General features: G+C 56.7%; 34 protein-coding genes (2 of these 34 cut by a window edge). 17 read left to right on the plus strand and 17 right to left on the minus strand.

Annotation, left to right across the window (positions count from 1 at the left end):
- The 4 genes from QMZ29_RS09840 to QMZ29_RS09855 form a co-directional block, all read left to right on the plus strand.
- Positions 1 to 2,902, plus strand: the 3' portion of a protein-coding gene (locus QMZ29_RS09840; protein ID WP_261427419.1) for an RHS repeat-associated core domain-containing protein. It extends 1,520 nt beyond the left edge of the window; only the last 2,902 of its 4,422 coding nucleotides appear in the window; its start codon lies off the left edge, out of view; its stop codon occupies positions 2,900 to 2,902.
- A 1-nt stretch (position 2,903) separates the two neighbouring features.
- On the plus strand, positions 2,904 to 3,392 hold the full coding sequence (locus QMZ29_RS09845; RefSeq protein ID WP_071826121.1) for a hypothetical protein: 489 nt from the start codon (positions 2,904 to 2,906) through the stop codon (positions 3,390 to 3,392).
- Between the two features lie 175 nt (positions 3,393 to 3,567).
- Complete coding sequence (locus QMZ29_RS09850) at positions 3,568 to 3,945, plus strand: hypothetical protein (protein WP_261427421.1); 378 nt, start codon at positions 3,568 to 3,570, stop codon at positions 3,943 to 3,945.
- A gap of 53 nt (positions 3,946 to 3,998) precedes the next feature.
- Positions 3,999 to 4,697: a hypothetical protein gene (locus QMZ29_RS09855; RefSeq protein WP_213928270.1), complete on the plus strand. Its 699-nt coding sequence runs from the start codon at positions 3,999 to 4,001 to the stop codon at positions 4,695 to 4,697.
- A 97-nt stretch (positions 4,698 to 4,794) separates the two neighbouring features.
- On the opposite strand, the gene sbmC is transcribed toward QMZ29_RS09855, so the two are convergent.
- Positions 4,795 to 5,262 carry a DNA gyrase inhibitor SbmC gene (sbmC, locus tag QMZ29_RS09860; RefSeq protein WP_049204947.1) on the minus strand — a complete coding sequence of 156 codons (468 nt, stop codon included), beginning with the start codon at positions 5,260 to 5,262 and terminating at the stop codon, positions 4,795 to 4,797.
- Positions 5,263 to 5,285: 23 nt separating this feature from the next.
- A complete protein-coding gene (gene kynA / locus QMZ29_RS09865; RefSeq protein WP_261427424.1) occupies positions 5,286 to 6,128 on the minus strand; it encodes a tryptophan 2,3-dioxygenase in 843 nt (280 codons plus the stop codon).
- 297 nt (positions 6,129 to 6,425) lie between these two features.
- Between kynA and QMZ29_RS09870 the strand changes: the two genes are divergently transcribed.
- The 4 genes from QMZ29_RS09870 to QMZ29_RS09885 all read left to right on the plus strand — a co-directional run bounded on the left by QMZ29_RS09870 (position 6,426) and on the right by QMZ29_RS09885 (position 10,217).
- Positions 6,426 to 7,460 carry a LacI family DNA-binding transcriptional regulator gene (locus tag QMZ29_RS09870; protein WP_147823938.1) on the plus strand — a complete coding sequence of 345 codons (1,035 nt, stop codon included), beginning with the start codon at positions 6,426 to 6,428 and terminating at the stop codon, positions 7,458 to 7,460.
- Positions 7,461 to 7,730: 270 nt separating this feature from the next.
- Entirely contained in the window at positions 7,731 to 8,966 is a 1,236-nt protein-coding gene (locus QMZ29_RS09875; RefSeq protein WP_254599103.1) for an MFS transporter, read from the plus strand.
- A gap of 21 nt (positions 8,967 to 8,987) precedes the next feature.
- Entirely contained in the window at positions 8,988 to 9,752 is a 765-nt protein-coding gene (locus tag QMZ29_RS09880; protein WP_025303314.1) for an SDR family NAD(P)-dependent oxidoreductase, read from the plus strand.
- Positions 9,753 to 9,800: 48 nt separating this feature from the next.
- Positions 9,801 to 10,217, plus strand: a complete 417-nt coding sequence (locus QMZ29_RS09885) for an RbsD/FucU family protein (protein WP_049204953.1) — start codon at positions 9,801 to 9,803, stop codon at positions 10,215 to 10,217.
- Positions 10,218 to 10,267: 50 nt separating this feature from the next.
- Here the strand turns inward: QMZ29_RS09885 and QMZ29_RS09890 are convergent, their stop codons facing one another.
- The 7 genes from QMZ29_RS09890 to QMZ29_RS09920 form a co-directional block, all read right to left on the minus strand.
- Positions 10,268 to 11,002 carry a thioesterase II family protein gene (locus QMZ29_RS09890; protein WP_075201387.1) on the minus strand — a complete coding sequence of 245 codons (735 nt, stop codon included), beginning with the start codon at positions 11,000 to 11,002 and terminating at the stop codon, positions 10,268 to 10,270.
- A 146-nt stretch (positions 11,003 to 11,148) separates the two neighbouring features.
- Complete coding sequence (locus tag QMZ29_RS09895; RefSeq protein WP_261427191.1) at positions 11,149 to 27,195, minus strand: non-ribosomal peptide synthetase/type I polyketide synthase; 16,047 nt, start codon at positions 27,193 to 27,195, stop codon at positions 11,149 to 11,151.
- Positions 27,195 to 34,325 carry a non-ribosomal peptide synthetase gene (locus tag QMZ29_RS09900; RefSeq protein WP_060433426.1) on the minus strand — a complete coding sequence of 2,377 codons (7,131 nt, stop codon included), beginning with the start codon at positions 34,323 to 34,325 and terminating at the stop codon, positions 27,195 to 27,197. Before QMZ29_RS09900 ends, QMZ29_RS09895 begins: the two co-directional genes overlap by 1 nt.
- Before the next feature lie 21 nt (positions 34,326 to 34,346).
- Positions 34,347 to 35,258, minus strand: coding sequence for a class I SAM-dependent methyltransferase (locus tag QMZ29_RS09905; RefSeq protein WP_025303319.1), 912 nt, complete (start codon positions 35,256 to 35,258; stop codon positions 34,347 to 34,349).
- A gap of 14 nt (positions 35,259 to 35,272) precedes the next feature.
- Positions 35,273 to 36,229 (minus strand): diiron oxygenase, encoded by a 957-nt coding sequence (locus QMZ29_RS09910; protein WP_025303320.1) that lies wholly within the window; start codon positions 36,227 to 36,229, stop codon positions 35,273 to 35,275.
- 97 nt (positions 36,230 to 36,326) lie between these two features.
- Positions 36,327 to 37,508: an MFS transporter gene (locus QMZ29_RS09915; RefSeq protein WP_049209473.1), complete on the minus strand. Its 1,182-nt coding sequence runs from the start codon at positions 37,506 to 37,508 to the stop codon at positions 36,327 to 36,329.
- A 304-nt stretch (positions 37,509 to 37,812) separates the two neighbouring features.
- Complete coding sequence (locus tag QMZ29_RS09920) at positions 37,813 to 39,162, minus strand: colicin-like pore-forming protein (protein ID WP_043138752.1); 1,350 nt, start codon at positions 39,160 to 39,162, stop codon at positions 37,813 to 37,815.
- Between the two features lie 305 nt (positions 39,163 to 39,467).
- Between QMZ29_RS09920 and QMZ29_RS09925 the strand changes: the two genes are divergently transcribed.
- Entirely contained in the window at positions 39,468 to 40,547 is a 1,080-nt protein-coding gene (locus QMZ29_RS09925; RefSeq protein WP_261427188.1) for a transketolase-like TK C-terminal-containing protein, read from the plus strand.
- Here the strand turns inward: QMZ29_RS09925 and QMZ29_RS09930 are convergent, their stop codons facing one another.
- The gene (locus tag QMZ29_RS09930; RefSeq protein WP_025303324.1) at positions 40,548 to 40,985 is read right to left on the minus strand and encodes a MarR family winged helix-turn-helix transcriptional regulator; all 438 of its coding nucleotides are present in this window, start codon (positions 40,983 to 40,985) and stop codon (positions 40,548 to 40,550) included.
- Between the two features lie 154 nt (positions 40,986 to 41,139).
- Here QMZ29_RS09930 and aceE point away from each other — a divergent pair, with 154 nt between their 5' ends.
- On the plus strand, positions 41,140 to 43,815 hold the full coding sequence (gene aceE, locus QMZ29_RS09935) for a pyruvate dehydrogenase (acetyl-transferring), homodimeric type (protein WP_147823943.1): 2,676 nt from the start codon (positions 41,140 to 41,142) through the stop codon (positions 43,813 to 43,815).
- A gap of 27 nt (positions 43,816 to 43,842) precedes the next feature.
- Here the strand turns inward: aceE and umuC are convergent, their stop codons facing one another.
- From umuC to umuD, 6 genes are all read right to left on the minus strand, one after another.
- The gene (gene umuC / locus QMZ29_RS09940; RefSeq protein WP_261427186.1) at positions 43,843 to 45,159 is read right to left on the minus strand and encodes a translesion error-prone DNA polymerase V subunit UmuC; all 1,317 of its coding nucleotides are present in this window, start codon (positions 45,157 to 45,159) and stop codon (positions 43,843 to 43,845) included.
- A gap of 205 nt (positions 45,160 to 45,364) precedes the next feature.
- Complete coding sequence (locus tag QMZ29_RS09945) at positions 45,365 to 46,183, minus strand: energy transducer TonB (protein WP_065424053.1); 819 nt, start codon at positions 46,181 to 46,183, stop codon at positions 45,365 to 45,367.
- Between the two features lie 163 nt (positions 46,184 to 46,346).
- Positions 46,347 to 47,264, minus strand: a complete 918-nt coding sequence (locus tag QMZ29_RS09950) for a DUF4880 domain-containing protein (RefSeq protein WP_038629539.1) — start codon at positions 47,262 to 47,264, stop codon at positions 46,347 to 46,349.
- 17 nt (positions 47,265 to 47,281) lie between these two features.
- Positions 47,282 to 47,794 (minus strand): sigma-70 family RNA polymerase sigma factor, encoded by a 513-nt coding sequence (locus QMZ29_RS09955; protein ID WP_025303329.1) that lies wholly within the window; start codon positions 47,792 to 47,794, stop codon positions 47,282 to 47,284.
- Between the two features lie 168 nt (positions 47,795 to 47,962).
- Positions 47,963 to 50,500 carry a TonB-dependent receptor gene (locus QMZ29_RS09960; protein WP_380824848.1) on the minus strand — a complete coding sequence of 846 codons (2,538 nt, stop codon included), beginning with the start codon at positions 50,498 to 50,500 and terminating at the stop codon, positions 47,963 to 47,965.
- Between the two features lie 95 nt (positions 50,501 to 50,595).
- Entirely contained in the window at positions 50,596 to 51,030 is a 435-nt protein-coding gene (gene umuD, locus QMZ29_RS09965) for a translesion error-prone DNA polymerase V autoproteolytic subunit (protein ID WP_028128125.1), read from the minus strand.
- 294 nt (positions 51,031 to 51,324) lie between these two features.
- On the opposite strand from umuD, the gene fdhD reads away from it, so the two are divergent.
- The 7 genes from fdhD (at position 51,325) to QMZ29_RS10000 (ending at position 57,182) form a co-directional block, all read left to right on the plus strand.
- Positions 51,325 to 52,167, plus strand: coding sequence for a formate dehydrogenase accessory sulfurtransferase FdhD (gene fdhD / locus QMZ29_RS09970; protein ID WP_197835026.1), 843 nt, complete (start codon positions 51,325 to 51,327; stop codon positions 52,165 to 52,167).
- 58 nt (positions 52,168 to 52,225) lie between these two features.
- Positions 52,226 to 53,143 carry a bestrophin family protein gene (locus tag QMZ29_RS09975; RefSeq protein ID WP_147823944.1) on the plus strand — a complete coding sequence of 306 codons (918 nt, stop codon included), beginning with the start codon at positions 52,226 to 52,228 and terminating at the stop codon, positions 53,141 to 53,143.
- A gap of 34 nt (positions 53,144 to 53,177) precedes the next feature.
- Positions 53,178 to 54,140: a Dyp-type peroxidase gene (locus QMZ29_RS09980; RefSeq protein WP_025303338.1), complete on the plus strand. Its 963-nt coding sequence runs from the start codon at positions 53,178 to 53,180 to the stop codon at positions 54,138 to 54,140.
- Between the two features lie 72 nt (positions 54,141 to 54,212).
- Positions 54,213 to 55,322 carry a YbdK family carboxylate-amine ligase gene (locus QMZ29_RS09985; RefSeq protein WP_060433438.1) on the plus strand — a complete coding sequence of 370 codons (1,110 nt, stop codon included), beginning with the start codon at positions 54,213 to 54,215 and terminating at the stop codon, positions 55,320 to 55,322.
- A gap of 95 nt (positions 55,323 to 55,417) precedes the next feature.
- Positions 55,418 to 55,597 (plus strand): hypothetical protein, encoded by a 180-nt coding sequence (locus QMZ29_RS09990; RefSeq protein WP_019453520.1) that lies wholly within the window; start codon positions 55,418 to 55,420, stop codon positions 55,595 to 55,597.
- Positions 55,598 to 55,809: 212 nt separating this feature from the next.
- Complete coding sequence (locus tag QMZ29_RS09995; RefSeq protein WP_025303343.1) at positions 55,810 to 56,406, plus strand: hypothetical protein; 597 nt, start codon at positions 55,810 to 55,812, stop codon at positions 56,404 to 56,406.
- A 2-nt stretch (positions 56,407 to 56,408) separates the two neighbouring features.
- On the plus strand, positions 56,409 to 57,182 hold the full coding sequence (locus tag QMZ29_RS10000) for a DUF3307 domain-containing protein (RefSeq protein WP_025303344.1): 774 nt from the start codon (positions 56,409 to 56,411) through the stop codon (positions 57,180 to 57,182).
- 48 nt (positions 57,183 to 57,230) lie between these two features.
- On the opposite strand, the gene mgtA is transcribed toward QMZ29_RS10000, so the two are convergent.
- A protein-coding gene (gene mgtA, locus QMZ29_RS10005) for a magnesium-translocating P-type ATPase (RefSeq protein ID WP_261427175.1) crosses the window boundary here: on the minus strand, positions 57,231 to 57,671 show its 3' portion. It continues 2,259 nt past the right edge of the window; 441 of the gene's 2,700 nt are visible here — the last part of the coding sequence; the start codon falls outside the window, past its right edge — the gene reads right to left on this strand; the stop codon is at positions 57,231 to 57,233.

The following is a 57,671-nucleotide window of genomic DNA, read 5'->3' on the forward strand; positions in this document are numbered from 1 at the left end:
TAACGCCCAACACCTGCTGACCCGCCACCAACAGGCCGGTGGGCCCAGCTTCGAGTATCACTGGGCGATGTTCGACGACTGGCGCGTGGTGGAACACCGCGACAGCGCCGGCGGCGGCTGTACAATCGACTACGATTTGGCCGCCGGGTTAACGACGGTCACCGAGAATGACGGCTTGCGGCACCAGCACCGCTGGAACGCCCAACGGCTGATCGTCGAATATACCGACGAGCGTGGTGAGGTCTGGCATTACCAATGGAATGACGAAGACATGCTGATCGCCACGCGCGATCCGCTCGGCCACGGCTGGCATTTCCGCTACGATGAAGCCGGTAATCTGGTCGAGGAAGAGGATCCGCTCGGCCATATCCGCCTCACCGGTTGGCTACCGCAGCGCGCACTGCCGATCAGCGTCAAGGAGCCCAACGGCGCCACACAGCATTTCTACTACGACGAGCGCCATGCCTTGATTGCCGAGATCGATGCGCTCGGCCATACCCAGCGCTACCTGCGCGATGGCTATGGCCAGGTGGTGCAAGCCGTCGACGCCAACGGCGGCATCAGCCATTTCGCTTATGATGAGCACGGGCAATTATTGCGCGCCCGCGATTGCTCCGGCAAACAAACCCTCTACAAATATACGGCTCAAGGCTGGCTCAGCGAGGTGACCGACGCCGCCGGCGAACGCGTCCATTACCGCTACGATGCCGCCGGCCGCCTGACACAGCTGCAGCGCGCCGAGGGCTGGCAAGAGACGCTGAGCTGGAACGCGCAGGGCCAGCTGGATCGCTATCAGGGGGCCGATGGGCGCCTGACGCATTATCGCTATGACGCAGCCGGCCGCCTGCTGGCCACGCGCAATCCGCTCGATGGCGAGGTGGTGCGCCACTACGACGCCCGCGGCAGATTAACGGCGCTGCGCAACGAGAATGCCGAAAGTTACCTGTTCCATTGGACGGCCTGCAATCTGTTGCAGGAAGAAATCGGGTTGGACGGCGTCAGCACCCGCTATCGTTACGACGAATGCCGCCGGGTCGTCGAGCGCCGCTTCGCCGCCAATACCTCCGCCGCCTTCTCGCACTATTTCAACCATGACGGCGCCGGCCAACTGGTGAGCAAACAGACGCCCGATGGAGAAACCCGCTACCGCTACAGTCCGCTCGGCCAACTGCTGCATGCCGCCAGTGACCGCGGCAACGCATGGCATGACGAGCCGACAACGGCTCAGAGCGAGGTCAGTTTTGACTATGACTTGCTGGGGCGGGTAACCCGTGAACAAGGTGCCAACGGTACGCTGCGCTATGATTACGATCCGATGGGTAACCGCACGCAAACCACCTTGCCCGACGGACGCGCGCTGCGCGCGCTGTACTACGGCAGCGGCCACCTGCTGCAGCTGGCGCTGGACGATATCACCCTCAGCGAGTTCGAGCGTGACAATCTGCACCGCGAGCTGAGCCGTACGCAGGGTCGCCTGACCAGCCGAGTGCATTATGATCGGCTGGGGCGCAAAGACCGGCGGGAGATCTTCAATGACAACCGCCAGCGCCCGGCGCCGGCCAGCAGCTCGCGCCAGTGGTCCTACGACTATCAAAACAACCTGACGCGCGAAGAACACAACGCCAACCCGTTCTCCTACCAGCGTTATCAGTACGATGCCACCGGTCGATTACTGAACCGGGACGGCACGCTGCCGGATACCGAGCGCTACCGGTACGATCCGGCATCCAACCTGCTGGATGAGGGGCAATTCCGCCAGCGGCACAACCGCGTACTGCATTATCAGGGAATTGATTACCGGTACGATGTCTTTGGCCGCACGGTGGAAAAACGCAAAGGCCACTACCGTTGGCAATATCTCTACAACGCCGATCATCGCCTCTGCGAGGTGGTGCGCTACAGCCAGCATCGCAGCGAAGCCCAGCAGCATGTGCAGTTCCACTATGATCCGCTCGGGCGGCGCACGCAAAAGCGGGTGTGGCAGCAAAGTCAGGATCTGCGCCAACCGGCCGGCAAATGCCAAACCACCACGTTTTTGTGGGAAGGTTTCCGGCTGCTGCAGGAAACTCGCGACGGCATGCCCCTCACCTATGTCTATGCCGATCAGGGCAGCTATGAACCTTTGGCGCACATCGACGGCCACGCGCCGGCCCAAGTATTTTACTTCCACACGGCGTCGAACGGCGAACCGGAAAGCCTGACCGACAGCGACGGAACGCTGCGCTGGCAGAGCCACAGCAGCGCCTGGGGCCGCATAAAGTATGAGGAAAATCAGCAAGATCTGGATTACTCCCAAAACCTGCGCCTACAGGGGCAATACCTGGATCGGGAAACGGGATTGCACTACAATTTGTTCCGCTATTACGATCCGGATATCGGCAGATTTACCCAGCACGATCCGATAGGTTTGGCCGGCGGGATCAACCTGTACCAATACGCGCCGAATCCGCTGGGTTGGGTGGATCCTTGGGGATGGAAGCCACGATGCGCAGCAACCAAAGCCAACGATCATAATCAGGCAGCTTTTGGTCGACAATGGCAAGGTCGAGGTATCTACAAAGGACGAGACTCTTGGTCAAATATCATGTTGAAAGAAGGTGACATTGTTTATGGCGGCGCTCCAGGGCAATCTGGTTTTTACTTCAACAAGGCGACGCTAGATGCTGCAGGTGGCAGTAGAGCCAAGCTATGGGAAAGTTTGCAGGTGCTTCCACATGAAAAATTTGGTTATAGATCTAAAATACAAGCATATAGAGTAAAAAGAGAAACGATTGCAGGAACAGGTAAAGCGATATCTCAAGACCCAACGAGATTCGGCGAAGGCGGAGGAACTCAATTTTTCCTTTCTAACTATAAAACTGTTCTTGAGCCAATTGATAAGCCTTTTGAAATTGGATTGTAAAATGCAACTAGATACTTATGACGGAACACTAGAACTCGCGGGAATAACGCTAGGTACAGCGACAACCCGAGAAATGCTAATAAAAGGCTCCAGATTGTGGGAGGGTTGGCCAGAAAAGTCAGATGGTAGGACTACATCATACAGAACAATAATCAGTACAAAAAAAGAAAAAGCCGGCGATATATATATAATTGCCGACTTCTCCGGGGCCTTCATTACAGATGCAGTGCTTTGCAGTTGGCGTTTTGCGCCTGAAAAACTCATGATGGGAATACAAAAAAAAGTAGAAGGTGCTATTACCAAAAATCTTCGAACATGGTTTTATGAAAAAACTCATATACAACTTCCAGTTAGTGGTTCATGGGGGCATATTGACGCTGCTTATGACCCACATAATTTAACGGGAACAATAGTGTGCAACTATCGCAGTGCATTTCATACTGAGGATGAATGGCGAAAATATTGCAAAAGGAATAACATAATTTATTAAAAAAGAGGAAACTCATCCACATTATTATATAAAAATTCACACACTCATTCCATAATGCAGAGTGTGTGTGATTTTTCACCCCCCCTCGAATATCGCAAATAACTACATCTTCACTTCGCACACTAACAATCAATAAAGGCATGAATCATTTATTCACTAGATCTATTTAAATATTATGAACAAAGAGAAAATTGTCATTACCCCATCAAACAGGCAACTATTTGATGGTAACGAAGAGCAGTTTCGTTTATTTAAAAAAGAAGTATCCATCCCTAACTCTAACGAAAAAGTACTTTATGATAACAGCTCTGCGATACCCATATGGGATATAGATGAAAACATCAGGAAGGCGATCGCAGAAAAAATAATCGGGATAAAAATCATAGAGTACCCATATGACCCAATACCTTCATATAAAAATGAAAATCTGGATATCTACATTCAGAATGTAGAGTCGGAAATGCACAAAAACAGAATAACAATAATCACGGCGACGGGTGAATCACAACCAGCAAGATATAAGATAAAGTTGCTGGGTTTCATTTTTCACTAGCGCTCTCTTAGAGGCGACCCCACTGAAATCTTTATAACACTCTGAGGTAACAGATGATGAATATTTCCTGGGATATCGCCAACTTTAATATATCAATGAAAAGCCAGTACAGTGATATCTATGAGTTAGAAAATGATATCAGTAATTTCTTTGGAAGCAGTAATTTTAGTGAAATGGACTCCCTTGACTGGTTTTTAATCAACAAGAAAACAAACGAGCTTTCTTTTTTGTTGTTGAGCGTTCCTTCTTTTTTTAAAGCATCAAGCGAGCGTCATGCCCTTGATGTTGACTCATTACGAGAAATAAAATTATCAGAATGTATCGATAGCTTCGTATCTCACGTCACTATTCAAGACGAAGCAGTTTTCCAATCCAAAGAGAACATTTTAATTGTCGCATCGGATACATCGGCCATCGTTTATAAGACACCAATCAAAGAGGGTCTTTATTTCTTGTCGGGCTGTGATTTTTCGCATCATGGGTTTTTATTGCTCAGTGCGACCCATCATATCCCAGGGGAAACACCACCATCAGATGAGACAATTTCCGATTCGTTATTCTTAAGAATGCTAGATTTGTGCAACCAAGATTTTTATGATGCCATGGACGAGCAAGATGAAAGATGTTTATCCATAATAAACCAGTTAGAGAAGGATTGTTTGGCATATCAAAAGATAGACGTTCGCTTACTGCAAACAATAGATTTTATAAAAAACCTTAAATATACATTCTATGATATAGACATGGAATAATTATCTTATGACTGTTCCTCTTTTAAATGAATCTTTAAATATCCCATCAAAAGGCTCCCAAAGAGCCTTTTGATATGCTACCGCGCCGTTAGCCCCCTCACCACTTCTTCACCGTCTGGTAAATCTCGAGGTCGAAATAGCCGTCGGCCTCGCAGTCGTTGAGATAGTGTTCATAGCTCACCCCCTCAACCGGCTGGTAGCCGCTGGCCGGCAGCAGCTTCTGATAGAACTCGCCCCACACCCGCTCGAAATCGCCATCGCTGATGCGCACGTGGTAGACCGCATACTGCCCGGCGGGCAGCGTCTGCACGGTCACGCCCTCGCTGCCCGCCGGCAGCGCGAAATCGTCCGCCACGCTTATCACTACGTCGGCACGCAGCTTTTCCGGCGCCACTTCCGCCGGATCGTCCCAATACAGCACCAGCCATTTGCCAAACGGCACGCCGTGGCGTTTCCGCCATGCCAGCAGTTGCTGCGAGCCCTGCGGGATGGTCTGCGGATACGGCCCCACGACTCTCACTCCCACCACCTTCTCCGCCGCTTTATCGATAATCCTCACGCTCATCGCCCTTATCCTCCCACGTTATTTCAGGCGCCGATTTCGGTGCGCACGTCCAGCAGCTCGGGGAAAAAGGTCAGATCCAACGCCTTTTTCAGGAAGCTGACGCCGCTGGAACCGCCGGTACCTGACTTAAAGCCAATGATCCGCTCCACCGTTTTCATATGGCGGAAACGCCACAGATGGAAACTCTCCTCGATATCCACCAGCTTCTCCGCCATTTCATAGGCTTCCCAGTAGGTCTGCGGGTTGTCGTAGATCACTTTGAACGCCAGCAGCAGATCCGGGTTGCGCTGGTAGGGCTGCGTCCAGTCACGCTCGAGGCACTCCTGCGGGATCGGCAGGCCGTGGCGTGCCAGGTACAGCAAGTATTCGTCGTACAGGCTCGGCGCTTCGAGGATCGCCTTCAGCGCGGCGTGCTTTTCCGCATCGCTGCTAAACACCGCCAGCATCGCCGCATTCTTGTTGCCGAGCAGGAACTCGATCGACCGGTACTGATGCGACTGGAAGCCCGACGAGCTGCCCAGCACGTCGCGAAACTCGACGTACTCCGACGGCGTTAGCGTTTCCAGCACCGCCCACTGTTCGAACAGCAGCCGCTGGATCTGTTTGACGCGCGCGAGGATTTTGAAACAGTGGCTGAGTTTGTCCTGCTGCACCAGCCGCACCGCCGCCTGCAGCTCGTGCAGCATCAGCTTCATCCACAGCTCGGAGGTTTGGTGCTGTATCACGAACAGCATTTCGTCATGATGCGGCGGGTTGGAGAGTGGGTGCTGGCAGTCCAGCAGCGAGTCCAGGCACAGGTAGTCGCCATAGCTCATGCGTTTGGAAAAATCGGTGACAATCGCGCTTTCTAATTCCCGTTTGTTCATCTGTTCTCTCCGTTGCGCCCAGCGCCCCATCGGCCTGGAACGAGCCGCAAAGAGAAAACAATAGTACAGAACCCGCCGCCCCGAAGGGCGATAAACGAGAGGTGCTTCGCAGATCTCACTCATCTGCGTTAACACATTGCCCCTCTCCCCCTGTGTTGTTTAGTAAACAACACGGCTGCCGCCTGACGATTCTCACAAATGCGCAATCCCATGCGCGCAGCGCCCCGGTTCCGGCTTGCCTGCGGCCGGCTTCCCTTATAGATTGCAGGCTAACGGCAGGCAGCAAGGTATCGGCAAATGGCAAATATTCGTGATGTGGCGCGGTTGGCCGGCGTGTCCATCAGCAGCGTGTCGAACCTGCTGAACAATCGCAGCCACCAGATGAGCGCGCAGACCCGTGAGCGCATCGAACGGGCGATGGAAGCCCTGGGATACCGGCCGGCCCGAGCGGCGGTGCCCGCGCCGCAGGCGAAGATCATCGGCCTGCTGCTGCCGTCGATCGTCAACCCGAGCTTTTCGGCGCTGGCGCATGCGGTCGACGGCGCGGCGCGGGTTCACCGTTACCGCGTTTTGCTCGGCAACGCCTACCGCCAGGAACAGGAAGAAGCCGCGTTTATCGACGATATGTTCCTGCACGGCGTGCGCGGCATCATCGTAGCGGCGAGCGACATTCGCCAGACTCATTTTGTTCGGGCCGCCGAGCGTGGCATGAAGATTGTCAGCTACGACAGCCCGTTCGCCGAGCCGATGGCCACCGATACCCGACTGTTCGACAGCGTGTCGATGGACAATATCGCCGCCGGGCGCCTGGCCGCGCAGCACCTGCTCGAGCGCGGCTGCCGACACATCGTGTTCGCCACCGAAGCGACGCTGACCGTCGGGCGCAGCCACAAGATCGACGGTTTTCTGAGCGCGCTGGGGCACAGCCTGAGCGAACGCCAACGGGTGATCGAAGGCAAAGCCAACAGCGCCTACGGCGACACGGAAATGTTCGACTTGGGGCTGACGCTGGCGCCGCGCGTTCTCGCGTTGGCACCGCGCCCGGACGGCATCGTGGCGATTAACGATGCGCTGGGCATCGGGCTGATGGTGGGCCTGCGCGCCGCCGGCATCCAGGTGCCCGCAGACATCTCGGTGATTGGCATCGATAATATCGCGCTGGCCGGCCTGGCCGAACCGGGGTTGACGTCGATTGGCCCACCGCTGGCGGAGATGGCGCAGCTGATGGTCGAACGCCTGATCGGCCGTATCAACAATGATTTGCAACCCCCCGGCGAGTTTCTCTTCCCGCCGTCGGTCATCAGCCGGCGCTCGGTCAAAGCCGCCGGTTAATACGGTAAAAACGACTTTCCCAGACGATGCGCAGCCGGCATCGTCCGGATCGTCGCAGCTAAAAGCAGAAAAAATAGAATCGTCGCAATAAATAAACGGCGCGACGCTTTTATGCACGCAACGTCGTTATTCAGCACGCCGCTCATGACTTTGGGCTGGGCCGCTATTATTCCGATTAACCACATGGGAAAAACCATGATGAAAAAAACAATGCCAACGGATATTGAACGCAGCGCCATCAGGAAATTGACGCTGCATATTGTCCCCCTCATGATCTTATTGTATTTCCTGGCCTTTCTCGACCGCAACAATATGGCCTACGCCGCCAAAGCGCTGGAAGATAATCTGGGATTGACCGCCTCGGCTTTCGGCTTCGCCTCCGGGATTTTCTTTATCGGTTATTTCCTGTTTGAAATACCCAGCAACGCCGGCACTATTAAATTTGGCCCGCGCATCTGGTTCGCCAGAATATTAATTTCCTGGGGCATCTTCGCGACCCTGCTCGGTTTTGTGCGCACGCCGCTGGAGCTGTATATTTGCCGTTTTATGCTGGGCGTGTGCGAAGCCGGTTTCTTTCCCTCGGTGGTGTATTACTTCACGGTCTTCTTTCCGGAGAAATACCGCACCAAAATTCTCGGCATGTTTATCATCGTCCAGCCGCTGTCCAACGCGGTCGGCTCGCCGATTTCCGGCTTTATTCTCAATATTCAGCATGACTGGTTCGGGTTCGCCCCCTGGCAGCTGCTGTTTATCCTCGAAGGGCTGCCGCCGATCGTCATCGGCCTGCTGATCCCGTTCCTGATCAAGAACTCCCCCAAAGACGTCGGCTATCTGAACGTGGAGGAAAAAGCCTGGCTGATGAGCAACGCCGGCCGCTCCAAATCCGGCTCTAAAATCACGCTGGCTGACTTCCTGAAGGGGATTAAAAACAAGAAATACCTGCTCTACGCGCTGCTCAACTTCGGCATGGTGTGCGGCATTTATGGCTTCGGCACCTGGCTGCCGTCGATCATCAGCGCCCTCTCCGGCGGCGATATCTTCCGCGTCAGCCTACTGGCGCTCATTCCCTACGGCCTGGCCGCGCTGCTGGTCTATCCGTGGAGCCTGTGGGCCAGCAAAACCAAAAAGCTCGGCGTATTTGCCGGCCTCAGCATGATGGTTGCCGCCATCGGCCTGATGGGGGCGGTGACGTTTTTTAAATACGACCCGCTCGTCGCGCTGTCGTTCCTGTGCATCGCCGCCATCGGTATCTACACCGCCGTGCCGCCGTTTTTATCCATGCCCGCCAATATCTCCACCGGCGCGGCTGCGGCCGCCGGGCTGGCGGTGGTCAGCTGCATCGGCAATATCGGCGGTTTTGTCGCCCCCTATGCGGTGGGCGTGCTGAACGATCTGACCGGCAGCAGCGCGCCGGGGCTGTTTTTCCTGGCCTCGTGCCTGCTGGCCACCGGGCTGATCTGCATTTTCTACTGCGCCAAACAGCGTGAAGGCGTCATCAATTCTTAACGAACCAATAAGGAGTCAATCATGGGCGATCTTGCGGGCAAGAAGGTCTTTATCACCGGAGCGGAACAGGGCATTGGCCGCGCCACTGCGGAGCGGCTGATCAAGGCCGGTTGCGACATCTATTTTCACTATCACAGCGACGAAAGCGGCCCCAAGGCGCTGGTGGCGCTGGCCCATTCTCTGGGGCAAAAAGCCGCTTACGGCTACGCCGATCTCATCGATACCGACGAAACGCTGCGCTGCGTCGCGGCCGGCGCCGAGTTTCTCGGCGGCATCGATATTCTGGTCAATAACGTCGGCGGCATCGTCGGGCGCAAATGGCTGGGCGAGATCGACCGCGCCTTCTGGCAAACCGTGATCGACGTGAACATGACCACCATGCTGAACGTGACGCAGAGCGCGCTACCGTTCCTGAAGGCGGCGGCAAACGGCGCCAGCATCGTCAACCTGGCCTCGCAGGCCGGCCGCGCCGGCGGCCACTCCGGCTCGCTGGTCTATTCCGCCACTAAGGGCGCGGTGCTCACCTGGACGCGCTCGCTGGCGGCGGAGCTGGGCGAGCACGGCATCCGGGTAAACGCTGTGGCGCCCGGCCTGATCCTCGGCACCCGCTTCCATAATCGCCACACCACCCAAGAATCGGCGGAGGAAACCGTTCGCGCCATCCCGCTGGGCCGCGCAGGCACGCCGGACGACGTGGCGCGCGCCATCACCTTTCTGGCGGCGGAATACGACGGCTTCATCTCCGGCGCCACCCTCGATATCAACGGCGGCATCTACCGCATGTAATTCAGCTGCGGGCGGCACGGCTGCCGCCCCCTATTCAGGTATCGCCTTATGATTAAATCCGCCATCATCCACCCGCCGCTGCTCGCCGCGCTGGCGCAATGCGGGCATAAAACCCAGGTGCTGATCGCCGACGGCAACTACGCCTGCATGACCCACGCGCCGAAAGACGCCACCGTGGTCTATCTGAACCTGGCGCCCGGCACGCTCGCCGCTCCGCCGATCCTGGAAAAACTGCTGGCCTGCATCAACGTGGAAAGCGCGGCGCTGATGGCCTGCCCGCCGGACTTCACCAACGCTATCGAAGCCGAATACCGGCAGCTGCTGCCTGAACATTGCCCGATCGAATACCTGCCGCGCGAGGCGTTTTACGCCGCGGTCAAATCGGATCGGACGTTGCTGGTGATCGCCTCCGGCGAACAGCGCCGCTTCGCCAACCTGCTGCTGACGGTGGCGCCGGTGGTGTGATGACGCCATTGCGTTAATGGCGGTTGTGCCCCAACCGCCATACCTGCGCTTTACGCCAGCTGCTGATTCACGATATCCGCCACTTCTTTCGGCTGATGATTGATGAAGAAATGATCCGACGAAACGGTGTGCAGACCGATATGCGCGCTTGTATAGCGCGCCCAAGCCGCCATGTCCGTCTTGGAAACAGTGCTGTCGCGGCTGCCGTGAATCAACACCAAAGGATAATTGATTGTCTTCTCCTTCAACGCCCGTTTCATATGAAAATTAATCGACAGCTCGTTGCGTATAATAGGAAAAAATAAGCTTCTGAAATCAACGTCATCCAAAATATCAGGTTGAGTTCCGCCATAACGACGCAATACTTCGGCCATTTCATCATCATCTGAATGCATCGGATCATGCTTAAAATCCGTAATGTGCGGCGGTGCTTCTGCGGCGATAAAAATTCGCGCCGGCGGTTTATCCTGAGCGATAAAACGACTCGCCAATTCAAAGGCGAATAATCCGCCATTGCTGTGACCAAGAAATGAGTACGGTTTTCCCGACATCAGGCTCGTGGCTTCTCGTTCCACCTCATCCAAAATTTTGTAGACATCATTGCACAACGCCTCTGAAAAGCGGCGCCCATTGCCGGGCAGTTGCATGGCGTACACGGACGTATTGCTATTGACGTAGTGAGAGAATGGCACGAATACCTCGGCATTTCCGGCAGCATAAGGGAAACAAAATAAAATATGCTCATCATCCCCACCGGTACCCCTTTTTATTTGCTCAAACCACATACGGCTTCCTCTGCTTTGCAAGAATATGACGCTATCCGCCACCGCGGAGAACGGGAGCGGCGTAATCAAAATCAATACCGTAGCGGGATCAGCGGGATAGTTTATCCCGCTGATTTCCCCTCAGGTATAGCGAACACGCTGCGCCATCAAGCCAGCGTCCAATGCCCTAACCACGAAGTCATTTTTTCCGCCATCATTGCCGCGCCTTCTCCCGCGTTCATCGTCAGGTGGTTCCCCGGAATTACCTGCACCTCGAAGCGGCCCAACACCCAGGGATGCCAGAACTTGCTTTGATTTTCAGGAAAATCTGCAATCACCTCACGGTGAGAGAAAAACAGCACATCACTCATCAACGCATGCGGGTGGTAACGCTGCATCATCACGTTATGCCGTTGCCAGGTGCTCAAGTAACGAGGTAAGAACGCCGAGGAAAAGAGCGTTTCGGCCGCAGTTCCTTTGGTGATCTCAGATAAATAATGGATTTTATCCGCCATTTGGGTCATCGCCTTCCAGGCATCCCAATCAATGTCCAGTGACACCAGGCCAAATGAAAGCAGGTAGTCCAAAATCTGTTCATCCGTCATGGCCGCGGGCAGATTTCCCTGTCCTGGGGAATCAATCATCACTACCGGCAGAGACACATGTTTTCCCTCTTGGTACTGCCGCGCCATTTCAAACGCGATAATACCGCCGAACGAAGAACCGGCCAGGCAACATTCGCCTCGCTCAAGATGCGGCTTCAGCAAAGCCAGATACTCTCCCGCCAATTGTTCGATGCTCTCGAAGGCGCCCGAGCCATTCAGCAGAGGTGAACGTATGGCATAAATCGTTCTGCTGCTTCCCAAGCATTGAGCCAACTCCCGGTAGAAATAGATGTCGCCGCCGATGGGGTGGATCAACACAAGTGGCATCATCCCCTCATCCTCACCGTCGCGCAGCTTCACCAAACCGCTTTCGCCCTGAGGCTTCGCTGTCGCATGAGCCTCTAGCGATTGCGCTATTTGCACGACGCTCGGCTGTTCCATGGCCATAAGCTCAAGACGTATACCGGTCATTTTTTGCAAGCGGCCAATCAGTTGCAATGCGCTCAGCGAGTCGCCGCCCAGTTCGAAGAACCCGCGCTGTGGATCGACCGACTCACACCCCAGAACCTCGTTGAACAACATTGCCACCCGTTGTTGCATATCTCCTTGGTGCACGGCTGCCTCCGCCGGAACCGGGGCCGGCCGCGAATGAGCGGGTGAATTCATCACACCGAACCAATGCCGCTGAGGCGCGAAAGGATATGCCGGTAGACGCAAAGACGCTTGCCCCGTACACCGCCAGAAACGCTCCTGGTTGATTTCCACACCTGACATATGCAGCACGCCAACGGAACGCCACAGCATCTGCGCAGCCTGCCGCTCATCCGTAGCGTTGCGCGGTGAAGAAACGACAACGGCCGCATTCCCCAATGCCGGATGGCGCGACGCCAACGTACTCAGAATTTGACGCGGCCCTACTTCCAGCAATACCCAGTTGTCATCGGCACGGCGTTCAAGCAAGGTACGCAGGCCGGCGTCATATTGCACCGTATGCCGCAGGTGCTGCACCCAATATTCGGGCTGACAAACCTGTTCCGCCGTTGCCCACTGGCCGGTCAAATTGGAGATAAACGGTAACTGCGGCTCGTTGAAGGCAATTTCTTGCAGTGCGGCCTTAAACTCTGCCAACACAGGCTCCAATAAACGCGAATGGAACGCGTGCGAAACCTTAACCGGATGGCAAGATACCCCTTGGGCGATCAAGCTCGCCTGCAAAGAGGCGATTGCCGACGCCGCGCCGGAAATGACACAGCTTCCCGAATCATTAACGACGGCGATATCGACGCCCAACGCGGCAGCCTGTTCGCTTACGCCCTCCGCCGACTGTTTGATAGCCAGCATCGCCCCCGGTGCGGTGTGCGCCAATAGCGCACCGCGTTTGAGCATCAACTTGAGCGCATCCTCCAGTGAAAATACGCCGGCGATACATGCGGCAACATATTCGCCCAGGCTATGACCAATCATCACCGTCGGCTCAACACCGAGGAAGCGATACCACTGCGCCAACGCATATTCATACACAAACAGCGCCACTTGAGTGATTGCGGTGTGGTGTACGCTCTCCCCGTTCGCCAATACGTCTTCCCGCGTTATTTCACCGCCCATCATCGGCTCGAGCAATGCGAGGCAACGATCGACCTCCACTCGGAATTGCGGTTCGGCGTCATATAACGCCTGTGTCATGCCGACGAATTGTGCGCCCTGGCCCGGGAACATAAAGGCCACCTGCGCCTCGAACGCAGGTCGGGCCATCGTTTCGCCCTTCTCGCGCAACCGCGCGACGACCGCTTCCCGTGAATCTCCGGATACCCACCGTTGGCATGCATAGCGGTGTCGCTGCGCCATCAGGGCATAGCCAACCGCCTCCATCGAATGCTCAGGATGCGTTGCCAAATGATCGGCCAAAGCTTCACTCATCCGTTCGAGAGCTGCGTCATCCGCCGCAGAAACGCACAGCATATTGCGCTGAGCGGACTGAGGTGCGGTTGTCGGCGTGTTCGGCGCCTGCTGAAGGATAACGTGCGCGTTGGTGCCGCCAATGCCGAAAGCGCTGACGCCGGCGGTGCGGAGCCCTGTGGCGCTTTCCCAGTTGCGGGTTTCAACATTCACATAAAACGGCCCTTCAGCCAGTTTTAATGCCGGATTCTCACGCTGCATATGTAGCGTGGGAACTAACGTGCGATGCTGCAGGCACAACGCCGTTTTAATCAAGCCGGCGATGCCTGCCGCGACATCCAAATGCCCCAGGTTACTTTTCACCGAGCCGATTGCGCAGGCGTGTTCCGCCTGTTGTCCGGCGAAGGCCGCTTTCAACCCGGCAATTTCAATAGGGTCGCCCAATGGCGTGCCGGTGCCGTGCGCTTCGACATAGGAAATGTCCGCCGGCGTGACATCGGCATCGGCCAATGCCTTGGCAATCACCGCCTGTTGACGGCTCTCGCTTGGCGCAGTGAATCCCATTTTATCCCGCCCGTCATTATTTACGGCCGACCCTTTCACAACGGCATACACAGCATCACCGTCCGCCAGCGCTTGCGCCAAAGGTTTCAGCACGACAATACCTACCCCCTGTCCTTCAATGGTTCCCGCCGCTTGCGCATCAAACGGACGGCAGTGACCATCAGGTGAGAAGATCATCCCTGGCTGGTACAGGTAACCACCGCGCGCTAATTGACCAATGGAGATGCCGCCTGCCAATGCGACCTGACAGTCGCCCGCCTGCAAGGCGCGACAAGCCTGATGAACAGCGACCAGCGAGGATGAACAAGCCGTTTGGATCGTCATCGCCGGCCCGGTCAAATTCAACTTGTACGCCGTTTTTGTCGCCAGGAAGTGGGATTGGTTATGAATCATCAACTGGTAATGATCGATCAAATCAGCCTGAGGCATGTTCGGTAGAACAACGTCTCTTTCGTAGTTGCTGTTGCCGATGGCCGCATAGACGCCGATATCACCGGCAAAGCGCTGCGGATCGCAGTTCGCATCTTCCAAAGCATGCCAGGCGCATTCCAGGAAAATTCGCTGCTGCGGATCCATCAGACGCGCTTCCTGAGCCGTACAGCCGAAGAAATCGGCGTCAAAGCGATCGATATCGTCGAGCATCCCCTGGGCGCGAACATAATGCGGATGATCCAGCAGTGCGGAGTCAACTGATGCCGCCAGCGCCTCGCGCGAGTAATGCGTAATAAACGCCTCGCCATCGCATAACCGTTGCCAGAATGCCGCCAGCGTTTGCGCGCCTGGGAAACGGCCCGCCATCCCCACAATGGCGATATCGTCCCGGGCATTGATCGGTCCAGTCGTCGGTGCCGGCGCCGCTTCATGTTGGCGACCTTCGATATGCGCGGCAATGCGGGCTATGGTCGGCAGACGGAAGAGATCTATCAGACCGATTTTTTGCTGAACCTGGTCGGGTAACATGCCATAGAGCCGGGTCAACATGATGGAGTTCCCACCCAGTTCAAAGAACGAGGTATTGACGCCCACCGCCTCGCAACCGAGCAATTCTTGCCAGATAACCTGCAACTGCTTCACCAGCGGCGTAGCGATTTCGCTCTGCGCCGCTGGAGATGCCTCACCGGCGTCAACCGACGGCAACGCACGCACATCCAGTTTGCCGTTAGCGTTCAGCGGCAAGGCAGACAACGCAATCCAATAGGCAGGCACCATATAATCCGGCAGTTGTCGACCGACGTGTTCATTCAACTGCCCGGCGTTAATTTCGCCCTGCGCCACATAATAGGCAACCAACGCCTGACCGACGTTCCCATCCCCCGCCACTTGGCATATTTGCACGGTAACCTGCAAGATCGACTCGTGCTGCAATATAACCTGCTCAATCTCGCCCTTCTCAATACGATGGCCGTGCAACTTGACTTGCTGATCCTGCCGCCCAAGGAATGCTATTTCACGATTTGGCAAAATGCGTGCGCGATCGCCGCTGCGATACCATATCCCCTCAGCAAACGACAGTGAGACAAAGCGTGAGGCGGTCAGCTCAGGCTGGTTGTGATAACCCTCGGCCACGCCGCTGCCCCCGATATAGAGCTCGCCGATGGCCCCGACAGGCAAAGGTCTGCCGGCCGGGTCCAACACCAGACAACGTTCTCCCGGCAAAGGGCGGCCTATCGTTAAAACGCGATCCGTCGCGGCACGCCGATAATGTTTACCGGTTGACCAAATGCAGGTTTCCGTCGGACCGTAGACATTGACGAGCCCCGTGAAAACAGCCAGGGCCTTCTGCGCCAAATGCGGCTCAAGCTTTTCACCGCCGACCAGAAGTAAACATTCCTCGTCCCCCTGCAATACCGGTAGGACAATTTCCAGCATGCTGGGCGTTGACTGGATGAAATCGAACTTACGGCAATCCAGCCCAGTGACATGGTGAGTTCCCAAGGTAACGCAGCCGCCGCTCAATAACGGCAAACCGTATTCAAGACCGAAAATGTCGAAAACGGGGTTGGTCATGCTGTACGTTTTCAGCGCTTCCCTGCCCTGGAAGTACTGCTGCCAGAAACCTCGCAATGTGGCGAGCAGCGCCCCATGACCCACGCTAACCCCTTTGGGTTTACCCGTCGTGCCGGACGTGTAAAGTATGTAGGCGGTCTTCTCCGCCGCAGGTGTGAACGTCGGCATCGTGGCCTGTTTGCGCCACAGCGCTTCTCCCGCGGTGCCGAACAAGGGAATAGACGGAATACCGTACTCGGCCCCTTCATCCCCAGACATCGTCAATACGGCGATAGCCTGGCTGTCACGCAGAATGAAATCGATACGCTCCTGCGGATAGTCTTTGTCCAGCGGCACATAAGCTGCGCCCAGTCGTCCTATCGCCAACAAGGCCATGACCGTCAAGACTTTGCTGTGCAGTCGCAAGGCAATAGGGGCGTGCGGCGTCTTCTCAAGGCGGCCGGCGATGAGATTGGCGAGTTGCGTCACTTCTGCGTCAAGCTGGGCGTAGCTCCAGCTGCGCTCGCCGTCACTCAGCGCCGGAGCGTCTGACCGGCTGCATGCGTAGTGCGCCAACACCTGCGATAAGGTGGCGGCATTCCCCGGCGCAGGAAGCAACAAGGGTTGCTCCGGCTCACAATAAACCGGAGCTATCGCCACCGTCTCCGTACTCGCGTCTTTCGCCATGTGGCCGACGATGTCCTTTAACAGTGCCATCGCTTGCCGCATCATCGCCGCATCAAAGTACTCTGCCGCATATTCCAGCTTAATCAGCAGAACGTCCGGCTCCTCCTCCACGCTGACGACCAATGGATAATCCCTCTGCTCATTGCGACCGACGAATTGATGACGCAGTTCGCGGTGGCGGTCTTCATCAGGCTGCGGGTAATTTTCATAAATGAACAACGAGTCAAACAGGCGCTGGCCCGCAGGCTGCAGATGAGCCAGATCGACCAGGCATCGGGTATTGGCTTCATTAATATCTTGCTGCAACCGATGTGCCTGCTGAATCAGAGGCACATCGCTTTGATGCTCCACCTTCAACGGTAGCGTATTGAGGAACATGCCCAGCGTGTTTTCGATACCATTCAACGGCAGCATCCTTCCCGCCACCACGGTGCCCACCACGGTCACGGCAGCACCGGAGTAGAGTGCGAGCACCTTGTGCCAGGCGTATTGCAGCAAGGCGTTCAGGGTCATGCCTTGGCGCTGGGCAGCTTCGAGCGCGCACCGGCGCTCTTCGGCGCTCAGTTCACAGCGGCAAATCCCTGCAGCAGAGACGCTCTTAATGGCTGCTAACGCCGATGACTCCGCATCCGGACGGCGCCATCCGCTCAGATCCGGCGAGGTGTCGACCGAGCTCAGGTAGTCGCGCCAGAAATCCGTGTCCCTATCGCGATGCCGTTGAATGTAGCGCTGCACTGAAGCAAAGAGATCCGGTCTGTCCGCCGGCTCACGTCCGTGAGAAAACGCCAGGTAAGCGTCATGCAGCGCCCCCACCAGCAGCGGACTGCTCCAACCATCGAGGATGGCGTGATGTACACAGAACAGGCAAGCGAAGTGATCATCCGCCAGTTTGACCAGGCAGACACGGTACAGTCCGCTTTGTTGGAGATCGAAGCTGGCCTGCTGCTCACTTTCCTGCAGCCTGTGCAAGGCGTGTTCCCGCTCTTCAGGCGACAGATGGCTGATGTCATGGACGTGCCAAGGGAAGCGCCCTTCATGATCCACGACCTGCACGATTTCACCGCGCCAATCGAACCGCAACCGCAGGCAGGAGAACTGCTGTTGCACCCATTGCCACGCCCGCTTGAACGTCTCGGGCTCAATCGCACAGTGATAATCCCAGCGCGTAGCCACGCGATACACCCGATCGGCGTCGCCAAATGCCAGCGAATGGTGCAACATCCCTTGCTGCAGACTATTGGCCATGAAGACCGCATCAACCGCCTGCGCATGTTGCAGCCGATCCAGATGGGGTTGCGGGAGGGCGAAATCGACATCCGATTCGGTTAACCAACGCCAGGATGGCCAATTCATTGATACCAGGCCATCTTCCAACTCTCGAATAAGCCGCTGCGTCAACCAGGCCGCGTCATGCTCCCGCAGCCGGCTTTCGACCCGCAATTCAAGACGATCGCCAACGTTCAACACGACGATATCGATCAGATGCGTCCCTTCCTGGGAGGCATGGCGATGCAGCCCCACAAAGTGGTGATCCAGCGCCCAGTCTCCCGCCGCCTCCATCTTGCCCAGGTAGTTGATGCTGATGCCGTCCTCTTTCACCACGGGCAAACCACACAGGACACCGAAGTTTTCCGCCCGCTGCGACCAACGTCTCAGATTATTTTTCACCGCGAGCAAATGCTCCCTGGCATCGCGTTGATAGCTAAAGCGCACGGGATAACGACTGGTGAACCAGCCCATCGTCCTGGAGATATCCAGCGTTCGCTCATCCGCTTGCCGACCGTGCCCCTCAAACCATAGGCTAAAGGCGGTTTGTCCGGTCAAATCATGCAAAACGCGGCCAACCGCCCAGGCCACCATGTCCTGCGGCTGCATGCCGAACATGGCGAGGTGCTGCATCAAGCGACAGGATGGCCCTTCCCCCCACGCAAGGGCATGACGCGTCGTCGCGGTTCCGCCCAGCGCTTGCAACGCATGAACTTCGCTGCCCGGCAATTGCCCCAGCCACTCTTCACGTTCATGAGAGGTAATTTGCGCACGTTGCCGCAGATGGTTCACCCATTGGCGATAGCTGCTGGCCTTCTCCGGCAGCGTTTCCTCTTGGCTCAGGCGTCGTAAATCGTCGACGATCACCTGCAGACTGACCGCATCGACAATCAGGTGATGGCAAGCGACGAACACCCTGGCCTTGCCGTCCGCGTATCCTTCAAGAACGGCGAACGCGGCCAAAGGCCCGCTCTGCAGATCGAACGCCTGCTGCCAGTCGGCAAAACGCTGCAACAGCGCGGCGTCAAAATCCGGGTGGTCTTCCGGCAGCGACAATGCGCGAATGTCCAAAGCGTGGCATGGCGGCAGCGCAGCCTGCGGCTGGTAGCATTGACGCCATTCTCCCTGGGTATCTTTTTCGAAGCGCAGATTGAACGCGTCGTGCTGCGCCACGAGGCGCGGCAACAGGCATTGCAGACGGGCCATTGTCATGCCAGGCGCCACCAACAGCCCGTACTGGTTCCACTGCTGCGGATGCGGCAGATCATGTGCCAGGAACCATTGCTGGATGGGCAGCAGCGGAACTGCGCCGCTCAAGGCCCCCGTTTCGCGCTGCACGGTCTGGATGCCGCCAACGGTTTGACGGCCGAGCAGAGTGTCGTAGAACGATGCGATGGTGCGATACGTCAGCAACTCTTTCAGCGTGACATCCAGCTGCAATTCGCGCCTTAACCGCCCCGCCATTTGGATACTGGCGATACTGTCGATGCCCAACTGGAACAAATCCGCCTGGGTACTGAGTTCATCCGCCGGCACGTGCAGGATCTCGCCCCACAGCCGACACAGTTGATGTTCACGGTCGTCACGCGGCGGGCAATAAGTCGCCTGCTCTTCGGCTGCGGGTAGCGGCAAGGCGTTGCGATCCAGTTTGCCATTCGCCGTCAGCGGCAAGGCATCCAAAGCGATAAGATGCGCCGGTACCATATACTCCGGCAATTGTTCAGCCAGTCGCGAACGGAGCATTTTCTCGTCAGCGTTCGCTTCGCCGACGTAATAAGCCACCAGCATCGGTGCCGGCTGCGCCATCACCAGCGCCACGGCCTGGTGGATCCCGCCGCATTGCAGAAGCCGGCTTTCAATCTCCCCGAGCTCAATGCGATGCCCGCGCAGCTTGACCTGGAAGTCGTTGCGCCCCAGGAATTCGACATAACCTGCCGCATGCCAGCGCCCTAAATCGCCCGTCTTGTAGAGGCGTCCGTGACGAGGGTGCGAAATGAAACGCTCCGCCGTGAGCTGTGGATTTCGCCAATAATTTAATGCCACCCCCATCCCGCCAAGATAGAGCTCACCGGTCACGCCAACCGGACACATCTGTCCCTGCGGATCCAAAACATAAAGCGCCTGATGAGGCATCGCGGTGCCATAAGGGATGGAGCGCCAGGCCGGATCGATCGCCTCTATCGGGTACCAAACGGACCAAATGCTGCCCTCAGTCGCCCCGCCCAGGCTGATGCAGTCAGCGTGCGGCCAAAGTGTGCGCAACGTCTCCGGCAGATTCAGCGGGATCCAATCACCGCTCATTAAAAATGCGCGCAGCCTTGGCAGTGAGCATCCCTGCCGTGCCACGGTATCGGCCAGCAGCCCGGCAAGCTGTGGAACGCTGTTCCAGACGGTGACTTCACGCTCAGCAAGCAGCGGCAACCACCGCTCCGGATCTTTTACGCTCTCTTGAGCCGGTAAGACGATCTCCGCACCGACGCTAAGCGCGCCGAAGATGTCATAGACGGAGAGATCGAAGCTCAATTCAGACAGCGCGAACAGGGCATCTTCAGCGGTCAGCGAGAGGCGTCGATTTACCGCTTGCAGCGTATTCACTGCGCCACGGTGATCGATGGTGACCCCTTTTGGCCGCCCGGTGGAACCGGAAGTGAAAATGACATAGGCCACATCGGCGGCGCTGACGTGCGGCAAGCCGAAACACGGTGGCAAAGCGGTCGCCTCATCCAGCATATCCTCGATGACCAGCAGTTGATAACCCGCTTCGCTCAGTGTCCGGATATCCACACGCGCCGACTGTGCCCGGGTCAGCCAAAGCTGTTCTACACCGGCCTGTTGTAAAATATCGGCGATGCGCCCCGCCGGCCACTCGACATGCAACGGTAGATAGCCCTTGCCGGCCTTCATGATCGCCAGACAGGCACAGACCTGGGCGTAGCTTTTTTCCGCCAATACGGCAATCAGCGGCGCAGATGAGCCCATCCCCTGCTGCGCCAACGCATCGCTGTCTTGTTTCAATTGGCCATAGGTCATGCCGATCGCCGCTTCCCCGTCATACACCGCGATCGTTTCTCGATGCCGTGCTTGCGTCGCCAACAGATCGAACGCGCTGAACAGGGTTTCTTCACTGAGAGGCTGAGTGACGGTATTTGCCCGCTGCATCATTTCTCTTTGCGCTTCAGGCAAATAGTTTTCGCATCCCACCGGCGTTTCCCAAGGCTGCTGCGCTAATAGCGAGATCAGACGGCAATAGGCGCGATTCAAATGCGCAATGGTTTCTTCATCAAACAGCTGTTCGACATAAAGCCACTTGCTCATAAAGCGGCCATCGACTTCAATAGCCTGCAGGTCGATCCAAGCCTGAGAGGTTTGCGCACACCAATATCGCTGCTCGCGCGCCTCGCTGTCTTCCAGATACGCCTGTTTATCCCAATCGCCGGTTTGTTGCCCTACGACGCCAGTGAAGACCAACGGCGACACCGCCGAATGGCGATCCAGGCCGTGCAGTTTCACCAGATCGCGCTGCACATCCAACCCACTGTACAACGCATGCTGAATGTCGTCCCACATGCGCTTATGCGTCGTCTCGATGGTGGTGAACAGATCCTCGCCGGCATCGCGAAAGTGGAACAGGTTGGTCGAGGTAAAATCACCTAAAATGTCGTTTACGTCCTCGCAAACCGCGTAGCGATTGAACAGCGTCATGGTAATGAGAAACTCGCTGTTGCCGGAATATCGCGCGATGAGGTAGCCATAGAGGCTCAGCAATACCGACGAGTATGAGACCTGATAATGCTGCGCTTGCCGTTTGAAATCCTGCCAAATTTGTTTGTCTATATATAGCGTATGCTCTGCAAAGCGCGGGTGTTCAACCGTGGCCGACGGTACCTTGAGCGGTAAGTTTGGCCGCAGCGGCATATCGGCCAGCTTGTCCTGCCAATAAGCGCAATCTCGTTGATACCAACGGGAGGCCTTCAGATGGGCCAGATGCTCCTGGTAGTCTTTGAAGTTCACGGTTGCCAGCGGCGGCAAGACATTTCCCCGATACAGCGCATTAAGCAGTTGATACAGCGCCAGACGGCTTTGCACATCCAGCAAAATCAGATCGAGACTGATATGCAGCACGTCGCGATCGCGCAGCCGGCTGATTTCAAAAGTGAACAACGGGAAACGGTCGACCTGATAGACCTGATGGGACAGACGCTTGCGCACGCGCGCCAGCGCGGTAGCCTCATCGTCGAGGCGCAGGTCATTCACCGCCAAGGCATAATGGCCGGCCTGCGACACCGAAATGAAGCGCTGAGTCATGCTTTCCGCGTCATACACGGTGCGCAGCACCGGACAGAGGGCGATCAATCGGTTAATCGCCAGCTCCAGACGTTCGTCATCAAGGCGCGGATACACGAACTCGTTGTAGATGTGGTTGGCGACGTTGCCGATCTCATAGTTTTCAAAGCGCCCAACCAGATAGGCTTTCTGAATCTCGGTCATGGCAAAGCAGTCGCCGTTTTCGGCACCGCCCTGCAGAGGTAAATGCTGTAAGTCGCGTTCATCCGCAACATTGATGAAATCGCCAAGGCCGTATTGGGTTCTTCCCTGCCGTTCACAGCACGCTATCAGCGTGTCTATAGCCGCCTCCCAGGCCTCCAGCAACTGTTGATTTTGCTCACCGGACAGACCGCTGACGACTTCGAGCTGCAACCGACCTTGCTCTATGTAGCTAAAGAGCGTAATACCGAAAGGCAAGCCGTTGTCAGGATGGCGCGTCTCACCGACCGGCGACATGACCAGCGCCCAATCCTTTTCATCCGGCGAAGTCAGCTGTCCCAGGTAGTTGAAACAAACATTGGGCAGCGGCAACCCTAGCTCACGGGCAAACGCGCCAAATCCTACGCCTTGATGAGGCACGCCGCGCAGTTGCGCTTTGGCCGCCTGCAAACGCATTGCCGGATCGGGAGAGGATGAGAGCGCACAGGGATAAAGTGATGTGAACCACCCGACGCAACGATGAACGTCCAGAGTAGCATCAATCTCTTCGCGTCCGTGCCCTTCAACGGTGACATGGGTCAGCTTTCCGTTAAACCAGTGAGCGAGCATGCCGTCTGCACACGCCAGCAAACATTCGTCGACTTTCGCATTGAAGGCACGTAAACCCTCGGTTTGCAGCGCCTGCGTCACTTTTATTGATAACGCGAGGCGGCTGCATGCCATCGTAGCGCCGCGCGCAGCCGGCAACGCAACGGGGCGGTAGTCCGCCATCCTGGCCCGCCAGTAAGACGCCTCTTCCGCGTGATTGGCACAATATTGCTCGAAGTGCTCAGTCCACTGACGATAACTCGTTCCCTTATCTCCAAGGCTTTCACCGTGGTAGGCGTTCGCCAGATCGCGGGCCAGAATGCCCCAGCTGACGCTATCGAGCACCAAATGGTGGCAAGCGCAGAAAATACGGGCTCGCCCCTCGTCGAACCCCGTGACATAACCAAAACGATAAAGCGGCCCGTCGGCCAGATCGATATCGCTTTGCCATTCGGTCAGCACGGCGGACAGGGCCTCTTGCCATTGCGGTGCCGAGCGTTCGACATGATGACACCGCAGTTCGATGGCGTCCGTCATCGGTTGATAGCCTTGGCGCCAATGCGACGAATCCTCAGACGTAAACGTCAGGCGTAGCGCATCGTGATGTTGAATCAATGCGTGCAGCGCTTCGCGCAGGCGTTCGACGTCCAGCGCCGGCACATCCAGCAGAAACGCCTGGTTCCAATAACTCGGATAAGGGAATGCGCAGTCAAAGAACCAGCGTTGGACAGGCAGCAGCGGCAACTCGCCAACCAATACGCCCTGCTCCCGTTTGCCTTCAATCATCACCTGCTGCTGATGCTGAGCGAGACGTAAATGGAGTGCATGCACGGTTTTGCTGGCGAACACGTCTTTCACCCGGATCGATACGCCCATCGCCTGGCGCAATTTGCTCACCAGCTTGATCGCCATGATGCTGTCCAGCCCCAACTGATACAGGTTAGCCTCACAGCTGAAATGCGCTTCATCGATCCCCATCATTTCCGCAACAATGGCGGCGATCTGCGCTTCCCTCTCCGACTGCGGTGCGACACGTTCCTGTACGACCGGCAGAGACGGTTCAGGAAGCGCACGCCGATCCAGTTTGCCATTCACCGTGACGGGCCATTCTTTCAACCAGATAAAGGTCTCCGGCACCATGTACTCGGGCAAGGCGGCGGCAAGAAAGTGTTGTAGCGTCGCCTCCGGCAACGGTGCCTGCGCCGTGTAATAGGCCACGAGGCGGGGATGGGGCTGTTGATAAACCAGCGCTACCGCCTGGCGCACCAAGTCAAACGCTTCGAGACGCTGGGCGATTTCACCCAACTCAATGCGATATCCGCGTATTTTCACCTGAAAATCATTGCGGCCAACATAAACGATTTGCCCATCATTCCGCTGATACACCAAATCACCGGTTTTATACAAACAGGCATAGTCATCCGCCCGCTCATCCCATTCGGTGCAATACGGATTGACGATGAATTTCTCCGCCGTCAGCGCCGCTTTATTCAGATAGCCGCGCGCCAGTCCGACGCCGGAAAGGTAGAGTTCACCCACCGCACCGGGCGGCAAAAGCCGCTGCCCTTTGTCCAGGACCAACACTTTCATGTTATCAATCGGCCGCCCGATCAGGACATTATCTATATCCGGATCGTTACAGTCGAAATACAGCACATCGATGGAGGCTTCGGTTGGCCCATAAAGATTGTGCAGGGCGATATGAGGCAAACACTGCTTAATCCCTTTGACCTGGGTCAGTTTGAGCTCTTCACCGCTGCAGAACACGTAGCGCAAGCTCGGCAAGCTGACGTTTCGATCGCGTTGAATGCCCTGTAATGTCTCGGTAAAAGCCGCCAGCATGGATGGCACAAAATGCAGTACGGTGATGGTTTCGCGCTCGATCAGCTCAATCAGATAATCCGCGTCCTTGTGGCCATCCGGATCGGCAAAAACGATGTTGGCGCCGTAAAGAGAGGCCCAAATCAGTTCCCATACGGAGACGTCAAAAATGTACGGCGTTTTTTGTAACACCCGATCGGCTGCCGTCAGCGGATAGGATTTATTCATCCATTGGATACGGTTGATCAAACCGCGGTGCGTGCACATCACGCCCTTGGGCTGCCCTGTGGTCCCGGAGGTATAGATGACATAGGCCAGATCGTTCGGTGATATCTGACGCGCCATGTTTTCATCGCTCAACAACTCAAGCTCGTGGCGCAGCGATTCATCATCCAACACCACCAGCCGCCGCCCTGGCGCCGCCACCCGGTGTCGGTAGGCCTGATGGCAGATAATTACGTCGGCCCGGCTATCCTGTAGAATGTAATCGAGACGATCGTCGGGGAATGCCGGGTCGACAGGCAAATAGGCGGCCCCCAATTTCAGGATCGCCCAAATACCGACCAACAGCTCGACGCTGCGATCCAGACACAGCGCAACGCAGGCGCCATGCCCCACCCCACGTGACGATAAGGCGGCCGCCAACTGATTGGCTTGTAGATTCAACTGGCGATACGTCAATTGCCGATGCCGATCCGCACAGGCGATATTGTCCGGCGTCAGCGCTACCTGCGCTTCCAATAAAGACGCGATATGCTCATCTTCTGAATAATCGCAGCGCGTGTCATTCCATTCAGACAGCACCTGCCGACGCTGGGCTGGCGTGATTAAATCGATTTGTTCAAGCGGCGTCTCCCAGGATTGCCGATCAAACTGGCCCAGCGCATAAACTAACGCCTCGAGAATATTGCGAACGTAGTCCTCTTCGTAACGATTCTCCGCCGCGGTTAACGTGAAATCGATTTGACCGTCTCGTTGAGCGGCAAATAAGGACATGCCAAACTTTTCCGCCAGATCGGGATAAGACTCCAGACGATATTCCACGCCGGGGACGGCGATATCGCCGTTTTCAAAGTTATGGAAGGTAAATAGCAGCTGAACCAGTTCATTGATGCGCACCGCGCCACCGTCGATCTCCGGCGCCAAGTGCCCAATGTTCACCCACGGATGTTCCTGCAACTGCAAAATATCGTGCTGAATGCTTTTGACATTGCTCAACACGCTTTGGTCTGCGCGCAATGCGGCGATAACCGGCAGGGTGCTGATAAACGGCCCAATGGCTCGGCTGAACGCCTCGGGGCGATTCATCACTGTCAGTCCAATAGGGAAATCGCTGTCCTGGCCGCTAAAGGTCCGTAATACATGGGCGAACGTCGTAAACAACAGAGAATAGAGCGTCAGTCCCCGTTCGCCGCATGCCTGCGTCAAACGCTCGACAACCTCCGACGTCAATCCTGCCTGCACGGCAAAGGCACGATTCTCCACGCCAGAGAGATGGCGCTGTCGCAATGCCGGCGGTTCCGCCTGATTCAAACGGGCGGCCAACGATGTTCTGAACGCCTGAACATCATCTTGCCGCACCCGCCACTGTTGATATGCGGAGTAATCCAGGTACCCCGCTTCAGGCTGCGCCGATACAGACGGTGTGGCGTACGCACTCAACAGTTGATGAGCAAAATGCTGGACGGAAGGGGCATCAGACAGCATATGATGGTGAACGCACGCCAAAACGGCCTCTTGCGTCTCAGCCCGCACCAGCAGCACAAAGCGCGCAAACTGCCCTTCCGGCATAGGGAAGATTTGTTGTGCCAACGCCCGTTTCTTACTTTCCAGCTCGGACCAGGAAATCCTTTCTACTTCCAGTGCAAACTGCTCAGGCGCCAGAAAAACGCGCTTCATATCGCTATCAATCGACTGACGCAACAGGGGCTGATGCCGTAAAAAGGTTTGCAGCGCGTTTCGCAACCGCGCGATATCCACCTGCGGCAATCCAATGAACAACGGTACCGTATAGGTATACGGCAAGCCGTCGATGTCGCTTTGCAGATACATGCCTTGCTGAATTGAGTCCAGCGCAAGTGGCCAGCTACTTGGCGGTAGCCTCAGAAAAGACGTTTCCTTCGCGGATTGTTCGCTGGTCACGCCATTGTCCTGTAACAGCGCCAACAATTCGTCTTTGCGTGCCGCCACTTCAGCCTTCAGATCGGCATCAAAGCCGATATCCTTGTCGACAGAAAAACCCAACCGATCGTCCGCTTTAGCCCACAATAAAATGTTATTTTTTTTCAGGTTGTTCAATAAATCCGTCAACATCATTACAGCGCCCCTTCTTCTCTGCCGTTGCCACAAGGTTGCCCGGCGACCCACGCCGCCATTTCCTGAATCGTATTGTTGTTGTAGAGGTCTTCCAGACGCATCTCGGTTCCCGTCGCGAGGTTGATCTTGCGTACCAGTCGCATAGCCAGAAGCGAATTCCCCCCTTGAGTGAAGAAGCTTTGGTCACAACCGATTCGCTCTTCACGCTTGTCCAGAAGCTCCGCCCAAAGTCGGCGCATCCGTATCTCATCATCGCTGCGCGGAGCCAGACATTCGCTGTGCTTGACGACTTTCGGCAAGCGTGATGTATCGACCTTACCGTTGTTAGACAAGGGGATTTCCGGGATCAAAGTAACGTGCTGCGGCAACATATAGTCCGGCAAACGACGCGCCAAATGCCGTCTGATCGCCTGGGTCATCGAGACAGTGAGCGCAGGAACGTCAAAGACCGGTTCATCCTCGGCCCGCGCATACCCTATCGCCATGCTGCACAACGTGTCCTCGGCCGGCGTGACGCCAAGAATGCAGCCGCCAATTCGCCGCTGGGCGGCGAGCGCGCCAAATCGCTGCATCATCCAGCCACTGGCCTGATAATGGCACGCGTTCTTAGCGCCATGGACCTGCAACAACACCTGAGACGACTGCAACACCCCGTACACGTCTGATGATTCGGCCAGCACGGAGGTCTCACCGAGGCAATAGTGTCGCCCTGACGCGCGAGCGACATAGGTTCCCCCCTCGTTTTCCATCACGCTGAAATCGACGCTGACTTGCGGTGGTGAAGTGACGGCGCAAACGCCGAGGTGGATCCGACACGCTAATGCCCCCTCGTCAGGTGAAACGGCGTCAGCGGGCTTGACGTAATAAGCGACGCCCAAAGACTGGAGATGCTCAGTCAGCAAGGCCAACATGTGGCCGACTTCTATCTGCGCCAAAGCGAATGCGCGCTCGGCATATAACGCGGTGATGGTTTCCCACCGAACCACCAAGTCCAGATAAGGCCCGGTGTGTTCTCCCGACGCTTCTGCCTGGTACAAATGCTGTTCCAGCGGATGGTAGTAGTAATAACCCGCGGCATATTCTCCCATCGCCGCCGGGAGCCCGAGATACACTTGCACCGCATAGAGGCTGCTGGCCGAAGGATAGCGATATTTTGGCAACGCGCGCTGCGGCGAACGGAAAGCGGCGCATACGGCCAACAGCCCGGCCAAAGACGCAGGCGGCAGCGCGCTTCCCTCTTGCGCCATCTGTTGCGTCAACCACCCCGGCAGCGCTTCGTACAGACTGCTGATGGTTTCGGCGGATAACGCCTCCGCGGTAAACTGGCGAGTGCTCTTGCGGGCACGGTAAACCGCTTCATCCAACGGATAGGGTATCGCTCGCGAAGGTTGCAGATCTTGACGTAACGCCGGCAGCGAAAGCACGAATGCGTCGCGGTTAGCAAAATAGAGCGGCACCGGCTGTTGCGCCTCGGGAACAACGTAAGCCATGAGGTCACCCTCGCTGAGCCGCACGATCGTCTGCCGGATCCCAGGTAATTGGCTCAAGTTATTCTCGATATCCTCCAGCTCCACGCGATAACCGTTAAGCTTGACCTGGGCATCTCTTCGGCCGAGGAACTCGATATAGCCTTCCGCCGACCAGCGACCCAGATCGCCGGTTTTGTACAGGCGTCCATAGGTTGGATGATAAATGAAGCGTTCTCGAGTCAGCGTTTCAGCCTGCCAATATCCCTGAGCAACGCCGAGCCCACCGATATGTATTTCTCCGGTTACGCCGAAAGGACAAGCACTCCCCCACTCATCCAGCACCCACATCTGTTGATTCGGCATGGCGACGCCATAAGGAATGCTTTTCCACCTCGCGTCTACCCGATCGATTTCATGCCAAATGGACCAGATGCTGCCCTCCGTCGCGCCCCCCAGGCTCACCATCTTGCTGTCTGGCGATTGGGTTTTCAGGCGATGAGGCAAATTGAGCGGCAACCAATCGCCGCTCAACAGGAACAGCCGTAACCGGGTTAGCGCCTGCGTCGCAGGTTCGACTTCGTCAACCAGCAGGCCCGCTAATTGCGGCACCGAGTTCCAGAGGGTCACGTCATGTCGGCGCAGCGCGGCCACCCAAGCTTGCGGCACTTTGGTCTCACGCTGGGAAGGGATCACCACACCGCCCCCCACGGCCAACAAGCCAAACAGATCGTAAACGGACAGATCAAAGCTCAGCTCGGACAGCGCCAGTATCCGGTCTTCCCGACCGACCGACCAACGTTGGTTAACAGCCAGGATGGTATTGACCGCCCCCTGGTGATCGATCGCTACCCCTTTCGGTTTACCGGTAGAGCCAGAGGTAAAAATAATGTAGGCCAGATCGTCAGCCCTGACGATCGGCCAGGCAACCTCCGTCGACGCACGTTCCTGCGCCGGCGCCACTATCTCGTCGAACACCAAAATCGTGATATCCGAAGGCAACGCCGACAGCTCATGTGCCAGGTCATGACGCTGCTGAGCAGAGAGCAGCAAGATATCGCACCGGGCTTGCTGCAGAATGTCGCGTATGCGCTCCCATGGCCATTCGATGTGCAACGGCAGATAAGCGCCGCCGCTTCTCATGATCCCAAGGGTTGAGACGGCCTGCGCATACCCTTTCTCCAGCAGAATAGCGGTAATACGTCCCTTTTCGCCCTTGGTATGCCGCAATAGCGCACGCCCCAGCGTGTTGCTGTCCTGTTCCAGCCTGGCGTAGGTAAAGTGGCGTTCGCCTTCGGTTTCGATCACCGCAATGCGCTCGGCCGTTTGCGGCGTTTCCAGACTGGAAAGGAACAACCCGTGCAGCGTTTGCTCCGACACCGTACTTTGCGTGGCATTCCAGCGCATGACCGCTTCCGCATGTTCCGCCGGCAGTTCAGGCTGCGGGAATGACATGGTTTCCCAATCGTGTTCTGCCACCCATCGAATCAGAGAACAATAGCCTTCGTGCATGGCCTTGATGGTTTTCTCATCAAACAATTGTTCGACATAATCCCACTCGGCAACGAACCCTTCATCGTTTTCGTAGGCTTTATGGTCGAGCCACACCTGAGACGTTTGGGAGATTGCGTATTGAACGCCGCGATATCCTTCATTAAGCGGCAATTCAAACATGCTCGCTTTATTGTTCATGCCAAGCACGCTGGTCAGCACCACCGGCGCGATAACCGTATTGGCGGGCAGATTCCGCCGCTGTTTCAACAAACGCTGTACGTCAATGCCGTCAAATAAATTATTATCGACGTCATTAAGCAAGGTGCGGTGGATAGCCGATAGCTGTTCGCTCATCGCAACGCCATTTTGACGTTGGTAATTGAACAGGCTTAAAACGGTAAAATCGCCAATAATTTGCTCGACCTGAGAATGTAACGGCAAACGGTTGAACAGCGTTAAATTAAGGCAAAGGCTCTCTTGACCAGACCAATAACATAACGTTCTGCTGTAGAGCTCAAGGATCAGAGCGGTCGGACTAATATTGAAGCGCTGGCATTTGTCGACGATCTTTTGCCAACTCGACATGGGTATCGTCGCAGACAAACGCCGGAAGCTCGGCTTATCGATCCTGGCGGGATGCGCGGCCAGCGGCAATCCGACCTCCAGCGTATAATCATCGATTTTCTGCAGCCAATATTGCTGCGCCCGCTCAAATAATGCGCTGCCGCGCAGGCGCTCGTACTGCAGCTGATAATCGCGGTAGCTGATATCCAGCGGCGGCAGCGCCAGATTTTCGTCGTGATATAACGCAATCCACTCGCCGAATAATATTTCAAAACTGGTCATGTCAATGATAATGGCATCAAAGCTGACATGCAGAAGGTATTTCCCTTGATACTCGCTCAGGAAAATATCGAACAGCGGATAACAATCCGGTTTGTAAACCTTGTGCGAGTACTCGGCGCGCAAAGCCAATAGCTCGTCTTCATTTCTCAGGGGGTGGTAGCCTATTTTGTAATGCGCTGCCGCACTTAAAAATCGCTGTTCTCCCTCTTCAAATACGGTGCGCAACGCAGGATGGCGTGCAATAAGTTGATTATAGGCACGCTCCAATTTTTCGTGATCAATATGGTCGAAAACAAATTCATTATAAATATGGGTAGAGACCTCGCTGAGATCGAAACTTTTCATTCGTCCCAGATAATAAGATTGCTGAACATTATTCAGCGGGAAAGGATGGTACAGATGGGTCTCATCACATTGTGCAATCTGGTAGTCTTGGTAAAGAAAACTGCCGCGCCCGGCGGCCACCAATGGCGTTAACCTGGCCACATTTTTTCTTTCGAAAATATCTTTAACTTTCAGATCGCACTGAAGCGTACCGTTTATGCGATTTACCAAGCGAATGGCCGACAGGCTGTTGCCTCCCAAAGCAAAAAAGTCGTCGGTAATGCCGATTCGTCCGCTTTCGCTCCCCAATACATCCTGGAATAGCTGGCACAGGCATCGCTGGAACTCGTTTCCCGGCGCTACGTAATGCGCTTTATCTTGCGCTTGTACCTGCGGCAAGGCTTTACGATCCACTTTGCCATTCATATTCAAGGGGATCTCAGGCAGGTACATATAAGCGCTGGGGAGCATGTAGTCCGGAAGCAGCGTCACCAGATAATCCTGCAGTTGCTGGCGTGCCACCGGCGATTTGGCCTGATAATAGGCAACCAGGAACGCCTGTTGTTCTTCCTTGGCCGGCTGTAAATTTACAACAACCTGCTGCATCCCGGGGTAGGTTCGCAAAACCGACTCTATTTCACCCAGTTCGATCCGATGTCCCCGCAATTTTATCTGGTTATCCCATCGGCTGAGGTATTCAAATCTGCCGTCGGGCAAACAACGCACGCGATCGCCCGTCTTGTACATGATGCGACCGAACCAGGCTGACGGCGTGCTGGAACATATGTTCGGCAAAAAGCTTGCTTGCGTCTGACGCGCATTGCCGTAGTAACCGCGCGCAACGCCCAACCCCGAAATATACATTTCCCCGATCACGCCGGGAGGAAGTAAACGCCGCCGTTCGTCCAAGATAAAGCACTGGGTATTCGCCAGCGGGCGCCCAATGGTGACGCTATCAACCCCAGGCAACAGTTCATCCGCGGTAGACCAAACCGTCGTTTCGGTTGGCCCATACACATTCCACGCACGCTCGGTGTTTTCTGACAACCAACGCGCCACCGCATGCGGCACCGCTTCCCCACCGCACAATGCCCGAACGGGTAGCGTTGTCTCGGCATATTGCTGCGCGACCTGATGCCAAAAAGAAGGCGTCCCCTGCATCAGGCTCACGGAATGACTCGCGATAAAGTGCGGCAAGTCATTATTCGCCAACAACGTCTTCTGGTCGGTTAATACCACCGTGGCGCCAAACATGAGCGGCATAAATATTTCCAGAGTTGAAATATCAAATGCCAACGTCGTGATCGCCAGAAAACGATCCTGATGCGTCACAGACATGCGTCGAGAAATATCGCTGGCGATATTCACAAAGCTGCGATGTTCTACGGCAACCCCTTTAGGCTTACCTGTCGTTCCCGAGGTGTAAATAATATAGGCCAATGCTGAAGCCTCAGCCTGGGAGGGGAATTCGTTGCAACCGTCGGCCCCAGCGAAAGGAGAAGCGGCATATTCACGCCAATCCAAATAACTCAGCCCTTGCGGCAGGCTGCCAGCTGACTGAGCATGCGCACCGATGATTAACGCCGGCTGGGCATCGGCCAAAATAGAATAGGTCCTCACTACGGGCGCATTTTTGTCGATCGGAACATAGGCGCATCCCAGCTTAAGCACGGCCATCAGGCATACTGCCAACTCCGCCTCACGCGGCATCATCAAGGCAATTTTGTCGCCTGCCGCTACCCCATATTGCCGTTGCAGATAGTCGGCCAGGCGACTGGCCTGTTGCTGCAGCATTCGATAACTGAGCGTTTCATTTTTCGTTATCACTGCAGGGTGATCGTTAAGCGCCCTTGCCTGTTGTTCAAACATCCCGACGATAGTCTGTCTCGGATATTCACATTGCGTGGCATTAATTTTCGCATAATAACGTTGGTAGCTATTTTCAGACACGCCGGTCAACGCATCTATATCCCCTTCATTACGCATGAATGTGGCGAGCGCCGCCATAAACTCATCGATATTTGCGGCTACAACGTCGAAAAAGGGGTTTTCGCCGTAAAATTGCAAACTGAGCGTACAGCGCGTGCTGTTCCATACGATCCTGATCGGGGCCGCTGCCGCGTCGACATCCCCCTCATCCATGATGACATCTACACCAACCACAGATAAAAAACGGCCGTCATGATGGGATTCGTAGAATGGGTTCGCCGGGTCCCCCTGCAGTACCCGCACTAACCAAGGAGAGAGCTCGGCGTATGTTTCCGTTCCGTTGAGTAACCGTAATACTTTGCTGCTGCGTTGCCTATCTTGCAATTGCAGAGCATAAAGCCCAGGCCGCCGTGCGTTGAGCAGAAACTGCAACTGGAAAGCCAACAGCAAAGCCTGTTGCGGCTGCGCAACGCCATCGATGGTCCGTTGAACCACTGCAGCATCGTTAACGGCAGACACTTCATCCCTCAGGTTGAAGCAGCCATAACGCGGTTCATCGTTTTCCAGCGCTCGCTGCTCTTGCTGTACCCTCTGCTGGGCAACCAGCCAATCCGTAACTCGGTTTGGCCCTTCAGGCAGAGCAATATCCAGATCTTTCGCCTCACGGCTGAGCATGACCACGCCATCGATGAACAACTCGCCCAACACCGTCTGCGACAACGCTCGGCGGGCTTCCCGCCACGGCAGCTCACGCTCAGCTAACGCCCTGATATTCCCGTCTTCTTCAGCATGAATCTGGAACAACACATTTTGTCGATCGGCGAAAACGGCTAACCGGATGATGGGGCCTCTCACCGAGGCGCTTTCTTCGAGACAGAGCTCATAGTCGATACGCTGATCGCCAACGTCGGAATAGCAAAAGAGGTTGTGCTGCGAACCTGTCCAGCGCGTTCGCTCAGCGTCGCTCAGACCGATTAAGTAGACAAAGTGGCCGGCATCCAGCAAGTAACGGACAATATGGCTGCGCAACGGTTCTACGGTGTGGTTGACAAGAATGTTCAGAATCTTCATGGATATTACTCTTTTGGGTTATCAGGGTTTTACCGCCACGAGGATCGGCAACACGCCGCGTGAGCTGTAGTTGATATCTTTAACCGTGAACCCTGCCTGGGTTATCTGTTGCCTGATCTCTGCTTCTGAAGTGAAATTAAGGTAGGTAGCCTGAATAATGTCGCCAAAGATCGCGAACTCCTGCAAAAGGTCCGCCATTGGCGTTTCATATTTATCCCACTCACCGGTGGGCGCGTTCTTTTCCGGCGGTGGCGTGAGGAAACTGAGCAACAAGGTTCCCCCTGGTTTTAATGCCTCGAAGAACCGACGATACAAAGCCACCAGCCTGTCCGGGTCAGACTCATACATATTCAGGCCGTTACTGGTAATCACATCGAAAGCGTTTTTTTCTTTTAACTCCCAGGCATTCTGCTGCGAGAATCGGCAACGGTTCGCCATGCCAACGCGCTTGGCCTTTTCGTTGGCGTGATAAAGTGACTCCGGGTCAAGATCAATGCCGGTCAATTGCACCGCGCCATGGCCGCTGTAATCCAAATCCAATAAATCATCCATCACACCGCACGGGATTGAAGCTAGCGTCTCCGCCTGCGTAATCAACTCAGCCAGCAAGGTCTGATAACGGTAGTAACGCTCGCGCGCCCGGCACAGCAACGAGCGATTCAGAAGCCAGTCTTCCAAAACATGTTCGGCGGGTTTTCCGGCGGGATGCTGGAAAATGTAAGACGTCCAGTAGCCATTGAGGCCGCGGTTATGCAGGAGGAAACGACCAAGCTCAAACTCCGTTAATTGATCGACCAGTTCAAGATTTCTCTCTAATGGAAGAATAAGCGAATTGCTATTCCGTAAACGCGCTTTTATTTCATCGGCCAACATCTTTGTTTCAGTCAAATAGGCCAGTTTAGAATGTGTTTTATGCGAGGCGAAACTATCCATACCCATCTCCATGATTAAATTATCCAACCAATATTTTCGAATCCCTGGCGTACTATCGGCGAATTCAGAATGCCGGTTCGTTTCAAAGCCATTAGCACGTTTTTAACAATGGGGACATCAGGCGTCACTTCAAAACCGCGATAAACCTTATTGATTGACTCCCGGCTGGCTTCGCAATCATGAGTTATCTTCGATAACAGCTCAATGTTAAACTGTTTCTCTGATTCAACATTCAAATACATTTTTACGAAATCAGCGATCTGCCCGCCGATCATCGCCTGATCGTTTTCATCCAACCTCGTCCAGATATAGCCAAGTAATTCGAGAAAGAAAATATAGTGTCTGGACTCATCGTTCATATGGTCATTAACATAGTATTTAATCGATGGATGAACGCCGTCACTATTAAAGAACTCCACCAGCTCTCTCACCAGGGTCGTTTCGAAAATGCACACCGCAATGATCTCGAAAATGTCATGGCAGCGCTCAGGTAACCGTTTCATCACCTCTGTAACGGCCACATAGGCGTCAGAATCCGGGTAACTCAGCGCACCGAGATCGGCATCATGCTCTCTAAGTTGATTGATCATATGTCTGGCGATATAAACATGGTAATACTCATCGATGATGACGGTATAGGCATTCAATTTAATCTGTTCGTCAAATTTGACAGCGAGATCGCCGTAGATAATTTTATTGCATGCTGAGTTAATGAGTTTGATCTCAAGATTAACGATATCATTGAGGTATTTAAACAATGACTGAGTAAGTATTTTTGACTTCCTCTCATTGTCCATGCCGCTCATCATGTCAGCTAAAAATATCGGCTGATTCTCCTCGGGGAAAAATGCGCCAGGAATAGTAAAGTCGATAAATTTACCGGGGCGGGTTCTTATTGATGCGCGCTGTTCCCATTTATCAGTATAGGCGGCAGACAAACCGCCCTTCGAAACCATGGTTTCGTTTTCCATAGATATTCTCCAGATGAAGGAATACATGTATTTAAAAAGTCATGCCGATCCCGGCCAAATATAAATATTTAGCCGGGGGTCACGCGAAAACGATTATTTATTCTTCAGCTTTGCTTGGGGATGCCACGATACTCAACATAGACAACAACACGACAACGCCTATCACACTCGCCATCACATAGCTCATTTCCTCCGGCCGCCCGATAAAGACGTAGCTGGCCATCCCCGTGATAGCCACAACCAGCAGCGAGCGCATGCTCATGATATAGGAGGCCGCCACACCATAAATTTCCGGGTAGACACTCATGGAACGTGCGAACAGCGTCGGATAGCAGATAGAAAAACCGAAGCAGAACAGGCTCATCAGCAGGGTAATAGCCCAAGGCGTTGTCGCCGTCAGTAGAGCGAGAATGCTGACGATGGCTAACGCCATACCGATTTTCTCAGCGCGCCGATCGCCACCAAACGCGGCGATAATACGGGCGGAAAAGAGGCTAGGGATTGAAAATGACGCCACGATAATAAAAAAGTGAACGACAAATGCCGACAGCGAGAACGCAAAGGTTTCACGGTAAAGAAAAGCGCTGGAGGCGATGAATACCATATAAGCAGCAAAGAAAAGTGAAGGAATCAACGATAATCGCATGAATTGGAAACTCGCCGTCAGCCGGGCATAGCTTCCCACAATGGCTTTGAGATCGAATGGCGTTTTTTCTTTCTTCGTCTCCGGCAGGAACAACAATTCCAGCAGTACCGCCGCTGCGGTGATCACCGCGACAACCGCATAGTTTCCTCTCCACCCCCAATGCTCATTAATCCAACCACCGGCGATTGGCGCTAGCGACATGAAAATCGAGATACAGGCATTAACCAGACCGATCATGCTGTACATGGCCGCCCCTTGATAACGGTCTGCGATGATCGCGTAAGCCACTACCACCGGCGTGCAAGCCCCCAACCCCTGAATAAAGCGGGACAACATCAAAAGATCGATTGAAGTGGCGTAGGTACATCCCAGAGCACCTAACAGCATGATAGCCCCACCGATCAACATGGTTTTGCGTCGACCAATCGACTCTGACAGTGGGCCATAAATCAACGCGCCAAACACAAATCCCAAGAAGTTATAGGTGATCGTACGCTGAATATGCCCTTCAGAAACACCGAAACTGGCAGCCATATCCGGAAAGCTGGGAACGGACATATCCACTTCAATACACCCAGCCAATAAGGAAACCACAAGGATAAAGGGCAGAGGCACCCACTTTCCTGTCAACATATCCATACTCCAACAGAACATTAATCCGAATGTTAATAACCATGAACAAACTAGGAGAACAATTGTTATATGTAAATATCACTAATGAATAAAGGATGATAAATAGTGTTTTACGTGAAGAAAATCACATAACAGGAAGAAAAATAATGAAATTATCCGATGACGGGGAGATGGCTACATAAGACGAATTACACATATAAAAATCATCAACTTAAGAACTATATGAGACATGCTAATGCATTGTTCAGGGCGCGTTCATACCCCATAAAAGAGGGGGCATGCCCCCTCTTCTGTCATGAGCTTGTTACATCTCGAGGATGAATTTTTCCAGTTCTCCTGCAAGGGCCGCATCGATATAGCTGGTGGCCCAGCCAAACAGGTAAGCGAAGGCGAAAATGCCCACCGTCGACGACACCAGCGTCGGCGCGAAAAACGCGGCGATAACGGAGAGCGTATACCCTGCGCCGATCGACAACCCGAGCGCTTCGAGCTGGTTGCGGAACGCTTTCCAGTTGCCGGTAGAGAAACCTTCAATCGCGGCGTTTACCAGATCCGCGCCCTTGATCGCCCAGTCCACCCCGGTGAAGACCTTGCCCAATACCCGCGCATTGCGGGCATACTGTTCCGCATCGATCATTTTCAGCCAGGCGACAATCGCCGCTTTGTCCTGCGCCTTGAGCTTTTTGTTCAGGCCCTTCGTCAATTGCTCGTAGGTTTTCTCCGCATCTTGCACGTTGCGGATATATTTTCCTTGAATTCCCGCCTCCAAATCCTTGGCGAGTTTGGCGTATTTCGCGCCGATCTTTTCCGCGATATCTTTATTGATACCTGCGGCCAGGCTGACGCCATCCTTGATGGCTTTTAATTCCGCATTTTGATATTCGACGAAGTCCTTAACGATCGTTTTTACCGAGCCGGGCGATTTTACCGGCTTGCCGTTGGCATATTTCACCTCCATGGCATTCAGGTTATCCCCTCTCACCACGGCGATAAACGCGGGCCGGTTCTTATTGGCCTTATAGTAGAGGCTGTAGGTCGCCACTCCGTCTTGCTTTTCCACCTTCAAATGATGAAAACCGTAGTAACTCCCGGTCGTGCGAGTCGTCGAGAATTCGCCGGTTTTGCCGTTGCCATGCCAGCCGCTGACGGGCCGATCGCGATGCGAGTCTGTCACGAAACTGCCTAACGAAGAGGCGCCGATCTGCCCGGCATTCAGGCCATTGTTGCCGCCTTTGCCAGGGGTTGAGGGCTTGCGCGCATGGCCGGTTTCGATATCCCCGATCGCCACTGTCACCCCCTTGGCGTTGACCCCCATCACCAGTCCCCCCAGGCCAATGTGCTTCGCCTGATCGGCCGTCAAACCGGTGGCGGAAAGGCTCAGCGTGCCGGATGGGCTGACGCTTTCAATATGCAATTTCGCATCCGGGTTAATTCTGCGCGCCGCCTTAATCACCGCCGCCAGCTTCATGCGCAGCGCCGGATCGTTTTGGATCGCCGCTATCTGTTGCTGTTCCGGGCTGCTGCCAACGCCGGCGCCGCCGCGATCGCGATCGCCGGAATGGCCTTTATCGCCGCCCCCCGGCTCTGGGCCCGTACCGCGTTCAGAACTCCAATTAGTTCCATCCCCTTTACCACCATAATTAAATCCAGGCATATGCTTTCATCCTTATTTCGTTTTATTTTTAAGATGCCGATATCCTCGTTTAGCGTTCACTAACGCGTGCCTGAGTAATATCGGCAAACCGTTTTTAGCTGCCCGCCATTTATAAAAAACCGCAGAAATAAGGACAACGGATGACGGCTGTCTGGTCGGTGAAACAAATAGGCTCCCTTCCGCAGAACCTGAATATACCGCCGCAGGTCACGCCTGGACGGCGGCGGCCTGTTCAGAAGTCATTGGCATACGTCATGAATTGCAATTACAATCATCTCACTTGCAACTAAAAAAGGGTACTCCGCATGTCGCCTCAACGTATAACACTGCCCGCCGCTTCGGCCAGAACCCAAACCCTGGCCGAAGCCTGTATCCGCAAGATGACCTCCGTCAGTCAAAAAGCCGGCGCCGCGTGTCCCTCTTCCAGCGCCTGGGCGGCGCAAACGCTGGACGAACTTAACGCCAGCGGCGACATCTGGCTTATCGACGGCAGAAGGCGCACCGAGCCACCGAGTTCCCACTACGCCACCGCCTGGCCGCTCTGGTTTGGCCATCAATCAGAGCGTTATGAGAAGCCGCTGTTTTACTTCGTCAACACGCCCTCGGTGGACATGCTTCGCGGGCTTGAGCCGGAAACCAATCGTAAAGGGATTTTCATCAGCGATGCGGATACTGGCAGTGCCGATTTGCCCAAAGGCGTTCAGGCCTGGTTCCCGCTTCAGCTCACGGCCATGCCGGGCTGGTTGCCTTTCGATCCGGCCAATGCCCGAGAAACCGGCGCGATACTCCATCACGCCCTCCACGCGCTCTATCTGGAGGGAACGAGGAAGATGGTGTATCTCGCGACCAACGCAGACAATGGCCCCCTCTCTTCAGGGGAACCGTTTGTCGCAGAACAGGCGTTCAAGGGAATGTATCGTGTCGCCGCCGCGGCAGACTCGCCGTTGCAGGTTCGTCTGTGCGGCGCTGGCCGAGCGCTCGCCCGCGTTCAGCAGGCGGCCAAAGTGTTGAAAAACTGGGGGATTGCGTCTGAAATCTGGAGTTGCCCCAGCTACACGCGGTTGGCGCAGGACGCCGAACTCGCCGACATGCAGCGCCAGGACAGCGGCGGCGAATGCCATCTGAAAACGTGCCTGGGTACCGGGAATGCCCCCGTCGTCGCCGTTACCGACTACTCGCACCTGATTGCCAATCAGCTCAGGCGATTCATTCCCGCGCGCTTTGCCGCGGTGGGCTCAGATTCACGGGTGCGTGGCGAAATCCACTACCCGCAGGCGGAATGGATTGCGCTCTGCGCCCTTAAACTGCTGGCCGACGAGCAGAAAATCCCTTCGGCGCTGATCGCCGATGCGCTGCGCGTTCTGCACATCACGCCCGATGCCTGATCACTCTCTGGCCAGCTGCATCGCATTGTTCAACGCGTCGGAGAAGCGTGCGACCTCTTCTTCGCTGAACTGGTTGAGAAAGTGGGTGTTGACCACCGAACGGTAGATCTCCCACATCTTTTTCCGCAGGGCCTTGCCTTCCTCGGTGATAGTCGCGAAGGAGGCCCGGCGATCGTCATCCGATCGAAAACGCGTGACCAGCCGCTCTTTTTCCAAGCGATCCATCAGGCGGGTCAGGTTGTAACGCTCAATCACCAACACGTCCGCCAGCTCATGCATGCGGCGTGTGCCGTTTTCCCCGCTTTCCAATCCCCATAACACGTCATACCAGGCGTAAACCGGCAGCCCCGCTTCCGACAACTTCGCCTCTATCTTTCTGATCATCGCCCGATGCGCGCGCACAAAGGAGAACCACAGGTCGGGTTGTTTATCTGTCATGTCATTTTTCTCGTCAAAACCGGTGAGTTGCAATTGCAATTGTAAAGGGATAGAGTGGCTTTCGCCATTGTTGCATTTGCAACTCTTGCACTTGCAATTCACTGAATCCCTGTATCGCTCAGCGCCTTATCAGGTAAGTACATTTGGAGCTTTTATGAACCAACCTGCGGTAAAAGCAGATCTCGACCCACAAGAGACGGCTGAATGGCTTGAGGCATTTGAAGGTGTCACTGACATCGACGGCCGTGAACGCGCGCATTTTTTGTTGGAAAGAATGGCCGAAGCCGATCAGCGAAAACACGGTGATTTCTTCAGCATGGTCACCACGCCCTACGTGAATACGATCCCGGCCTATAAGCAACCGACGTATCCCGGCGATCTGGCCGCTGAAGCGCGCATCAATGCGTTTATTCGCTGGAACGCCATGGCGATGGTGCTGCGTGCCGGCAAACATTCCAACGTCGGCGGGCATATCGCCACCTACCAATCGGCCGCAGTGCTTTACGATGTGGGGTTCACGCACTTCTTCCGTGGGCGCACCGATGATTTCGCCGGCGACATGGTGTATATCCAGGGCCATTCCTCCCCCGGCATTTATGGCCGCGCCTATCTCGAAGGCCGCATCGACGAGGAGCTGCTCGACAACTTTCGCCGCGAATCCGCGCGCCGCGGCCTCTCCTCCTACCCGCACCCGCGGCTGATGCCGGATTTCTGGCAATATCCCACCGTTTCGATGGGGCTGGGGCCGCTGACCGCCGCCTACCAGGCGCGCTACATGCGCTATCTGGAATACCGCGAGTTGAAACCGCACCAGGGGAGAAAGGTGTGGGCGTTTCTCGGCGACGGCGAGATGGATCAGCCGGAATCGCTGGCGGCGATTGCGCTGGGCGGGCGAGAAAAACTCGATAACCTGATCTTCGTCGTGAACTGCAACCTGCAACGGCTGGATGGCCCCGTGCGCGGCAACGGCAAGATTATTCAGGAGCTGGAAGGCACCTTCAAAGCCGCCGGCTGGCAGGTGATCAAGGTGATCTGGGGCAGCGGCTGGGACAAACTGCTGCAAAAAGACCGCTCCGGGCTGCTGATGCAGCGCATGATGGAGTGCGTCGACGGCGATTACCAAACCTTCAAGTCGCAAAGCGGCGCCTATGTGCGGGAGCACTTCTTCGGCAAGTATCCGGAATTGCTCGAGCTGGTCGCCGACCTGAGCGACGATGAGATCTGGGCGCTGCACCGCGGCGGCCACGATCCGCAAAAGGTGTACGCCGCCTACCATCAGGCGGTGCATACCCCGGGCAGGCCGACGGTGGTGCTGGCCAAAACCGTCAAAGGGTTTGGCATGGGGGAAGCCGGTGAAGGGCAGAACATCAACCACCAGCTGAAAAAAATGAGCCAGGATGCGGTGAAAGCCTTCCGCGACCGTTTAGGGCTGACCATCTCCGACGCCCAACTGGCAGAGATCCCTTACCTGAAGCCCGAACCCGACAGCGCGGCGGCGAAGTACATCACCGCGACGCGCACCGCGCTGGGCGGCTACATCCCTGCCCGCTTCGGCCAATCCGCTCCGCTGGCGATACCGGAACTATCGCGCTTCGACGGCCTCCTGAAGGGCAGCGGCGAACGCAACATGTCGACCACCATGGCTTTCGTTAATATCCTCGGCACGCTGCTCAAAGACGTCAACATCGGCAAACTGATCGTGCCCATCGTGCCGGACGAGTCGCGCACGTTCGGCATGGAAGGCCTGTTCCGCCAGATTGGCATCCATTCCTGGCTCGGCCAGCTGTATACCCCGCAAGACGCCGGGCAGCTCAGCTACTATAAAGAGGCCAAAGACGGCCAGATTTTGCAGGAAGGCATCAACGAATCCGGTGCGATATCGACCTGGATCGCCGCCGGCACCGCCTACAGCAACCACGATGTCGCGACGATCCCGTTCTATATCTTCTACTCCATGTTCGGGCTGCAACGGGTGGGCGATCTCGCCTGGGCGGCGGCCGACGCACGCACCAAGGGTTTCCTGCTCGGCGCCACCTCCGGCAGAACCACCCTGATGGGCGAAGGCTTGCAGCATGACGACGGCCACAGCCACGTGCTGTCTTCGGTGATCCCCAGCTGCGTCTCCTACGATCCGACCTATGCCTATGAACTCGCGGTGATCGTCCAGAGCGGCATGCGCAGGATGTTCGTTGAACAAGAGGATATTTACTACTACATCACCTTGCTCAACGAGGGCTATCCGCAGCCGCCGATGCCGGCGGGCGTGGAGGACGGGATTATCCAGGGCGCCTATTTGCTCAAACAGAGCGAAACGACAAACCAAGAGAGCCCGCGCGCTCAGCTGGTCGCCAGCGGTGCCATCATGCGCGAGGCGCTGGCGGCGGCGGAGCTGTTGGCGGCGGACTTTGGCGTCGCCAGCGATATCTGGAGCGCCACCAGCCTGAGCGAGCTGCGCCGCAACGGCATGGCGGCCGAACGCTGGAACCTGCTGCATCCGGAAGATCCGCCGAAAGTTCCTTATATTCAGAGCCTGCTGGCGGCGCATCCCGGCCCGGTGGTGGTGGTGACGGACTATATGAAGATCGTCGGCGATCAGATCAAACCGTTCTTGCCCGACCGCACCTTTATCGCCTTGGGCACCGACGGCTTTGGTCGCTCGGACACCCGCGAGGCGCTGCGTGAGTTCTTCGAGGTCAACCGCCATTTCATCGCGCTCGCCGCGTTGAAACTGCTGGCTGACGAAGGCCGTATCGCCCGCAGCGAGGTCAACCGCGCCATGGCGCTGTATGGCATCGCCCCCGATAAGCCGGATCCGGCGGCGGTGAAGTAACACTCAGCCTACCCACGCCGCCGGTTGTCACCCGCGGCGTTTTTCTTCCTTCGATTCGGCGGAGCACGGCGCCCGCTCCCCCAGCCGCACCACCGGAATGTCCGCCAGCCGGGTGGTGTAGGCCGGCGACAGCATGTCGCGCTTCATTTGCCACGGCTTGACGATCCCCTGCCCGGCGAACCACACGCGCCCGCGCCCTTCCTGATTCAGGCGATCGAGGGTCGCCATCAGCCGCTCGCTGTTGCGGCGCGGCGGGCAGTCGTCGAACAGATCGATCTGCGCCATGGCGGCGGCGCTGAAATCTCCCAGCACCACGCCGCCCTTCAGGTAACGTCGCCCCTCCTGCCAGATGCTTTCCAGCGCACGTACCGCCATGGCGATGATGTCGCGGCTGTCATTGCTCGAGGTTTGCAGCCGGGCGGTGCCCATATTGCTGTAATACCCTTCGCCCGCCGAATGCGGGCTGGTTTTGATAAATACCGACACGTTGCGGCAATAGCGCTTTTCCTGCCGCAGCTTTTCGGCGGCGCGTTCGGCGTAGCTGCAGATCGCCTCGCGCATGTGTGGGTAGTGCGTCAGCCGCTGGCCGAACGAGCGGGAACAGATGATCTGCTCTTTGGCGGCCGCCTCATCTTCCCACTGCAGGCACGATTCGCCGCGCAGCTCGCGTATCGTGCGCTCCAGCACCACGCTGAAGGTTTTACGCGCCAGCCGGGTATCGCAGTCCGCCAGCTGCAGCGCGGTGTGAATACCCATCGCCTGCAGTTGGCGAGTCAGGCGGCGCCCCACGCCCCACACCTCTTCCACCGGAAGCAACGCCAGCAGTTTGCGCTGGCGCGCCGGATCGGATAAATCCACCACGCCGCCGGTGCCGCGCCATTTCTTGGCGGCGAAGTTGGCCAGCTTGGCCAGCGTTTTGCTCGGCGCAATGCCGACCCCGACCGTCAAATGCAGCTCGCGCCGGATGCGATCGCGCACCCGCTGGCCGAATGGCTCCAGCGCCTCGCAGTGCGCCACACCGTCCAGCCGCAGAAAGGCTTCGTCCAGCGAATAAATCTCCACCGCCGGCGCCATCTCTTCCAGCGTGTCCATCACCCGGCGGGACATGTCGGCGTACAGCGCGTAGTTGGAGGAGAACACCGCAACGTTGCGGCGGCGCATTTCCTCTTTGATTTTGAAATAAGGCGCCCCCATCGGCACGCCCAATGCCTTCGCCTCGGCGCTACGGGCGATCACGCAACCATCGTTGTTGGACAGCACGATCACCGGCCGCCCGCGCAGATCGGGCCGAAAGATGGTCTCGCAGGAAGCATAGAAACTGTTGACGTCTACCAGGGCGAACATGGCTACTGCCCCTTCATCGCCAGAGGCCAGACCGGCGTTATCATCAGTGGGTTATTATTCATAGCGGCACCAAATAACTGTTCATGCATACAGTATTTGTATTTTTCTGGCGACGATCAAGTAGAAACCACCTCATCGCTGCTATCCGTTTGATGCACTTTGGCTTTTAACTCAGCCCTCCGTTTACCTGGAGCCGAGTTTTTCATTAACGGCGAACTTCACGCAGATCGAAACGAATCGGAATGGTCACGCTGAATTCCGCCTGCCCCGCTGCGATCTCGTTGCCGGGTGCGGGCAGTGGAGAAGCGCGCTGCGGTAACTGAAGCGCCTCCCGATCGAGCGAAGCAACGCCGCTCGATCGCAATAGCTTCACGCCCAGCACGTTTCCCTGTCGATCCAACGTCACGGCAACCTGAACAATACCCTGGCGCTGCTGGCGTACCGCCAGGGCGGGATAGCGTTTGAAACGGCTCAAATGCGCCAACAGCAGGCCGCTCCAGACCGAGGCATCCTGACTCGGCTGCGACGCCACGCTGGTTTGCGGCGCGGCAACACGCTTTCCATCCAGAGACGGCGGCGCGCTGGTACTTGATGCTCTTGAGTTTGCAGACGCCATTTTTTCCTGTTCTTCTTGCCTTGGGCGCGGCGGTTCCGTCTTCGGTTTGATGGGGTCGTTCCGTTGCCCTTTGGCCTTGCTCTGCCGCTCCGTTGCACGCGGTGCATGAATCAGCGGAGGCATCGCCGCCTCCGGTTCCCGATTGGCCTGCCGTTGCGCCACCGCCTGCACCTGGCGCACGCCGGTTGGCATCGGCTCCGTGTTGGGTGTCGATTCAGCCGGCTCGGCAACCATCATCAACACCATCGGTTGTGCCGCAGGCAGCAACGGTGGCATCAGGTGATAACCGAGCCCAAACCACAACGCACCATGCAGACCCAACGCCAACACATTGGCGGTAGCCCAGCGCCATCGCCCGCCTGTAGGGGGTAAAGAGAAATCGCCAGATAATACGTTGTGATTGAACATAGGGAACGGTACTCAGGTTAAGCGTAAAACAGACCAACGTACGCAGCGGTCAACGGCAGTCGGGGTATGTCAGAAAGGTCGTTTAGGCACGCGGCACCGGGCAGGTAAAGAAAAAGAACAGGTCAATAGAAAAGGAAATGCCCTAATGGCAGAGTAAAAAACTTTAGGATACGGTGATGAAGTATTTTGACAGCATATTTACCCTAACCGGCAACGCGCCGGGCAGTGCCGCGATGACGCGCTCGGGGTCAGCCAGCGGGAACGCACCGGAGAGCCTCAGGCCGGCGACCTCCGGCCGGCAGCGAATAACGCCCTGACGATAACGCCCCAGTTCCATCAGGAAGTCGTCCAGCCGCATGTTGTCGGCCAGCAGCATGCCTTGCCGCCAACCGGGCTCTTGCGTCACGCGATACGGTTCGCCAATGCCTTGCCGGCTTAATCTGCCGCCCTGACCGGCGTTGAGCACCGCGTTCCGATGCGCCGGTGAAAGGATCGTGACCCGGCCAAGATAAACGGCGATATCACTGTAAGTTTCCCACAGGCGAATGCTGAAGCGAGCAGCCTGCACCATGAGCTCGCCCTGCGGCAATCTCACCGTCAACGCACCGCTTTCCGGCGGCAGATTCACCATCATTTCGCCTTCCAGCAATGTGGCCTGCTGACGGCTGACGTTGACCGCCGTTTGCGTGTTCAGCATCAACTGCGCGCCATCCGCCAACGCGACGGTTTGCTGTTCCCCCACCGCCGTACGGTAATCCGCCAGCCAGGGGCGCCATGGCAGCGCGCCCGAACCGACACCAACCGTCCCCACCACGCCGATGGCCGCCAGGCTTCTCAATAACCGGCGACGTTGCGGGTTCGGCAACTGCGACAGACTACGCTGCGCCGCCGCCCCGTTAAGCAGAGAAAAACGGGATGAAAACGCGGCGATATGCCGCCAGGCGCGTTCATTTTCCGGTTTCGCCTGATACCAACGTCGCCAGTTTTCCCTATCCGCGTCGCTTGCCTCTTCCGACATCAGCTGCGTTAACCACGCGGCGGCCTCTCGCGCGCTCTGCCGATCGATATCCGATTCCATCATGGGTTCCGCACCTGCCGTTACGCCGCCAATGCAAAGAAACAGTGCAAATTAGCGCGCTGCAGATATTGTTTCACCGAGCTGGTCGACACCCGTAAACGTTCAGCGATGTCGCAATAACGCATGCCCTGCAGGTGCGCCAACAGGAAAGCCTCGCGGACGTGCGCCGGCAAGCCGTCCAACGCCTGATCCAACTGTTCGAGCATTTCGAGGGTTTGTTGACGAACTTCCGGCGAGGGCGCCTCGATCGCAGGCAACTCGCTCAAGGCCTGCAGATAGCTCTCTTCGATTGTTTTACGCCGGTAATAATTCGCCACCAGCCGGCGCGCTACGGTCGCCAGAAAGGGGCGTGGTTGCCGAATGGCGAGCAACTGCGGGCTCAGTAAAATACTGATGAAAGTATCCTGCGCCAGGTCTTCGGCGTGATGCGCACACCCAACCTTCTGTCGCAGCCAATGGCATAGCCAACTGTGATGCTCAAGGTAAAGCTGTTGAGCAAACCCGTTGGCTGCCGCGGCCTCTTTCCTTGCCATTCGGTGACACCAATTGATAATGAGATTGAAAATGATAATTATTATTATTTTAAAATTGTAACTTCTGTGTCAAGCGATTGCTGATGATTTATAAACGGCGAAAAAGTAGGGAAATACGGGGGAGGAAACGTGAAAAGGGGCCTAAATGGCCCCCTGCAGACAGGATCGTCAAAAACGCTGACTGACGCTGAACTTGATGTTGCGCCCTACGCCGGACACCGATTCGCCCAGGTAAGGGTAATAATCGCGGTTGAACAGGTTGTCCACCGCCACGCGGGCTTCGAAGCCGTGCAAACCGCTGGGCTGCCACGAGGCGAACAGGCCGTGCAATGCATAACCCGAGGTTTTCGGCAGGGCCCAGACAACGGCCATCGGATCGCCGTCGGCCGGTGAACGATCCTGTTTACGTACGAAATCGCCGGTCCAGCCGAAGGCCATGTCCCACTGCGGCACTTTCATGCCCAGCATCGCGTGTGCCGTAACGGGTGGAATTTCGGCAATCCAGGTTTCGTTGCCCCACGGATCGCGCGGTGAAGCGTCGCGTTTGCCGCGGATCGAGGAGAACGACAGGCTGCCGAACAGGCTTTCGCTGTCATAAAACGATTCGAGCTCCACGCCCTCAATGGTATAGCCCGGCAAGTTGCGATAGTTCGACAACGGTTGCCCACATTGGCCCCCGTGCCGTGCGGCGTCACACACTACGCCGCGACGATAGAAAATCTCGTCCTTGCCGCGATTGCGGAACAGCGTAGTGCGGATCTGCAGGCTGTCCCGCGCCATCAACACATCGTTGAAGTCCAGCACCGCGCCGAGACGAACGCCCGTCATGCGTTCCACCTGCAGGCCGCGGCTGGTACCGGGCACGCTGGAAGCGGCGTATTGTACTTCGTACTGTTCGTCGATCACCGGGGCGCGCCAGGTGCGGCTGACGTCGGCAAACAGGGACAGATTCGACGTCGCTTTCCACATCACGCCCAAGTGCGGCGACCAGCCGGTATAGGTCACGCTACTGTAATCATGGCCCACGAGCGGATCGCTGTCGTTATAGCGCGGCGCCCGGTTCGGTTGCCCGGTATTGGTCACATGATCGTAACGCACGCCTGGCGTCACGGTCAGGCTGCCGAAGCTAACCGCATCCTGCAGATAAACGCTGCGGGTTTCCTGTTCGCCCGCCGGCATGTAGTACGGCTGGAAATAGCCGTAGTTGTAACTGGCATTTTTCACCTGCGAAGGGTAATACATCAGGGTATCGCGCTGATGTTTATGCCAACGCGCACCGAGCAACAGCTTGTGCTCCAGCGGACCGCTGGCGAAACGGCTTTCATTGCTGACGTCAAACTGCCGATCGGTATAGTTCACCCAACTTTCATTGCCCAGCGTACCGAGATAGCTGAACTTTGAAGCGGAATCCGGCCGCTTGTCATGCTGCTCGGTCTTCGAATAGGCGTAAGACAGCGTCAGATTCAGCAACGGCTGCGCTTCCGGCGCCAGATTCCATTTCACCGAGTAATTGGTGTCTGTCTGGTCGCGATACACCAGAATGCGGCGCCACGCTTCTTCCCGGCCATATTTATCGATATCCGCCTGGCTGGGCGCGGCGATATCGTCCCGCTTGGCGGCAAAAGGCTGCCAGCCATCGGAATCGGATCGCATCGCCGACAGCGTCAGCGTTTGCGCCTCGCTCAGATAAATATTGGTTTTTAACAGGTAGGAAGCCTGATCGTTGGCAGAATAGGCAAAACGCGTGCCGTCCGGCCGCTTCAGGTTGCCGCCGTCACGCTTGCTCATGTAGAGCAAACCGTCGGCGGATCCTTCCGGCGTACGACCGTACAAGGCACCGCTGTAAATGCCCTGACGATCGTTGGTGTGGTAGCTGTACTTCAGCAAGCCGCCAAAATCTTCGCCCGGCAGCAGCATGTCCCCAGCATCTTTGGTCTCCAGCGTAATGGTCCCGCCAAAGCCGCCATTGCCGTTCAACAGGTTATGCGGCCCCTTATCGACCTCAACCTTTTTCAACAGTTCGGGTTCGATGAATACCGAGCCCTGCCGATATTTCTCAAATCCCTTCGGCGCCCCATCCAGCACGACCTTCACATCTTCCATGTCCCCCATGCCCCAGATATTCAGGCTTTGGCCGCCCGGGCGCGGCGAGCCCGCCATCCCTACGCCAGGCAAGCGATCAAGCAAACTGGCGATATTGTCTGCCTGCACGCGTTCGATGTCTTCTTTATCCAACACCGAACGGCCGGCGGCGACGCTGTCGGACAAACCGCCGACCACCGACAGTTCCGGTATCGTCAACGGCTGAACCGGCCCGGCGTCGACCAACCGATATCCCTGTGCGGTTTGCTGAGCGCGCAATCCGCTGCCCACCAACAGCGTATCGAACGCGTCGGTGAGGCGATAATGCCCCTGCAGGCCCGCGGTGTTTTTTCCACGCGTCTGTTCGGGCGTGAAAATCACTATCACGCCGGCCTTAGCGGCCGCCGTCTGCAAGGCGGGCGCCAGGTCACCGGCGGGAATGGCGAAAGGCAGGATAGCGGACTGCTCGACCGCCGCCGGTGGCACCGACGCACCGGGCGCCGCCATCGCGGAGGTGAGCATGCCCGATAATGCGCACCCTACCCCGATAGCGACCCGCTTCCCGGCGGTACGTTTGGCTGATGTGAACGTACGCCCTGCGCCGTTCTTGTTTTTTATGGCCATGAAGGATTCCCCTGAGTGTAATGAACTGGAAACTCAGTAGAGAGGTCACGCCAATAAAAAGATCGGGCAGAAAAAAGTGAAAAAAAATGCCGAAGTCACCGGGCCGCGTAGACGATAAAGGTCACCACGCCGAAGATCTCCAGTTGCGCTTCGTCGTCGAACACGATCGGCGCGTAGGCGGGGTTCATCGGCAACAGCCGCACATCGGGGTGACGCTGCAGTTTTTTGACGGTGAATTCGCCGTCCACCGCGGCGATCACGATATTGCCGTGCTCCGGCGTCAGGGCGCTGTCGACAATCAGCAGATCGCCATCCCGGATATTGCCGTCGATCATCGATTCGCCGCTGGCGCGCACGAAATAGGTGGCGTTGGGGTGCCGCACCAGCAGCTTGCCGATGTCCAGCCGACCTTCGACATAGTCTTGCGCCGGGGAAGGAAAACCGCAGGCCACGCGATCGGCAAACAGCGGTAACGTTAGGGGTTCACCTGGTGAAAAAGCATACAACCTTGAATTACTCAGCATAATCATAACCAAACTGTATATTTATACAGTTAAGCATAAACAAAACGCGAACGCGTGCAACCCCCTATCCCCCTGCGGATCGCGCTTTGCCGCGTAATATAATAATTTTCTGAGCGATTTTTTTTTACGCCTGCTAAGTGTTTTACTGCCCCTTGCACACACGTTATCCACCAAAACTGTGGATAACCTGCAGGGCGTGATTCCCTACGCGAGCGGGATCAGAATCCTGTATAATCCCCACACCTGCTAATAAGAATTCATCCCCGTCGGCGCCTCGTCACCGACAGTCACGAGAACGTTATGAACAAGCACCTACTCCTCGCAGAAACCGACGATATCAAACAGGAATGCCTGTCGCGCCACGCGGTCTGGCAGCGCAACGATCTGGCTCAGGCGCAACAGGATTGGCTGGCGGAAGAAGTACCGGTCGCCCTGGTGTACAACGGCATTTCCCACGTGGTGATGATGGCGACGCCGAAAGATCTGGCGGCCTTCGCCATCGGTTTTTCGCTGTCCGAAGGCATTATCGCCTCCTCCGACGACATCTACGACATCCGCCAGCAACCGGCCTGCAACGGCATTGAAGTGCATGTGGAACTCTCGAGCCGCCGCTTTATGCAGCTGAAAGAGAAGCGCCGCAGCCTGGCCGGCCGCACCGGCTGCGGTGTCTGCGGGGTGGAACAGCTGCAGGAGGTTGCTCAGCCCATCGCGCCGCTGCCTTTCACGCAACGTTTCGATTTGGCGCTGCTCGACCGGGCGTTAGCGCAGCTGCAGGAGGTGCAAACGGTAGGAAAACTGACCGGCTGCACCCATGCGGCGGCCTGGATCCAGCCGGACGGCGCGCTCAGCGGCGGATGTGAAGACGTCGGCCGCCACGTGGCGCTCGACAAGCTGCTGGGCTACCGCAGCCAACAGGCGTGGCTGCAGGGTGCGGCGCTGGTGTCGAGCCGCGCCAGCTATGAAATGGTGCAAAAATCCGCCATGTGCGGCGTCGAGATCCTGTTCGCCGTTTCCGCCGCCACCCGCCTGGCGGTGGAAGTGGCCGAACGCAGCAACCTGACGCTGGTGGGCTTCAGCAAACCGGGGCGCGCCACCGTCTATACGCATCCGCAGCGGCTCTGGCAATCGACAACGGCGGCCTAACGCCGCCGGATAAGAATCGACTATTCTCAATAGCAGGACACCAGGAAGCACCCACGTCATGATCATTCGCCCGAATCAGAACTGGTTTTTTCGCCTGTTCGCCTGGCACGGTTCCGTGCTATCAAAGATCACCTTTCGCCTATCGCTGAACGTGCTGATGTCGATAGTGGCGGTGATCAGCTACCAATGGTACGAACAGCTCGGCGTGCATTTAACCATCGCACCGTTCAGCCTGCTGGGCATCGCCATCGCCATTTTTCTCGGCTTTCGCAATAACGCCGGCTACAGCCGCTTTGTCGAAGCGCGCAACCTGTGGGGCTCGCTGCTGATTACCGAGCGCTCCCTGCTGCGCCAGATCAAAAGCCTGCTGCCGGACGAATCGGCGGTGCAGCAAAAGGTTGCCAAGCTGCTGATCGCCTTCAGCTGGAGCCTGAAGCATCAGCTGCGCGGCACCGACCCGACCGCCGATCTGTACCACAATCTCAGCAGCCAAGAGCTGGCCGAGGTGGTCGCCAGCCCGATGCCGACCAACCGCATCCTGCTGATGCTGGGCCAGGAGATCGGCAAGCTGCGCCGACAGGGGCTGCTGAGCGACATCACTTTCGAGCTGCTCGACAACAAGCTGAGCGAACTGTCCCACGCCCTCGGCGGCTGCGAACGGCTCGCCAGCACGCCGGTGCCGTTCGCCTATACCCTGATCCTGCAGCGCACCGTTTACCTGTTCTGCAGCCTGTTGCCTTTTGCCCTGGTGACCGACCTGCATTACATGACACCGTTTGTTTCAGTGTTCATTTCCTATACCTTCTTATCCTGGGACTCACTGGCCGAAGAGCTGGAGGATCCGTTTGGCGTGTCGGCTAACCATCTGCCGTTAAACGCCATCTGCAACACCATCGAGCGCAACCTGCTGGAAATGAACGACCAAAGCCCGCTGCCACCGCCGATGAAACCCGACGAGCACTTTAATTTGATCTGATCTATTTCACCCGAACACACTGGAGCCGAATGCAATGAATGCAAATAACCCTCTGCCGCAAGCCGTATTCACACCGGTGACGCGCCATGCCATCTTCATCGTCGCTACCCTGTCGCCCGTTCCCGCCCATCTGGCGGCGGTGCGCGCCTGGTGCGGCGACATTGCCGCCGTGGTGCGTTCGGTCGGCAAACGCGCGCCGGCAGGCAATCTCACCTGCGTCTGCGGCTTCGGCTCCGAAGCCTGGGATACGCTGTTCGGCGCGCCGCGCCCTCGCCAGCTGCATCCGTTCAGCCCGATCGGCAGCGGGGAGCGCGTCGCCGTCGCCACGCCCGGCGACATCCTGCTGCACATCCGCGCCGATGAAATGGATCTGTGTTTTGAACTGGCCTCTCAGTTGACCGCCAAGCTCGGCGACGCCGTGACGGTGATAGAAGAGGTGCACGGCTTCCGTTATTTCGATCAGCGCGCCATGATCGGCTTCGTCGACGGCACGGAGAACCCGGAGGGGCACGAAGCCTTCGACTACACGGTGATCGGCGACGAAGACGCGGCGTTCAGCGGCGGCAGCTATGTGCTGGTGCAAAAATACCTGCACGACATGCAGGGCTGGAACTCGCTCAGCGTGGAAACGCAGGAGAAGATCATCGGCCGCCACAAGCAGTCCAACATCGAGCTGGATGAAGCGGTCAAACCGTCGTCGTCGCACAGTTCGCTGACCACCATCACCGACGAGCAAGGCAACGAGGTGAAAATTCTGCGTGACAACATGCCGTTCGGCCGCCCCGGCCTGCGCGAATTCGGCACCTACTTTATCGGCTATGCACGCTCCCCGCAGCCGATCGAGCAGATGCTGGAAAACATGTTCATCGGCCGCCCGGCCGGCAACTACGATCGGCTGCTCGATTTCAGCCACGCGGTGACCGGCACCCTGTTCTTCGTGCCTTCCGCCCCGCTGCTGGAAGCGCTGGCCGACCGCAGCGGCGCCGAACTGCACTAACGTCCCTTCGGCGGCAAAGCCTCCCCCCGCGACGTATACTGAATTAACGTTGCGTATTGAGGGGGAGGCACCATGTCGCTCACATTCAAACGTTCGGAAAGGCTCTCCATCGGCACCGAAATAGAGTTACAGCTGGTCGATGCCGAGCACTACGATCTGGCGGATCGGGCCGACCGGGTGGTCAGCGCGGTCGGCGACCGCCGGCGCGTCAAGCATGAGCTCACCCAATCGATGGTGGAGCTGAACAGCTCGGTGCACCGCGATCTCGATGAGCTGCACGCCGAGCTGCGCGCCCTGACCCATACCGTCCGGCGCAGCGCGCAGCGCCTGGGCTGTGACGTCTGCGGCGGTGGTCGGCACCTGAGCAACGACTGGCGCAAGCAGGTCATCAGCGACAGCGCGCGCTACAGGCAGCTGGCCAGCCGTTTTGGCTATCTCTCCAAGCTGGCCTGCGTATTCGGCCAACACATTCACCTCGGCGTCAACGACGGGGACGAGGCGATGTACCTGTGCCATGCGCTGACGCCCTATTTTCCGCAGCTGATCGCGCTCAGCGCCTCGTCGCCGCTGTATCAGGGGGTCGACACGCGCTTTGCCAGTTCCCGCTTCAGCGCCCAGAATTCTTTCCCCAACTACGGGTGCCTGGAACACATCTACAGCTGGCGCGAATTCAACGCTTACTACGAACGGTTGAACGCCGCCGGCGTGATTGAAAGCGTCAAGGATATTTACTGGGATGCACGGCCGAAACCGGAGCTGGGCACGGTGGAGATCCGCATCTGCGATACGCCGCTGCGCCTCGCGCACGCCGTGCTGCTGGTCGGTTACTGCCGTCTGCTGGCCGATTTTCTGTTGCAACGCCGGACGCCGATCGCGCCGGAATACGATGCCTTCACCCACTATAACAAGATCAACGCCTATCGCAGCGGTTTCGCCGCCGAATACGTCGATCCCACGACGCTGCGCCGCAGCAGCCTGACCGCCCACATCCTGCACACCCTCGAGGCGCTGAGCGATTTCGCCGAGCGGCGGGAGGATCGGGCCGTGTTACAGGCCGTCGAGCGTCATGTCCGCCAGGGCATCAGCGATTCGGAGCATATCCGTCAGATGTTGCACAACGGCCTGCCGCAGGCTCAGGTGATCAAACGCCTGTGCGATGAGCTGTTGCAACCGGCAAGTTAAGTTTCGGCTATCGATTCCATACGCCAAAGCCACTGTTCATTATGTGCTCTTTCGCTACAATCGTGAGCACTGACATTCATCGTATCGAGGACACCATGTACAACTTCTCCCGCTATCAGGCAAAAGAACTGGCGCTGGCTTACATGAGCGGCAAAAAACACGATCTGTCGCCGCAGGAGTTTTTGCAACAGCTGAAAAGCAGCGAACGATCGTTTGAGCACCTGCTGAAGCACGGCAGCGAAATGCCGCGTGAAGTGCTGGTTAAAAGTTTCTGAACGGCCGGTTGCCGGCCATTTTCCCTCTACGCCGCCGGTGGCGAGCCTGACAGGCCCGCGCATTCCCGGCCGTTCGTCCCCTTTCCTCACGCCACCGCATTTCGTTCTCACAGGCGAATTCCCTACAAATTCGCATCCAAAGACGAATTATTGACATATTCGTATCCAGGTGCGAATTTATAGTCATCCCTCGGTAAGCAACGGAACACGCTATGTCGACACCAATCAGCGTAATCAGCGGCGATCTGGTCGATTCTCGCCGATCAGATACCGTCAACTACCTCAACGAGCTGCACAGCCTGCTCGATCGGCTGCAGCGCGACGGGCAGCTTCATCAGGTGGAAATCTTTCGCGGCGACGCCTTCCAGGCGCAGGCCGCCCCGGAGGACGGGCTGCTGCTGGCGGTATATATTCGCCTCGCGCTGCGGGCGATGGGCGCCGCGCACTGGGATGCGCGCGTCGCCGTCGGGCTGGGCAGCCAACGGCCCGACGCCGCGGGTTACGGCAGTGCCTTTATCAACTCCGGCAGCGCGCTGGACGCCATGGCGAAAAATTGCCGCCTGGCTCTGAAAACCGACAACGATCGGACAAACGCCATTGTCAGCGATCTGCTGCCAATGTTAGATCATGTGATTGGCCGCCTGTCGCAGACCGAAGCGCGCATCGTCCAGATGAGAATGTTCGCCGACAGCGGCGCCGCCGTGGCGGACCAGCTGCAAAAAGCCGCCTCCACGGTCTCCGCCGCACTGAAACGCGCGGCCTACGAGGAAATCATGCGGTTTATTCACGCCATTAACAGGATCGTCTGACTATGGATCTGACCTATGCGCCTTTGCTGGCCTGGCTGTTGCTCGTCCATCTGCTGGCGGATTTTCCGCTGCAGCCGCTGAGTTGGGTGGAAGACAAAATCCAACATCGCGCGCGTTCGCGTTTTCTGGTATTGCACGCGTTGCTGCACGGGGTGCTGGCCGCCTGGGTGGTGGCCGGGTTCGGCCTGCTGCACGGCGGGCTTTCTTCACTTCAGGTGCTGGTCAGCCTGCTGGTCATCGCCGTCAGCCACTACCTGATCGATTTGCTGAAAGTCACCGTCATGACCCGCCTGAGCCCGGCCCGCAGTTTCCTGCTCGATCAGGGGTTGCATCTGGCGGTGATCACCTTGCTGTGGCTGGGGCTGACGCCGAATGCCGGTGAACTGCTCGCCGCGCTGGGGCAGCAGTTGGGGCGTTGGCAAATTGGCCTGGTGCTGGTGGCCTACAGCCTGATTTATCTGCCGATGAGCCTGCTGATCGGGCAACTACTGGCGCACTGGACGCCGCAAATGCCGCCTTCGGCCAAGGCCGACAACGATTCGCTGCTGCGCGCGGGCAAACAGATTGGCTATCTGGAGAGAACGCTGATCCTGACCTTCGTGCTGCTGGGGCAAATTCCGGCGATCGGTTTTTTGCTGGCGGCCAAATCTATCTTCCGTTTCGGCGATCTGCGCCAGAGCGACGATAAGATGCGCACCGAGTATGTGCTGCTCGGCACGCTGTTTTCCTTCACGCTGACCATCATGCTCGGCCTGCTGGTCAACAAACTGCTGTAGTAGTGCAGGGGCGAAGAATTTCGCCCCCGAAGTGAACGCCGAGGCGGCTTACAGCCACTCGCCGAAGCGGCGGATGTAGAAACGCTTCATCAACTGCGCGACCACGCAGTAGCTGACCAGCGTAGCGGCCAACCACGGGAAGTATTCCCACGGCAGCGGCTGCAGGCCAACCAGGGCGCCGAGCGGCGAGAACGGAATGTAGATGCCGAGCGCCATCACCAACCCGGTGGTCAGCAACACCGGCAGCGCCGCGGTGCTCTGAATGAACGGGATCTTCTGGGTGCGCAGCATATGCACCACCAGCGTTTGCGACAGCAGCCCCTCAATGAACCAGCCGGACTGGAACAGCGCCTGGTGTTCCACGCTGTTGGCGGCAAACACGTACCACATCAGCGCATACGTCGTGATATCGAAGATTGACGAGGTCGGCCCAATCCACAGCATAAAGCGCCCGATGTTTTTGGAGTCCCACTTGCGCGGTTTGCGCAG

Origin of the sequence: Serratia sp. PF-27 (assembly GCF_030053255.1) — a bacterium.
In the GTDB taxonomy this organism is placed as follows: domain Bacteria; phylum Pseudomonadota; class Gammaproteobacteria; order Enterobacterales; family Enterobacteriaceae; genus Serratia; species Serratia bockelmannii.

Excerpts from the sequence above, each read along its gene's own strand:
- QMZ29_RS09845 (WP_071826121.1), top strand. The coding sequence starts at position 2,904 with ATGCAACTAGATACTTATGACGGAACACTAGAACTCGCGGGAATAACG.
- QMZ29_RS09850 (WP_261427421.1), top strand. The coding sequence starts at position 3,568 with ATGAACAAAGAGAAAATTGTCATTACCCCATCAAACAGGCAACTATTT.
- QMZ29_RS09855 (WP_213928270.1), top strand. The coding sequence starts at position 3,999 with ATGATGAATATTTCCTGGGATATCGCCAACTTTAATATATCAATGAAA.
- sbmC (WP_049204947.1), bottom strand. The coding sequence starts at position 5,262 with ATGAGCGTGAGGATTATCGATAAAGCGGCGGAGAAGGTGGTGGGAGTG.
- kynA (WP_261427424.1), bottom strand. The coding sequence starts at position 6,128 with ATGAACAAACGGGAATTAGAAAGCGCGATTGTCACCGATTTTTCCAAA.
- QMZ29_RS09870 (WP_147823938.1), top strand. The coding sequence starts at position 6,426 with ATGGCAAATATTCGTGATGTGGCGCGGTTGGCCGGCGTGTCCATCAGC.
- QMZ29_RS09875 (WP_254599103.1), top strand. The coding sequence starts at position 7,731 with ATGATCTTATTGTATTTCCTGGCCTTTCTCGACCGCAACAATATGGCC.
- QMZ29_RS09880 (WP_025303314.1), top strand. The coding sequence starts at position 8,988 with ATGGGCGATCTTGCGGGCAAGAAGGTCTTTATCACCGGAGCGGAACAG.
- QMZ29_RS09885 (WP_049204953.1), top strand. The coding sequence starts at position 9,801 with ATGATTAAATCCGCCATCATCCACCCGCCGCTGCTCGCCGCGCTGGCG.
- QMZ29_RS09890 (WP_075201387.1), bottom strand. The coding sequence starts at position 11,002 with ATGTGGTTTGAGCAAATAAAAAGGGGTACCGGTGGGGATGATGAGCAT.
- QMZ29_RS09895 (WP_261427191.1), bottom strand. The coding sequence starts at position 27,195 with ATGATGTTGACGGATTTATTGAACAACCTGAAAAAAAATAACATTTTA.
- QMZ29_RS09900 (WP_060433426.1), bottom strand. The coding sequence starts at position 34,325 with ATGAAGATTCTGAACATTCTTGTCAACCACACCGTAGAACCGTTGCGC.
- QMZ29_RS09905 (WP_025303319.1), bottom strand. The coding sequence starts at position 35,258 with ATGGATAGTTTCGCCTCGCATAAAACACATTCTAAACTGGCCTATTTG.
- QMZ29_RS09910 (WP_025303320.1), bottom strand. The coding sequence starts at position 36,229 with ATGGAAAACGAAACCATGGTTTCGAAGGGCGGTTTGTCTGCCGCCTAT.
- QMZ29_RS09915 (WP_049209473.1), bottom strand. The coding sequence starts at position 37,508 with ATGTTGACAGGAAAGTGGGTGCCTCTGCCCTTTATCCTTGTGGTTTCC.
- QMZ29_RS09920 (WP_043138752.1), bottom strand. The coding sequence starts at position 39,162 with ATGCCTGGATTTAATTATGGTGGTAAAGGGGATGGAACTAATTGGAGT.
- QMZ29_RS09925 (WP_261427188.1), top strand. The coding sequence starts at position 39,468 with ATGTCGCCTCAACGTATAACACTGCCCGCCGCTTCGGCCAGAACCCAA.
- QMZ29_RS09930 (WP_025303324.1), bottom strand. The coding sequence starts at position 40,985 with ATGACAGATAAACAACCCGACCTGTGGTTCTCCTTTGTGCGCGCGCAT.
- aceE (WP_147823943.1), top strand. The coding sequence starts at position 41,140 with ATGAACCAACCTGCGGTAAAAGCAGATCTCGACCCACAAGAGACGGCT.
- umuC (WP_261427186.1), bottom strand. The coding sequence starts at position 45,159 with ATGTTCGCCCTGGTAGACGTCAACAGTTTCTATGCTTCCTGCGAGACC.
- QMZ29_RS09945 (WP_065424053.1), bottom strand. The coding sequence starts at position 46,183 with ATGTTCAATCACAACGTATTATCTGGCGATTTCTCTTTACCCCCTACA.
- QMZ29_RS09950 (WP_038629539.1), bottom strand. The coding sequence starts at position 47,264 with ATGATGGAATCGGATATCGATCGGCAGAGCGCGCGAGAGGCCGCCGCG.
- QMZ29_RS09955 (WP_025303329.1), bottom strand. The coding sequence starts at position 47,794 with ATGGCAAGGAAAGAGGCCGCGGCAGCCAACGGGTTTGCTCAACAGCTT.
- QMZ29_RS09960 (WP_380824848.1), bottom strand. The coding sequence starts at position 50,500 with ATGGCCATAAAAAACAAGAACGGCGCAGGGCGTACGTTCACATCAGCC.
- umuD (WP_028128125.1), bottom strand. The coding sequence starts at position 51,030 with ATGATTATGCTGAGTAATTCAAGGTTGTATGCTTTTTCACCAGGTGAA.
- fdhD (WP_197835026.1), top strand. The coding sequence starts at position 51,325 with ATGAACAAGCACCTACTCCTCGCAGAAACCGACGATATCAAACAGGAA.
- QMZ29_RS09975 (WP_147823944.1), top strand. The coding sequence starts at position 52,226 with ATGATCATTCGCCCGAATCAGAACTGGTTTTTTCGCCTGTTCGCCTGG.
- QMZ29_RS09980 (WP_025303338.1), top strand. The coding sequence starts at position 53,178 with ATGAATGCAAATAACCCTCTGCCGCAAGCCGTATTCACACCGGTGACG.
- QMZ29_RS09985 (WP_060433438.1), top strand. The coding sequence starts at position 54,213 with ATGTCGCTCACATTCAAACGTTCGGAAAGGCTCTCCATCGGCACCGAA.
- QMZ29_RS09990 (WP_019453520.1), top strand. The coding sequence starts at position 55,418 with ATGTACAACTTCTCCCGCTATCAGGCAAAAGAACTGGCGCTGGCTTAC.
- QMZ29_RS09995 (WP_025303343.1), top strand. The coding sequence starts at position 55,810 with ATGTCGACACCAATCAGCGTAATCAGCGGCGATCTGGTCGATTCTCGC.
- QMZ29_RS10000 (WP_025303344.1), top strand. The coding sequence starts at position 56,409 with ATGGATCTGACCTATGCGCCTTTGCTGGCCTGGCTGTTGCTCGTCCAT.